The 57,671-nt window shown below is 70.4% G+C and carries 43 protein-coding genes and 5 pseudogenes (2 of these 48 cut by a window edge); 28 read left to right on the top strand and 20 right to left on the bottom strand.

All coding sequences use genetic code 11. The features are described from left to right. Together ACPXBU_RS00225 and ACPXBU_RS00230 are read right to left on the bottom strand one after the other, a co-directional pair. Positions 1-411, bottom strand: the 5' end (the start) of a protein-coding gene (locus ACPXBU_RS00225; protein WP_425755474.1) for a hypothetical protein. The gene continues 516 nt to the left of window position 1, outside the view; the window shows 411 of its 927 coding nt (coding positions 1-411); the start codon lies at positions 409-411; its stop codon lies beyond the left edge, outside the window. Further along, a complete protein-coding gene (locus tag ACPXBU_RS00230) occupies positions 408-740 on the bottom strand; it encodes a PadR family transcriptional regulator (protein WP_425755476.1) in 333 nt (110 codons plus the stop codon). Before ACPXBU_RS00230 ends, ACPXBU_RS00225 begins: the two co-directional genes overlap by 4 nt. Positions 741-1,048: 308 nt before the next feature. On the opposite strand from ACPXBU_RS00230, the gene ACPXBU_RS00235 reads away from it, so the two are divergent. Continuing rightward, complete coding sequence (locus ACPXBU_RS00235; RefSeq protein ID WP_425755478.1) at positions 1,049-1,501, top strand: hypothetical protein; 453 nt, start codon at positions 1,049-1,051, stop codon at positions 1,499-1,501. A gap of 224 nt (positions 1,502-1,725) precedes the next feature. Here ACPXBU_RS00235 and ACPXBU_RS00240 read toward each other — a convergent pair whose 3' ends face one another. Continuing rightward, positions 1,726-1,983: a transcriptional regulator gene (locus ACPXBU_RS00240; protein ID WP_358007139.1), complete on the bottom strand. Its 258-nt coding sequence runs from the start codon at positions 1,981-1,983 to the stop codon at positions 1,726-1,728. Between the two features lie 98 nt (positions 1,984-2,081). On the opposite strand from ACPXBU_RS00240, the gene ACPXBU_RS00245 reads away from it, so the two are divergent. Then, entirely contained in the window at positions 2,082-2,678 is a 597-nt protein-coding gene (locus tag ACPXBU_RS00245; protein WP_425755481.1) for a hypothetical protein, read from the top strand. Positions 2,679-2,690: 12 nt separating this feature from the next. Here the strand turns inward: ACPXBU_RS00245 and ACPXBU_RS00250 are convergent, their stop codons facing one another. From ACPXBU_RS00250 to ACPXBU_RS00260, 3 genes are read right to left on the bottom strand one after another with little or no spacing between them, the layout of a single operon-like run. Next, positions 2,691-3,440 carry a hypothetical protein gene (locus tag ACPXBU_RS00250; RefSeq protein ID WP_425755483.1) on the bottom strand — a complete coding sequence of 250 codons (750 nt, stop codon included), beginning with the start codon at positions 3,438-3,440 and terminating at the stop codon, positions 2,691-2,693. 41 nt (positions 3,441-3,481) lie between these two features. Beyond that, positions 3,482-3,799, bottom strand: coding sequence for a hypothetical protein (locus ACPXBU_RS00255; protein WP_425755485.1), 318 nt, complete (start codon positions 3,797-3,799; stop codon positions 3,482-3,484). A 9-nt stretch (positions 3,800-3,808) separates the two neighbouring features. Beyond that, positions 3,809-4,498 carry a hypothetical protein gene (locus ACPXBU_RS00260; RefSeq protein WP_425755487.1) on the bottom strand — a complete coding sequence of 230 codons (690 nt, stop codon included), beginning with the start codon at positions 4,496-4,498 and terminating at the stop codon, positions 3,809-3,811. Positions 4,499-4,669: 171 nt separating this feature from the next. Here ACPXBU_RS00260 and ACPXBU_RS00265 point away from each other — a divergent pair, with 171 nt between their 5' ends. Next, entirely contained in the window at positions 4,670-5,125 is a 456-nt protein-coding gene (locus ACPXBU_RS00265) for a GNAT family N-acetyltransferase (protein ID WP_425755489.1), read from the top strand. Positions 5,126-5,999: 874 nt separating this feature from the next. Here the strand turns inward: ACPXBU_RS00265 and ACPXBU_RS00270 are convergent. Next, the gene (locus tag ACPXBU_RS00270) at positions 6,000-6,284 is read right to left on the bottom strand and encodes a hypothetical protein (protein ID WP_425755491.1); all 285 of its coding nucleotides are present in this window, start codon (positions 6,282-6,284) and stop codon (positions 6,000-6,002) included. Positions 6,285-6,673: 389 nt separating this feature from the next. Here ACPXBU_RS00270 and ACPXBU_RS00275 point away from each other — a divergent pair, with 389 nt between their 5' ends. Beyond that, entirely contained in the window at positions 6,674-9,961 is a 3,288-nt protein-coding gene (locus ACPXBU_RS00275) for an NACHT domain-containing protein (protein WP_425755493.1), read from the top strand. A 536-nt stretch (positions 9,962-10,497) separates the two neighbouring features. Here ACPXBU_RS00275 and ACPXBU_RS00280 read toward each other — a convergent pair. Beyond that, positions 10,498-10,872, bottom strand: a complete 375-nt coding sequence (locus ACPXBU_RS00280; protein WP_425755495.1) for a VOC family protein — start codon at positions 10,870-10,872, stop codon at positions 10,498-10,500. A gap of 718 nt (positions 10,873-11,590) precedes the next feature. On the opposite strand from ACPXBU_RS00280, the gene ACPXBU_RS00285 reads away from it, so the two are divergent. Beyond that, positions 11,591-13,246: a sialidase family protein gene (locus ACPXBU_RS00285; protein ID WP_425755497.1), complete on the top strand. Its 1,656-nt coding sequence runs from the start codon at positions 11,591-11,593 to the stop codon at positions 13,244-13,246. Positions 13,247-13,551: 305 nt separating this feature from the next. On the opposite strand, the gene ACPXBU_RS00290 is transcribed toward ACPXBU_RS00285, so the two are convergent. Next, positions 13,552-14,070, bottom strand: coding sequence for a GNAT family N-acetyltransferase (locus ACPXBU_RS00290; RefSeq protein WP_425755499.1), 519 nt, complete (start codon positions 14,068-14,070; stop codon positions 13,552-13,554). A gap of 152 nt (positions 14,071-14,222) precedes the next feature. Between ACPXBU_RS00290 and ACPXBU_RS00295 the strand changes: the two genes are divergently transcribed. Then, complete coding sequence (locus ACPXBU_RS00295) at positions 14,223-14,345, top strand: hypothetical protein (protein WP_425755501.1); 123 nt, start codon at positions 14,223-14,225, stop codon at positions 14,343-14,345. A 327-nt stretch (positions 14,346-14,672) separates the two neighbouring features. Here the strand turns inward: ACPXBU_RS00295 and ACPXBU_RS00300 are convergent, their stop codons facing one another. Continuing rightward, positions 14,673-15,209: a hypothetical protein gene (locus tag ACPXBU_RS00300; RefSeq protein WP_425755503.1), complete on the bottom strand. Its 537-nt coding sequence runs from the start codon at positions 15,207-15,209 to the stop codon at positions 14,673-14,675. Positions 15,210-15,220: 11 nt separating this feature from the next. After that, positions 15,221-15,397 (bottom strand): hypothetical protein, encoded by a 177-nt coding sequence (locus ACPXBU_RS00305; RefSeq protein ID WP_425755505.1) that lies wholly within the window; start codon positions 15,395-15,397, stop codon positions 15,221-15,223. 356 nt (positions 15,398-15,753) lie between these two features. Between ACPXBU_RS00305 and ACPXBU_RS00310 the strand changes: the two genes are divergently transcribed. Genes ACPXBU_RS00310 through ACPXBU_RS00350 form a run of 9 tightly spaced genes read left to right on the top strand, consistent with a single transcriptional unit; the run spans position 15,754 to position 41,427 of the window. Beyond that, complete coding sequence (locus ACPXBU_RS00310; protein WP_425755507.1) at positions 15,754-19,266, top strand: AMP-binding protein; 3,513 nt, start codon at positions 15,754-15,756, stop codon at positions 19,264-19,266. Then, positions 19,263-22,346 carry a thioesterase domain-containing protein gene (locus ACPXBU_RS00315; protein ID WP_425755509.1) on the top strand — a complete coding sequence of 1,028 codons (3,084 nt, stop codon included), beginning with the start codon at positions 19,263-19,265 and terminating at the stop codon, positions 22,344-22,346. The genes ACPXBU_RS00310 and ACPXBU_RS00315 overlap by 4 nt, the downstream gene beginning before the upstream one ends. Further along, positions 22,343-22,501, top strand: a complete 159-nt coding sequence (locus ACPXBU_RS00320; RefSeq protein ID WP_425755511.1) for a hypothetical protein — start codon at positions 22,343-22,345, stop codon at positions 22,499-22,501. The genes ACPXBU_RS00315 and ACPXBU_RS00320 overlap by 4 nt, the downstream gene beginning before the upstream one ends. Next, positions 22,498-26,103 (top strand): amino acid adenylation domain-containing protein, encoded by a 3,606-nt coding sequence (locus ACPXBU_RS00325; protein ID WP_425755513.1) that lies wholly within the window; start codon positions 22,498-22,500, stop codon positions 26,101-26,103. Before ACPXBU_RS00320 ends, ACPXBU_RS00325 begins: the two co-directional genes overlap by 4 nt. 14 nt (positions 26,104-26,117) lie before the next feature. After that, positions 26,118-31,589 carry an SDR family NAD(P)-dependent oxidoreductase gene (locus ACPXBU_RS00330; RefSeq protein ID WP_425755515.1) on the top strand — a complete coding sequence of 1,824 codons (5,472 nt, stop codon included), beginning with the start codon at positions 26,118-26,120 and terminating at the stop codon, positions 31,587-31,589. Between the two features lie 22 nt (positions 31,590-31,611). After that, positions 31,612-32,565, top strand: coding sequence for a TauD/TfdA family dioxygenase (locus ACPXBU_RS00335; protein WP_425755517.1), 954 nt, complete (start codon positions 31,612-31,614; stop codon positions 32,563-32,565). Then, positions 32,565-32,753 (top strand): MbtH family protein, encoded by a 189-nt coding sequence (locus ACPXBU_RS00340; RefSeq protein WP_355031384.1) that lies wholly within the window; start codon positions 32,565-32,567, stop codon positions 32,751-32,753. The genes ACPXBU_RS00335 and ACPXBU_RS00340 overlap by 1 nt, the downstream gene beginning before the upstream one ends. Continuing rightward, complete coding sequence (locus ACPXBU_RS00345) at positions 32,750-35,863, top strand: non-ribosomal peptide synthetase (protein WP_425755520.1); 3,114 nt, start codon at positions 32,750-32,752, stop codon at positions 35,861-35,863. The genes ACPXBU_RS00340 and ACPXBU_RS00345 overlap by 4 nt, the downstream gene beginning before the upstream one ends. After that, complete coding sequence (locus tag ACPXBU_RS00350) at positions 35,863-41,427, top strand: amino acid adenylation domain-containing protein (protein WP_425755522.1); 5,565 nt, start codon at positions 35,863-35,865, stop codon at positions 41,425-41,427. The genes ACPXBU_RS00345 and ACPXBU_RS00350 overlap by 1 nt, the downstream gene beginning before the upstream one ends. An 11-nt stretch (positions 41,428-41,438) precedes the next feature. On the opposite strand, the gene ACPXBU_RS00355 is transcribed toward ACPXBU_RS00350, so the two are convergent. Further along, positions 41,439-42,386 carry a helix-turn-helix domain-containing protein gene (locus tag ACPXBU_RS00355; RefSeq protein WP_425755524.1) on the bottom strand — a complete coding sequence of 316 codons (948 nt, stop codon included), beginning with the start codon at positions 42,384-42,386 and terminating at the stop codon, positions 41,439-41,441. Between the two features lie 101 nt (positions 42,387-42,487). Here ACPXBU_RS00355 and ACPXBU_RS00360 point away from each other — a divergent pair, with 101 nt between their 5' ends. The 4 genes from ACPXBU_RS00360 (at position 42,488) to ACPXBU_RS00375 (ending at position 45,322) form a co-directional block, all read left to right on the top strand. Further along, positions 42,488-43,531 (top strand): saccharopine dehydrogenase family protein, encoded by a 1,044-nt coding sequence (locus ACPXBU_RS00360; RefSeq protein ID WP_425755526.1) that lies wholly within the window; start codon positions 42,488-42,490, stop codon positions 43,529-43,531. 267 nt (positions 43,532-43,798) lie between these two features. Further along, complete coding sequence (locus ACPXBU_RS00365; protein ID WP_425755528.1) at positions 43,799-44,179, top strand: hypothetical protein; 381 nt, start codon at positions 43,799-43,801, stop codon at positions 44,177-44,179. A gap of 112 nt (positions 44,180-44,291) precedes the next feature. Continuing rightward, the gene (locus tag ACPXBU_RS00370) at positions 44,292-44,741 is read left to right on the top strand and encodes a hypothetical protein (RefSeq protein ID WP_425755530.1); all 450 of its coding nucleotides are present in this window, start codon (positions 44,292-44,294) and stop codon (positions 44,739-44,741) included. Next, positions 44,738-45,322: a hypothetical protein gene (locus tag ACPXBU_RS00375; protein ID WP_425755532.1), complete on the top strand. Its 585-nt coding sequence runs from the start codon at positions 44,738-44,740 to the stop codon at positions 45,320-45,322. The genes ACPXBU_RS00370 and ACPXBU_RS00375 overlap by 4 nt, the downstream gene beginning before the upstream one ends. 168 nt (positions 45,323-45,490) lie before the next feature. Here the strand turns inward: ACPXBU_RS00375 and ACPXBU_RS00380 are convergent, their stop codons facing one another. Both ACPXBU_RS00380 and ACPXBU_RS00385 read right to left on the bottom strand, forming a co-directional pair. Then, complete coding sequence (locus ACPXBU_RS00380) at positions 45,491-46,432, bottom strand: hypothetical protein (protein ID WP_425755534.1); 942 nt, start codon at positions 46,430-46,432, stop codon at positions 45,491-45,493. Positions 46,433-46,678: 246 nt separating this feature from the next. Beyond that, on the bottom strand, positions 46,679-47,272 hold the full coding sequence (locus ACPXBU_RS00385; protein ID WP_425755536.1) for a hypothetical protein: 594 nt from the start codon (positions 47,270-47,272) through the stop codon (positions 46,679-46,681). A 512-nt stretch (positions 47,273-47,784) separates the two neighbouring features. On the opposite strand from ACPXBU_RS00385, the pseudogene ACPXBU_RS00390 reads away from it, so the two are divergent. Then, positions 47,785-47,940 (top strand): annotated as a pseudogene (locus ACPXBU_RS00390) (transposase); the annotation flags it as partial. Here the strand turns inward: ACPXBU_RS00390 and ACPXBU_RS00395 are convergent. Beyond that, the gene (locus tag ACPXBU_RS00395; protein WP_425756715.1) at positions 47,883-48,026 is read right to left on the bottom strand and encodes a hypothetical protein; all 144 of its coding nucleotides are present in this window, start codon (positions 48,024-48,026) and stop codon (positions 47,883-47,885) included. The pseudogene ACPXBU_RS00390 and the gene ACPXBU_RS00395 overlap by 58 nt on opposite strands. A gap of 161 nt (positions 48,027-48,187) precedes the next feature. Here ACPXBU_RS00395 and ACPXBU_RS00400 point away from each other — a divergent pair, with 161 nt between their 5' ends. Further along, on the top strand, positions 48,188-48,559 hold the full coding sequence (locus tag ACPXBU_RS00400; RefSeq protein WP_393368118.1) for a hypothetical protein: 372 nt from the start codon (positions 48,188-48,190) through the stop codon (positions 48,557-48,559). Between the two features lie 67 nt (positions 48,560-48,626). Then, positions 48,627-48,848: pseudogene (locus ACPXBU_RS00405) on the top strand (transposase); the annotation flags it as partial. Here ACPXBU_RS00405 and ACPXBU_RS00410 read toward each other — a convergent pair. Both ACPXBU_RS00410 and ACPXBU_RS00415 read right to left on the bottom strand, forming a co-directional pair. Beyond that, positions 48,826-49,152, bottom strand: a pseudogene (locus ACPXBU_RS00410) (transposase); the annotation flags it as partial. The pseudogenes ACPXBU_RS00405 and ACPXBU_RS00410 overlap by 23 nt on opposite strands. Before the next feature lie 190 nt (positions 49,153-49,342). Beyond that, positions 49,343-50,323 (bottom strand): NADP-dependent oxidoreductase, encoded by a 981-nt coding sequence (locus ACPXBU_RS00415; RefSeq protein ID WP_425755538.1) that lies wholly within the window; start codon positions 50,321-50,323, stop codon positions 49,343-49,345. Here ACPXBU_RS00415 and ACPXBU_RS00420 point away from each other — a divergent pair. Continuing rightward, the gene (locus ACPXBU_RS00420) at positions 50,304-51,368 is read left to right on the top strand and encodes a GlxA family transcriptional regulator (protein WP_425755540.1); all 1,065 of its coding nucleotides are present in this window, start codon (positions 50,304-50,306) and stop codon (positions 51,366-51,368) included. The genes ACPXBU_RS00415 and ACPXBU_RS00420 overlap by 20 nt on opposite strands. Positions 51,369-52,205: 837 nt before the next feature. Here ACPXBU_RS00420 and ACPXBU_RS00425 read toward each other — a convergent pair. Next, positions 52,206-53,432, bottom strand: a complete 1,227-nt coding sequence (locus tag ACPXBU_RS00425) for a PP2C family protein-serine/threonine phosphatase (RefSeq protein WP_425755542.1) — start codon at positions 53,430-53,432, stop codon at positions 52,206-52,208. A 160-nt stretch (positions 53,433-53,592) separates the two neighbouring features. Between ACPXBU_RS00425 and ACPXBU_RS00430 the strand changes: the two genes are divergently transcribed. Next, complete coding sequence (locus ACPXBU_RS00430) at positions 53,593-54,060, top strand: ATP-binding protein (protein ID WP_425755544.1); 468 nt, start codon at positions 53,593-53,595, stop codon at positions 54,058-54,060. A gap of 214 nt (positions 54,061-54,274) precedes the next feature. Here the strand turns inward: ACPXBU_RS00430 and ACPXBU_RS00435 are convergent, their stop codons facing one another. After that, positions 54,275-54,628: an ArsR/SmtB family transcription factor gene (locus ACPXBU_RS00435; RefSeq protein WP_425755546.1), complete on the bottom strand. Its 354-nt coding sequence runs from the start codon at positions 54,626-54,628 to the stop codon at positions 54,275-54,277. A 98-nt stretch (positions 54,629-54,726) separates the two neighbouring features. Between ACPXBU_RS00435 and ACPXBU_RS00440 the strand changes: the two genes are divergently transcribed. The 3 genes and pseudogenes from ACPXBU_RS00440 to ACPXBU_RS00450 form a co-directional block, all read left to right on the top strand. Then, positions 54,727-55,746 (top strand): NADPH:quinone reductase, encoded by a 1,020-nt coding sequence (locus ACPXBU_RS00440; RefSeq protein WP_425755548.1) that lies wholly within the window; start codon positions 54,727-54,729, stop codon positions 55,744-55,746. 31 nt (positions 55,747-55,777) lie between these two features. Further along, a pseudogene (locus tag ACPXBU_RS00445) lies at positions 55,778-56,008 on the top strand (transposase); the annotation flags it as partial. A 2-nt stretch (positions 56,009-56,010) separates the two neighbouring features. Further along, positions 56,011-56,389 (top strand): annotated as a pseudogene (locus tag ACPXBU_RS00450) (hypothetical protein); the annotation flags it as partial. Here ACPXBU_RS00450 and ACPXBU_RS00455 read toward each other — a convergent pair. Next, on the bottom strand, positions 56,359-56,862 hold the full coding sequence (locus tag ACPXBU_RS00455) for a MarR family winged helix-turn-helix transcriptional regulator (RefSeq protein WP_425755551.1): 504 nt from the start codon (positions 56,860-56,862) through the stop codon (positions 56,359-56,361). The pseudogene ACPXBU_RS00450 and the gene ACPXBU_RS00455 sit on opposite strands and share 31 nt — an antisense overlap. A gap of 31 nt (positions 56,863-56,893) precedes the next feature. Between ACPXBU_RS00455 and ACPXBU_RS00460 the strand changes: the two genes are divergently transcribed. After that, positions 56,894-57,671: the 5' portion of a GNAT family N-acetyltransferase gene (locus ACPXBU_RS00460; RefSeq protein WP_425755553.1), read on the top strand. 299 nt of this gene lie beyond the right edge of the window; the window shows 778 of its 1,077 coding nt (coding positions 1-778); the start codon lies at positions 56,894-56,896; its stop codon lies off the right edge, out of view.

Below are 57,671 nucleotides of genomic sequence, written 5' to 3' on the forward strand. Positions count from 1 at the left end.
AGCGCCCCCTGCCGCAGCAAAGAGCGCGATGGCCGCGGGCATGGGTTCGACCAGTAGCCACGGGGCTATGACGGGCGATCCTCCGTCGTTGGGCCAGGTTCCGAACTGAATGTAGGAAACCAGAGCGGATATCGGAAATTCGGCCCAACGCGTTATGCCATAAATCAGCAGGGCCAGCGCGGACAGCCGCAGCGCGGAGTGGCGCAACGCCTGAGCGTCGAGCCGATCCACGCCGGTGCGGGCGCGGAGGCCCCCGACCACGAGCGCCCACGATTCTCGGAGGCTCGGCCGCGGCGGCTGCTCGTCCACTCCGGCCAGCACGATCTCCAGGATCTCGTCGGTGCGGTACTCGCGGTAAGGGCGGGGGTACGCCTTCAGCAGCCAACGGTAACGACGCTCAAGGTTGTTCACGCCAGCACCGTCCGAGCCACCGCAACCGACCGCACCGAACGATCACGCACCACTTGGGCCGCCGCCGCCATCCGCTCCGCTTCCTCACGCAGCGCCGACGCACCCCGGTCGGTCAGCTCATACGTGCGGCGGGCACGACCGTTGACAACGGACTCTTCCGCCACCCGCACCATCTCCTCGTTGGTGAGCCGGTCCAGGGCGGCGTAGAGAGTGCCCGCCATCAGTCGCACCCGCCCTGCTGACAGCTCCTCCGCCCGCTTGACGATCGCGTAGCCATGTAGTGGCTCGTCCTGCAGCGCGGCCAAGATGAAGAAGGTGGGCTCCCTCATCGGACCTACCGTTCTAGTCATGCCGACACTATAAACAGATCATCTGTGTATGGGTAGGCCTGGCTACTGGCGGAGGGGACTCGACAGCCCGACGCTGCGGGAACTCGGTGGCTTGCCCAATGGTCACGCCCCGGCGTGACGCCGGCGGTGACGTCCTGACGCTCGAGATGATCATGCTCGGGTCGGCCGCGGTGTCGGCTGACAGTGCGGCCGCCGTGACCGCGTTCGGGCACCGCCGCCCGTGACCGCACGTCCCCGGCCGGAGCTTCCGCCCGTCCGGCCAGCAGGTGGTGGCTACGCTGACGATCATGGCGGGGATGGGGTGGCGGTCACGGCTTGGCCGTACAGCTGCGGCGGGGACGGCGATCGTTCTGGCGCTGGTGGCGGCCGGCTATGGCTGGGGTCTGTACGTGGACCGTCGACAAGCAGCTGAGGCTGTCAAGGCCAAGACGGTGCTGATGGCCTATCTGGAGCGGGTCCGCAACGAGGACTTCCATGGGGCCTACCTGCTGCTGTGCAGTGACGTGTTGGAGGGCTATTCCGAGACCCAGCACGAGGAGTTCCTACGGACGCAGCCCTCGCTTGCCAGCTTTCGCCTCGAAGGGCCGGAACGACGATCTAGCCTCGAAGGCGCATTTCTCGTCTACCGAGCCAGCCTGACATCGACTGACGGAGCAAACCAGGTCAACGGCTTTGCAGTCGCGCTGTACTCCGACCGTGACCCGCTGGTCTGCGACGCGTCCGACTGGCGCAGAGAGTAGGTGAGTGACTAACTGGGTGACGACCGGTGCGAGCGACAGTGGACTTTCAGGGACCGAAGTGGACGGGCTCCGCAGGTGTGCGCAGATGGCTATGCAGGTCGGCAAGCTGTGTTGGTTGCCTGGGGGTCAAGCGGTCGTCGGTTCCCTGTTCCACCACAACCACTCTTCGGGACAGCGGCCGCGTGTGCAGCTGCGTCAGGTCCAACAGGGACCGAAAGCCATCGTCACCGCTTCCGCAGGAAGGCGTAGACGATCCTGTTGGAGGCGAATTCCGAAACGTTGACGAGGTCCCAACCGAACTGGCCGAGGAACTCGGCGGCAGCAACCGCCTCAGTGACCTGGCCGCCGCCCAGTCCGTGATGAGACACCACGGCCAGCAGGCGATAGGGGTACGTCCGAAGATCGGCTTGGCCCTGCAGAACTGCCCGGGCGGTGACTGTGCGGGTCCGGGTGATTTGCTCCGGGGTCTCTGCGGCGGCCATATCCGGCACCATAGTGGCTCGTCGCTCGGGCAGTCTGCCAGCTTCGCAGCCGGTATGTTCGGGACGTGTCTGCGTCGGCCGGTGTTTCTCGTCCTGTCGTGGCGCTCGTTGCGGTGCTGGCCACTGCCGCCTGTGACGGTGCCTCGGCTCCGGTGGGTGCGTCGAGCGCCGGGCCGGCCACGAGTGGCGTTGCCTCCACCGCACCTGCCGCCTCGGTCGGCCCCGTCTACCGTGCTCAGGATCTGGAGCTGTGTAAGCGTACTGATCTTCGGCCGTTGGCGGAGTTGTCCCTGACGGTGGCCCGCACCGATCCGACGCCGCCGCTGGGGCGCCCGGGTGTGGCGTGTCTGTTCGACTTGCGGACGAAGGACGGGCATGAGGCGAGCCTGCGGGTGGAGGCGTCCACGCCGGCCAGCGCGGAGGAGGCGCGGTTGCTCTATCGGTCTACGGGGCGGGTGACGGTGATGACTCCGGCCGGCGGCATCACTGGTGTGGGCGACGAGGCCGAGGCCTTCACCAGGCGTTCCGAGCCCGGCTTCAAGTACGCCGAGTACATGGTCAACGCGCGCACGGGCAACCTGGTGGTCAAGGTCTGGTTGGCTGTCGGTGGTGCCTCGTATGTCGCCACCGAAACGCTCGCGCCGAAGGCGCTGACGTTGCTCAGGGCGACGCAGGCGGCCGTACCCACGGTGTGATGTGTTCGTTGGTCATCCCCGGACGGCTTCCGGCCAGCGCCCACCGGGTAGCTTCGAGTGGTCGCCGACCTGCGTGGCGATGTCCCGGATGTTGCCCAGCGCGTCGATGAAGCGCTGGCCGATGGTGAGCAGAACGTCCAGGCCGGCGGTGACCAGCTCTCCGATCGACTTGGCGAGGGTGGAGATGGCCCACGGTAGGTCGATGACGGTTGCCCCTTCAGATGCTGCCTGCGCCAGTTTGCCGACCAGTCCTGCGACGATCTTCGCGAGTTCGACGGCGTAGTCGACGTTCGCTTTGGCGATCGTGAACAGCCACTGGCTGATGAACTCCGATTTGACGACGGACTCGTCGACCGCGGCTTTCTGCTTGAGTGCCTTGGCGTGGTAGGAGCTCGCGGCGTCGCCGGTCCACTTGGGCAGGTTCTCGTTCTTCGGGTCGGTGGTGGTGGAGGAGAGTTCGGAGACCGGTGTCTTCACGTCGTTGACCCAGCGGAAGCTGGCCTCGATCAGCGAAAGCACCGGCAGTTGATGCTCCAAGGCATGCTCGACGCGATCGAGAATGGCATCCAGCCCTGCTCGGGTGGTGTCCAGGCTGTGTTTGATCCACAAGAGTGCTGCCGGTCCGAGGAGCCACTTCCACTGCTGTACCTGCTCGACGATCTCGTTGAATTTCGCGATCGCCGTGTCGGTGCCGGAGCGGATGTGGTCGAACGCCTTGTTGTACGGTTCCCCGTACTCAAGATCACTGTTGCCTGGCTGCATCGGTTGCTCCGTGCCCTCTCCGAACGTCGCGCGGCGGGCCGTCAGGCCTTGTAGATCTTGTTGAGGTCCAGTGAGACGACCTCGTCGGCCCGGTCGTACTCGTCGGCGATGTGGCGCAGGGCCTTGCCCACCTGTTCGAATTCGGTCACGGCTCCGTTCAGGACGGCGACCATGAAGGTGTGGAAGTCGTTGTACGCCAGCGAATGGATTTGAGCGTTCGCGTCGCCGATGAAGAAGGCTGACGGGTCGAGACGCAGCTGCTCCGCAGCGACCTTGATGGCGGCGACCTGGTCCGACAGTGTCAGCCACTTACCTCCCTCATCACGTAGGGAGTCCGTGATGACATTCAGCGCAACCATCTCACTACCTCACGATCCGGTCCGCTCGGCGCTGGCCAGGGCGAACGCGCGGAAGAGGGAATGGGCTTCGAACTGCAGCTGACCTGCGTCTGCCCGTGCGATCCGCCCGACGTCGCCGGTGATGCCGGTGATGACGCCTCCACGGAGGCGCAACGTCAGACAGCCGTTGGGGCCGGACATGCTGGACTCGTCCGTCCGCCTGGGCAAGCGAGCCGCAGCGTCCAACTCCGCGTCGAGGTCGTCCAGCGTCCGCCAGGTGTCGCGCAGCCAGGCGTGCTCGTCGACGTCCCGATCGGGGCTCCTGTCCAGCGGTTTCCGTTTCGGGGCTGCAGGAATAGTCTCCCGATCCTCCGCCTGCAGATGAAGGAGCGCCGCCAATTCGAGGGCAGCCTGCACGGCGGCGACGTACGCCTCGAAGAGCGCATCGGCGAAGTCGCTGGGGCGCAGCCGGCTGCGCCAGTCACGAGCGATCGTGACAGCTGAGACCTCCCGCTGGGTGTCGACGACCACGCGGACGGAGCCGGTCTGGTCGCCCCCGGAGCACCCCTCGGGTCGCATTTCACGTCCCGTCTCGCGCAGCGCACGATCGGCCTGCTCGCGCAGGGCGGAATCGTCGCCCAGGAAGTCCAGACTCGCCAGTTTGAGGCGTTCATGCCTGCTGCCCTGCTGCATTCGCCCCCCGGCTTCCTGCTCGGTCAACGCTTTCCGTGATGCGCCCGCCACGGCGAGGTAGGACCACGGTACGTGAATGACCAAGATCCGGGGACCCCGGCGCTGAGCTGGTGCGGTGACCACATACGTTTACCGGCTTGGTGGCCCCGCGGTGAGTTGTCGCCACTGCTGCCGGGCAGGCCGTCTTACCATCGCGGCATGAAGATCGTCGTGGATGACCTGTCCGGGCCTAAGATCAAGGCGCTTTTGCAGGAGCACCTCGATGAAATGCGAGCGGTCAGCTCACCCGAGAGTAAGCATGCCCTTGACCTCGACGGGCTGCGCCAGCCCGCAGTGACCTTCTGGTCGGTCTACGACGGTGACGAACTCGTGGGCTGTGGAGCTCTCAAGAAGCTGGACAACACGAGCGCTGAACTCAAGTCGATGCGGACCGCCCGGACCGCGAAGCGGCGGGGAGTGGCCTCCGCGCTTCTCCAACACGTCTTGGCAGAGGCCCGCCGGCGCGGTTTCACCCGGCTATACCTGGAGACCGGCGCGGATGACCATTTCGCGCCGGCGCGGGCGCTCTACGCGAAGTACGGATTCACCCGATGCGAGCCGTTCGCCGACTACCCAGAGGACCCGAACAGCGTGCATATGACCAAAGTCCTGTAGTCGAGGCTGTCACAGGGCCCGATGTTCAGGCGGCTTTCCTGCGGCGGCGGCCCCAGCGTTGCTGGCGTTCGCTGCGGACGCGGTGCGCGTTCGCGGCGTTGCGCGGCCAGGCGCCGTCCTCGCCGTCGGCGACACCGCCATACGTCGACGGCTTCGCTGGCGCGGCCGGCATCATGCGGCGCTGCTGCCAGCCAGGCTCGCGCGCCTTCGGCTCGTACCCCTACCACACGGCGAAGTGTTTCGATGGCCTCTTGATCTAGTCCAACCGACCGCAGTAGGGACGCCAGTCGCATGGGCGTCAGGTAACCCGGCACTGCAGCGCGGAGCAGATCGGGACCCAGCGGTCCATCGATGCCCATCCGACGTGCGTCGATCGCTGCTGTCAACAGAGCCCAAGTGTGGCGGTCCGGAGCGTGCTCCCAACCCTGCACGAGCGCTGGCGCGGCAGCGAGGGCTTGCGCGCCGGAAGGCCTGGTCCAATCGCTCAGCCGCTGCGGCGTCGGTGCGTTCGTAGTAGTCGAGCGACTGCCGCAACGTTGCGCCGGTGTCGGCCGCCGTGTACTTCGCGACGTCCTCGACGAGGTCTCGGGAGGCCAGCATGGCGTTCTCGTGCTTGCCGCTGATCCGGTTGATGAACCCGGCCCGTACTCCAACGCAGTGTTCGAGTCGACGTAGGTCAACCCCGCGCGGGCGTCATCCCCGAGCCGGTCGAACAACGGTGGAAGGCCGCGCAGCGCGGCCGCATCGACTGCAAAACCCATGACACAAGCCCTTGTGTACGCCGACCGGCGGCCCCGCCACCGACATCGGGTCACACATCGTGCTAAAGCCGCCACCTTCTGTGGGGGCGGCGTTTGGAGTCGCGGGGCCTTGCTCAGGCGGTGTGCTCGGCGACCAGATGCCCGTCGACATAGGCCCTCACCTGCTGCGGCCGGAAGCCGGCGAAGAGCAGCTTGCGCTCCTTCTCGATGAGCACCGAGTGACGTTCCTCCTGGCCGACCACGAACTCGTACCGCTTGACGAGCTCGACCGACAGGACCCGCAACTCCTGGCGGACTGGCTGGCCGTCCACCAGGATCGACAGGCCTCCCCAGAACTTGCTGAACGAGAACGTCACCTCGTGTTGCTCTTGGACACCGACGTCAAAGGTGAACTTCACTAGCCGAATTCTGCCGTACGGGTACAGACGGTGGTAGCCGGCCGTGCGTCGCCCGGCACTGAGCGAAGACACGGAATACGCGGTGGTACGGAATATGGCCAGGGCATGCCTTTTGTCGGAACAATCACCCCGCATGCGCCTCCCAGGATGGCCGGCGCCGGCTGGTGTCTCGGGTCGCCTAGCGCCGCGCCGGAGGGATGTGGATCGATGTAGAGCGCCGTGGGTGAGCGGGCCGAAGCCCGCCGCGCGAACGAAGGCGTGTCCGGTGACACCGACAATCGTCGGCGGGCGGCCATCATCACCATCGAGCCCTACCGCATCCCTCCGTTGGGGGACCCGGGCCAGTTGCTCGTGGTTACCGCCCGTGCGTGGTGCTCGATAATGGAGGAATGGCGCGCAGGGTCGGCTACCAGGACGCGGTCAAACTGCTGGGCGGCGACACGGGAAGCGCCGTCCGGCTACTCGACAGCCTCACCGGCGCCGGTCTGATCAGCCTGCTAGGACCGGTGCCCGGGGTGCTCGGCTGGTTCGACGCCAAGACTGAGCTCAGCAAGATCACCGAACGGCTGGTGGCTGGCTTGGTCGAGCGTCGCTCCCACCTGAGCCGTTACGAGCGCACCGAGCGGTTGCAGGCGGCCCAGGCGGTGCTCGTGTTGACCGCGTATTTCGAGGCTTTGGGCGAGTCTGGCGAACCGTTCGGGCGACGCGAGTGGCGCCTCACCGCCGACGAGCAACGATCGCTGGGCGGCACCGGCTTCGACGCGGCCGGGTGGAGCGCCGCAGTGCCCGGCCCGGCTGAGTCGCACGAAGACTTCCTCACCCGCCTGCGGGACGACGACTACGTCGTGCTGACCGGCAAGGTCGAATCCTTCGTCACCGGCCTGGCTGTCTGGGACGAACTGAACCAGTCCGACCGAGCGGTCGCCCTCGGCAGGCTTCGGGCGGTCCCGGACACGGCGGTGAAACGCTACGACAGTCTGCTGATCCAGCTCGCTGCGGAATTCCCCGAGGTCGCGTTCTGGGCCGGGATTCGTGAGCAGTCCGCCGTCCAGGCACGACTGCGCGATATGACGACCGCCCTGGGCGCTCTCAGGGAAGTGATGGACGCGATTGCGTCAGGTCGGGAACCCGACGAGCGACGGAGGGCACTCGCCCGCGCGTACACGGCGGCACTTTCCCGGCCGATCGTCGAACCGGGCGAGACACCGCCCGGGATCACCGTCCCCCAGCTCGGCGAGGCGTTCCTCCCTCAGCTGTTCCGGGCGGTCGACGTCACCGACCTCACCCCGCTGAGCGACGAGGACTGGTGGCAGACCCAGCAAGTTCGGGACGAACTATTCGCGTTCCTGGGGCGGTTCCTCACCCAGCCGGACGCGGCGCGGGCGCCGATGCTGGTCCTCGGCCAGCCCGGATCCGGGAAGTCCGTGCTCGGGAAGGTGCTAGCCGCCCGCCTCCCGCCGACTGACTTCCTAGCCGTGCTGGTCCCGCTGCGCGACGTCTCGGCGGTGGCCGACCTCCAGGAGCAAATCGAGCAGGCCATCCGGATCGACACCGGCGAGCGGGTCGAGTGGCCCGCCCTGGCTCGCTCGGCAGGCGACGCGTTCCCCGTGGTGATCCTGGACGGTTTCGATGAGCTGCTGCAGGCCACCGGCGTGAGCCAGACCGACTACCTGTTGAAGGTGGCCGCTTTCCAGCGGCGGGAGGCCGACCAGGGTCGACCGGTGGCGGTCATCGTGACTAGCCGGATCAGCGTGGCCGGGCGCGCCAAGCCGGCCGAGGGCACAATCGCGCTGCGGCTCGATCCCTTCGACGACGAGCGGGTCGCTGCCTGGCTCGCAGTCTGGAATCGCGCCAACGGCGCCCGGCTCGACCTAGAGACCGTCCTGCGCTACCCCGATCTTGCCGGGCAGCCGCTGCTGCTGCTTATGCTGGCTCTTTTCGACGCGCAGGGCGGCGGCCTGCGTGATGCCGGGCACCTGGACTCCGACCGGCTTTACGAGCAGCTGCTCGACCGGTTCGCCCGGCGGCAGGTCGACAAACTGGCCACCGGCTGGACGGCTCGGGAGAGGGATCGCCGGGTCCAGGAAGAGCTGCGCAGGCTCAGCGTGGTCGCTTTCGCGATGTTCAACCGCGGCGCGCAGTGGGTGAGCGAGGCCGAGCTGGGGCGTGACTTTGAGGCACTTCCCGGTCTGACCGGCCCCACGCCGGTCCATTCGGACCCGGCCGACCTGCGCACCCCCCTTGTGCCCGCCGAGCTCGCGGTCGGGTCGTTCTTCTTCATCCATCGGGCTCGCGCAACGTCAGACCACGCGAGACTGGAGACGTTCGAGTTCCTGCACGCCACGTTCGCCGAGTACCTGACCGCCCGACTGATCGTCGAAGTAGTGCGGAACATGATCAACCGCGAACGGGCGACAACGATCCCCGCCGGCGCTGCGGTCGACGACGACCTCGCCCACGCGCTGCTCTCCTTCGCACCGCTTGCTGGCCGCCGCCAGATCGTGGTCTTCATCCGGCGCATGGTGGACGCCTGGCCGGAGGCGGACCGGCAGGACGGGACCGAGCTCATGCTCGGTCTATTCCGGGCGGCGACCCAAGAGCGCGCGCCCCGTGCCTTCGCCGCCTATCTGCCGCGCTCCCTGACGACGCCGGCGCGCATCGCCGCCTACACCTCAAACCTTCTCATCCTGGCGCTGACCACCGGCAAGGTTGCCGCATCACAGCTCTTCGGCATCAGTCCCAAGTCCGATCAGCATGGTCACGAGACCGTCAAGTCGTGGACCAGGATCGCCCGGATCTGGCACGCCGAAGAGGAGGCGAGCGGATGGATCGAACTGCTCTACCTGGTCCGGGTTGACCGGGTTAGGAATCGAGGACGGCGTGACCTAGCACTCTCGCTGAAGGAACGGACCCAAAGTCAGAACGTTCCTCCGGTCGACCTTGCCTGGCTGCTCGGCGACGGCCTCCCGGCGCCCGTCGGTGAATTGAACAACATCTACATGGTCGTGCGAGGCGGAAGCGCGATCCGGCAGGCCGGGTGGCAGGACCACTTTCTCACCGACACGGTCAACGATCTCGTGCGCGATGCAATCACACCGTTGTGGACGTCCCATCTCAACCTCTTCGGTGACGGCGTGTACCACGGAGTCGGTGGGCAGCCATCCACCGTCCTCTCGGATCTGATCCGCCTCGTCTTCGGCCGGGCCCAGCTCTCCCAACAGGAGGCCCGGGACCTGTATCGCGCCGCCCTCGTCTGGCTTCCGCGCATCAGTGCCCAGGGACGCGCGGTGTTCTTCCGCAGCTTGACCGTCGACGCCGACATCGACGCTGAGACAGTTGCCGATGCTCTGGAAGCCCGAGTCCTGACGCCTGATCAAGAGGGCTTGGAACGCCTTGACCGGATTCGCTGTGCTGCAGCTCACCTCGACTCTGATCGCGATCCGGATACCAGGCTCCGGCTTGCGAATGTCATACACAGCATGCTGCCCGCCGCGGCCGATGACTGGTCGCTGGTGGTGCTGGACGCGGTGCTCCGGTGGTCCGAGACGGACCCGTCTCTGCCGCCACCCCGGCTCTCCGCGGAGCAGGCCCGCATGCTCGTCAACCGGTTCGGCGCCCGACGGCCGGATCTGGGGCCCCGCATCGCCATGCTCGTCGATCCCAGCCTGCCGGATTAGCTCCATCGTCTTGGTGGGCTCCTGCATTCGGACTGCCGGTCGAGCGCCGCCTCTGGGCACCATGTCAATTACCGCTGGACCAGCTTGTTCGTCTGTCCTGAGCATGACTGCTCACCGGCCCTGGGCGGATACCTAAGGCTGTGGCCGCCGGTCATCGCTAAGCAGGAGACACTGGGCGGTGTCCGGCCTGGCAGGCCCGGATCCCGAGGCCGATGGACAGTTAAGTTTTGCCGGTGCCAGGCGGGCCGAGAGACACGACGCTCTCTTTTGCCATCACGAAGTCCAGGGTGCCGAGGGTGTCCGATGGTAGACGGCTCGGACTGGCCCTCGACCCAGCCTGGACCTGACCGGGCAAGAGCAGGTCACCAGGACTGGCACCTGCTTCATCCGGCTGTCGTAATAGTTAGAAGCGCGCGACAAGCGGCAGAAGAGTGTGTCGACGGGTCCACACTCTCGGCCGTGATCAGTGTGCAACGACGACGGTGCGTACGACGTCATCAGCAGGTCTCGGATGCTCGGTGGAAAGCCTGACCAGATCACACCCGGTAGTACTGCACGACGCAGAACTCGTTGTCCTCCGGGTCGGTCATGACGAGGACGGCGCCCTCCTGGTAGTCATGCCGTTCACCTGTCCACCGCCCGCCCAACATCCCGATCCGATCGACCGCCTCGTCAACGTCGGTGACGGCGATGTCGAGGTGTAGTCGCGTCTTGCCGGCCTTGGGCTCCGGGACCGGCTGGAATGTCAGCACCGGGCCGCCCCCGGCGACAGTGACGCGCCGCCAACCCGGAAGAGACTCCGTCACGCGTCCTCCAAGCACCACGGACCAGAAGTCAGCCAGTCGCTGCGGATCCCGGCAGTCGACCGTGATTCCGGCAAGTCGGCCCAGTGTCTCCACGACACCGACCATAGCGAGGATATGCAGCCCGCTCCCAACGGCAATACGCCGTGGAGCGCAGTCAGAGATACGACGCCGATGCGACGTGGACGGATGACTCCGGCGGCATGCTCGCTCCGTGCATCAACATAGGAGCGCAACACGCCCGACAGCCATCGTCGTCTATCCGGTGGGGAGGCCCCGCCGTGCGTGAGACACCATTTGTGGCCTCTCGGCTGCACGCCCTGAGTGGGTTGCTGTACGTCCTGTCGTTCGCCGCCGCGATGCTCCTCCCAGGGCTGATCAGTTCACCCGGCGAGCCGCTGGTTACGCCGTACTCGTCCGACGCCGATGTCCAACAGTTCCTCAATAGCGGCTCGCCCAGTGCACCGGTTGGCGCGTTCTTCCAGGCGCTGGCAGCGGTCGCACTGCTGGTGTTCACCGCGTACGTCGCCGTCACGATGCGCCGGCGGGGCGACATCGGCCGAGCCGCCGGGCTGGCGCATGCCTCCGGTGCGGTCGCCTCCGCGCTGCTGCTGTCGTCGGCGGCCGTTCAATGGATCATGTCTCGTCCCGGCAGCGGATCGGATCTGCGGGTCTTCCGGTTCGCCATGGACCTCGCCTTCATGACCGGCGGTCCCTTGCACATCGTGACGCTCGGCCTCTTCGTCGGCGCCGCCTCCGTCGCCATGCTGCGGACCAGGGCGCTGCCGAGCTGGCTCGGAAGGCTGGGGATCGGCATCGCGACGCTGTGCGTACTCGCGATCTTCTCGCTGCTGGCCTCCGCGGCGTCGGTCTTCATCCCGGCCGGAAGGTTCATCGGCTTCATCTGGTTCGCCGCCGCCAGCGTCCTGCTGGCACGACGCGGCCGACTCGCACCCGATCCGGTCGACCTGGCGAGCACGCGATGAGCGGACGAGCTCCTACCGCCCTGCTCGTCACGGCCCTGTTGGTGACCATGACTCTCACGCCAGGCAGCAGCGCAGCGGGCGCGTCGGTGGCGCCATCGGAGGTATCCACGGGTCCGGCGTGGGTCTCTGGGCCGAGCCCATTCGGCGCCTGCCCTTCGGCCGCTCTTGACGATCTCCTACCCGCCGGCGCGCTCGAATCGACCGTCGCCGCCAACCCCCGGAAACGTCAGCAGCTGGTGTCGGTGTGGACACAGGACCGGTTCAGAGGACTGGTCGCTGGGGTGAGCGCCGACGGCGGCCACAGTTGGCGGCGGGTGCTGATTCCGGGGACGAGCCGATGCACGGGCGGGACCTTCGACTACGTCGATGACGTGTGGCTGTCATTCGGCCCAACCGGCATGCTGCATCTGTCGGCGCATGTGTTCGACGCACCCGAGACCACACCCAGCGGACTCATCACGGCCCGATCCCTCGACGGCGGTCTCACCTGGAGTAAACCGGTCCTCGTGGTGGCGGAGCGCGATCCGGACCGCGGGACGTACGTCGGTGGGGCGATCGTGGCGGATCCGAAGGACCCCGCACGCGTCTACACGGTCGTACCGAAGATCGTGGAACCCGACCAGGAGGGCGAGCCGTTCCGCGGAGCGGTGGTCTTCGCCGCCAGCGGTGATGCCGGACGCACCTGGCGGGCGCGGCAGATCTATGAGCCGGGGGAGAACCGGCTGACCACCGGACACCAGATCGTGGTGCTCCCCAACGGGACCCTTGTCGACTCCTTCACCCTGTTCGACCTCACCGGCGAGCGGCCCACCCGGCACGTTGCGGTGATGCGGTCGCAGGACCGTGGCGCCACCTGGTCACCTCCCCACCTGGTAGCCGAGATGCGGTCGGCCGGCGTCAGCGATCCGCAGTCGCCGGGGGACCAGGTCTCCAGCGGCAGCGCCGCGCTCGTCGACGCGGCGGTCGATCCGGCCAGCGGGCGGATCTACCTGGTCTGGCAGGACGCCCGCTTCAGCGGCGGGCAGGCGGACGCAATCGCACTGTCCGTGTCGGACGACAGCGGGCGCCACTGGTCCACGCCGGTAAAGGTCAACCGCAGCCCGACGTACGTCCCGATCGGCAACCAACAGGCATTCACCGCATCGGTTGCGGTCGCCGCCGACCATACCGTCGCGGTCGACTACTCCGATTTTCGTCACGACGACCCCGCCGGGGCGCTATGGACCGATCGTTGGCTGGTGACCTGTCGCCCGACACCCAAGCTTGATTGCGCGACCGGGGTTGGGTTCGACACCGAGGTAAGACTCACCACAGAGCCATTCGACATGCGGCATGCCCCCTTCCTGAATGAAGTCGGCCCGCCGGGCTTTTTCCTCGGTGACTACGCCGGCCTGACCAGCGCCGGACCACACGACTTCGTCGCCACGTTCTCCCAACCCGACCCGGTGGCGTCCCCGCGCGTCGCCGCCGTACGGGTTCGGGACGCCAACCGATAGCCGCGTTGTGGCTGGCCGTGGGCCGGGCGGGACCGGAAACCGGTCCGGTCAGGCCCTACCGGTTGATGCCCGGCCCGGCCGCTGGCCGAGGGCACTAGTACTCCAGCGGCAGTTGATCACCACGATCCGACCCTTCGACCACATCCATCGGTGGTCACGATGGCGACGCCGACACCAACACTGCGCCCAAACAGCCCACTACCAGCGAGAACCTCAACGTCAACAGTTGCGGCTGGCGTACTGGCTCGGCAGCCCGGGATCGTTGTGTGGATGACCGACGATGAAGTGGGTGGGGTGGGTGCTGGTCAGCCGACCGACCGTCGGTATCGCATGAGGGTTCGCAGGGCACCGTGTGTCCTGTCCTGCTTGACTGCCTTGTCCGCCAGCCAGCCGTTCGCTTCGTAGAAGCGCCGAGCCCGGTGATTTGTCTCCAGTACCCAGAGGGTCGCCTGTCGATAGCCGGCCTTGCCCAGCGCGTTGACGGACGCTGTCATGAGCAGCGCGCCGACGCCCGCGCCCCAGACGGCCGGAAGAAGGTAGATTGCCGTGATCTCGCCCACCGTGAGCGGGTCGGCGTCCTGGTCTCGTGTCGGGCGCAGATCGACGAACCCGACGATGCCATCGTCGTTGTCAGCCACCAGCGTCGCAGAGCGTGGCCAGTCCGCTTCGGCCAGAATCCGTTCCCATACCTCGCTGCGCCGGCCTGTATCCCGACTGTCCGGATCGCTCTGGGGCAACAGTCCTTGATACGCCGCCCGCGATGAGGTCACCTGTACCACGGCAATCGCCAGCGCGTCGGTGACATCGGCACGACGGACCCGCATGACTGCCATCCTGTCGGACCCGCCCCCGCCGAGCCAACTGGTTACCGGACCCGCCTCGGCGACGACCAGCCTCCCGCGATGAGCGCTGGTTGATCAGCTGGCCAGCGTGTCTGCGGGCGTGGGGACGGCCGCCACGTGATCATGGTCGGCTTGTGGAGACAACTCAAGATTTCGTCGCGAACGCGGGGCATGGCGTAGCCGCCGAGGAGTGGTTGGCCGAGTTCGACACCGGGTTCGCGGCGATCGAGGGCCGGTTCGGGCGGATCTGTTCGTAGATCATGGACCGCGACAGGCTGAGCACGGGAGATTGCGCGCGTCGCCGAGAAGCGGGGCGACTGGGATCAAGCGATCGCGGTGGTCGGTGCCGTTGCGGAGTGCTATAGCTCCGACTACGAGCGCCATGACGCACACCTGTGGCACATGGATCTGCTTGCTCGCGCGGGTCGTCATGTCGAGCTGGCGGCTCTCCGCCAACGTGATGTGCATGCCCGCAGGCGGTTGAACCGGCTGCATCACGAGGAAGGCCGGTTGGCTGGCCGGTTGACGACCGGCGTGGCCGAGGCATGATGTCCACGGGCGTCGGTGATGAGGGCGTGCCATGTCTAGGGCCGGCGGGGGAAGCCGATGTCGTCGAAGAGTGAGTAGTGGTCGGCGAAGGCTTCGACGGCGCGCTGGGCGGCGGCTACGGTCTCGTCCACGGTGGTGAGTTCCTCGGTGGTGCGCATGACCGTGTGCTCGCCGGCTGGATACTTGAACACTGGCTTAAGGAGGTCGACGTCGATCCCAGCGGTCAGCGTGAAACCGTCCTCGCGGAGCGTCAGCCGCAGGTAGAGGCGGATCTCGGAAGGGTGGTCCGTGACCTCCGCCGGGAGGTGCGGCAGCCTGATCGTTAGGGCGTCGAACTCCAGATGTCCGCCGGGCGATGGGTGGCCCACCCCGTCGTGCGGGTCGAACAGGAGCCGACTGCCCCAAATCATCACCTCATCATCCGTGCCATCGAACCGGCCGCGCATGCCGTCGGCGGTTGGCACGAAGAGGTCGTAGTTGAGGTAGAGCTCGGTGAAGGTGCGCTCGATCGCCCATGACGCCTCGGTCAGCCCCCGCAGCAAAACAGCCATCGCTGAACTCACCGACTCCATGGCGGCCGACTCTACGGCAGTTCCCGAATCACCTGGCCACCTGCCAACGAGGTGCCAGTATGCGGTGCCACGAACAGGCGATACCCGGCGGCGACGAGCTTGCGGGCCATGATCATTCCGACGGCGAAGCGGGGCAGGACGAGCATCCGCCAGCCGGCGTCGCTCTTGGTCCAGGGTTGGCGGAACAAGCCTTGGCGTCCCGCCGGAACCGTTCACGCGCTGAACCCACGGCGTGGTCCGCGGCGAGCGACCCGATGTCTCTGGTCGGGAAATTCCTCTACGCAATGAATGCGCGGCCGCAAAAACAGCCCCTGGTGATCGTTCTAGGCGAAAATCCGTCGCTGCGCCAGGGGGATGATCGGACGACTTTCGTCATCCCTCGTCTGGTCGCCCGCTAGCCCTTCGGGTCGACTCTAGTCAATGATCTTCCGCGCCAGGCATTGAGTCCTATGCTCCTTCCATTGTGAAGTCCTGGGGGGGACCATGATCAATTTAGCCGGCCGCGGCATGTTCGTCCTGTGTGGAGCGATGTGCGCGTCCTGAGATGGAAAACTCGACGCTGATCCATCGCTTCGGCGATGCCACTACCGCCCGGCCCAACCATCCCGCCGTGCTCGGTGACACCGGCCCGCTCGACTACGTTGGCCTGGCCGGCCTGGCCGGCGGCCACGCCGAGCTGCTGGCCGGGGCCGGCGTTCAACCCGGCGACCGGGTCGGACTGTTGACCACACACGGCGCCGGCACCATCGCCGCGATGCTGGGCACCCTCGCCGCAGGCGCCGCCTACGTGCCGCTCGACCCGGGCTTCCCGGAGCAGCGACTGCGCCAGCTCGTCGACGGCGCCGACGTCACCGTGCTGCTCAGCGGGGGCGAGCACACCGAGCTGGCCCGCCGGCTCGCCACCGACCGGCCCGGCACACGGGTCGTCCCCGCCGTCGACGTGCGGCCGGCGCCGCTGCGGCCGGTGTCGGTGGACCCGGACGCCCTCGCGTACGTGCTGTTCACCTCCGGCTCCACCGGCCGGCCCAAGGCGGTCGGGCAGACCCACCGCAACCTGCTGCACGTGGTGGACAACCAGATCGCCACGCTCGACCTGCGTCCGGACGACCGGCTCAGCCTGCTCGCCTCGTTCAGCTTCGACGCGGCCATCCCCGACCTCTACCCGGCGTTGCTCACCGGCGCCGCCGTCGTCCCGGTCGACCTGCGCCGCCACGGGCTGGCGTACGCCGTCGAGCAACTGGCCCGGCACGGCGTCACCGTCTACCACTCCACCCCGACGGTCTTCCGGTACCTGCTGGACACTCCCGGCGTCGACCGGCTCGACCGGGTCCGGGTGGTGCTGCTCGGTGGCGAACAGGCCAGCTACGCCGACGCCGCCCGCGCCCAGGGTCACTTCGCCCCGGGGTGCGTGCTCGTCAACGGCTACGGTGCCACCGAGATGACCTTCGCGGCCCGGTCGGCGTTGCCGCTGGCCGACGTCGACCGTACGGCCACCGGGCCGCTGCCGATCGGCACCGCCCTACCCGGGTACGCGCTTCGGCTGACACCGGACGGTGAGATCGTGGTGCGCGGCCGACACCTCGCCCCCGGTTACCTCGACCAGGTCAGCGACCGGTTCGGGCTGGACCCCGACGGGGTGCCGGCGTACCGCACCGGCGATCTCGGCGAGCTGCTGCCCACCGGCGAGCTGCGCTGCCTCGGCCGCCTCGACCGGCAGGTCAAGGTGCGCGGGTTCCGGGTCGAGCTGACCGAGATCGAGTCGGTGCTCGCCGCCGAGCCGAGCGTCGCCGAGGTGCGTGCCATCGCCCGCGACGGCGAGCTGCTGGCGTACGTCCGGTCGACCGGGACACCGGTGGACCCGGCCGCGCTGCGGGCCGCCCTGGCCCGGCAACTACCCGAGTACGCACTGCCCCGCGCCGTCGTGCCGGTCGCCGAGTTTCCGCTGACCGTCAGCGGAAAGATCGACGAACGGGCGCTGCCGGCGCCGGCCCGGGCCGTGCTGGCCGAGGACCGGCCGGCCAACCCGACCGAGCGGATCGTGCACGACATCTGGTGCACCGTGCTCGGCCGGGACGCTGTCGGCCGCACCGACAGCTTCTTCGACGTCGGCGGGCAGTCCCTGCTGCTCGGCCAGGTGCAGCAGCGGCTGACCGAACGGTTCGGGGTCCGGCTGCCGCTGCTGCGCCTCTTCGACCATCCGACGGTCGCCGCCCAGGCTCGACTGGTCGACCCGCCGCCGTCCGCCGACCTGCCGGCCCCGCCCGTCGCGACCGCCTCGGCGTCCACCGCGTCGCCGTCCACCGGCGGTCCGTACTCCTCGTCGGTCGGCGTCCGCGAGTACACCGGCGAGGAGATCGCCGTGGTCGGTCTCGCCGGCCGGTTCCCCGGAGCGGCGGACGTGGCCACCTTCTGGTGGAACCTGTGCGCCGGCGTGGACGCCATCCACGACCACAGCGACGAGGAGTTGGCGGCGCTGGGCGTCGGCCCCGGGCTGCGCGCCGACCCCCGGCACGTGAAGGCCACCGGGCGGCTCGACAACATCGCCGACTTCGACGCGGAGTTCTTCTCCTTCGGCGACCACGAGGCCGCCCGTACCGACCCGCAGCACCGGCTGTTCCTGGAGACCGCGTGGGAGGCGCTGGAGGACGCCGGCCACGACCCGACCCGGTTCCCCGGCCTCGTCGGCGTGTACGGCGCCACCTCGGTCAACCGTTACTTCCTCTTCCACCTGATGGACAACCCGGCCGTGATCGGTGACGTCGATCCGGACGACTGGGAGGCCCGCCTGATCGGCCGGCAGCTCACCGACCACCTGCCCGGCCAGGTGGCGTACCGGCTGGGGTTGACCGGGCCGGCGGTGGCCGTGCAGAGCGCCTGCTCCAGCTCGCTGGTCGCGGTCTGCCTGGCCGCGCAGAGCCTGGCCGACTACCAGTGCGACATCGCCCTGGCCGGTGGTGTGAGCGTCACCTGGCCCCGGCACCGGCACACCCCCGGTGGCCTGGCCTCACCGGACGGTCGCTGCCGGGCCTTCGACGAGGCCGCCCAGGGCGCCGGCTTCGGCTCCGGCGTCGGGGTGGTGGCGCTGCGTCGGCTCGCCGACGCGCAGGCCGACGGGGACCGCGTCCTGGCGATCCTGCCCGGCTGGGCCGTCACCAACGACGGTGCCGACCGGGCCGGCTACGCCGTCCCCGGGCCGGCCGGGCAGGCCGCCGCGGTGGCCGGTGCGCTCGCCGCCGCCGAGGTCGCCCCGGGCGAGGTCCGTTTCATCGAGGCACACGGCAGCGGTACGCCGCTCGGGGACGCCATCGAGGTGGCCGCGCTGCACGAGGTGTACGAGGGCGCCGCCCCCGCCGAGACCTGCGCGCTCGGCTCGGTGAAGACCACCATCGGTCACCTCGACGCCGCGGCCGGCATCGCCGGGCTGATCAAGGCGGTGCTGGCCGTACAGCACGGGGTCATCCCGCCGAACCTGCACTTCACCCGTCCGCACCCCGAGATCGATCTGGCCGCCGGTCCGTTCTACGTACCGACGAAGGCGCGGGACTGGCCCGACGTGCCGCGCCGGGTGGCCGGGGTCAGCTCGTTCGGGCTGGGCGGCACCAACGCGCACGTCGTGGTGGAGCAACCACCCGCGGTCGAGCCGGTCGACACCGGGTCGGCCAGCGCGCACCTGCTGCCGGTGTCGGCGCGTACCCCCGCGGCTCTGCGGGCGGCCCTGACCCGGCTGCGGCGGCACCTGGCGGGCACCGCGCCCACGCTCGCCGAGGTCGCCGCGACGCTGGCGCTGGGCCGACGGGAGTTCGGCTGCCGGGCCGCGGTGGTCGCCACCACCCCGACCGACGCGGTCGCCGCGCTCGACGCGTTACTGGCCACGGACACCCGAGTGGTCGGTCCGACCGGCCCGCTGCGCGACCTGGCCGCCGGTTGGGTGACCGGCCGGTCCCTGGACTGGACGGCCCTGCACCCGGCCGACGGCGTCCGACGAACCTCGCTGCCCACCTACCCCTTTCAGCGGCAGCGGTACTGGATCGAACCTCCTCAGAAAGGTGTTCGGTGAACTGGTTCCCGTCCGCCGGCAGCCGCGATCCGGCACCGGTGCAATTGTTCTGCCTGCCCTATGCCGGCGCCGGAGCCGGCGCGTTCCGCACCTTCTCGGGCCGATTCGGTCCGGACGTCGAGGTGCTGCCGGTGCAGCTCCCCGGCCGGGAAAACCGGATCAGCGAGGACCCCCGGTTCCGGGTGGTCGACGTGGCGAGCGCCATCGCCGGGCGGGCCACCGGGCCCTACGCCATCTACGGCCACTCGATGGGCGGCCGGCTCGGCTTCGAGGTGGTCCGCGAGCTGCGCCGCGCCGGGCGTCCACTGCCGCTGCGGCTCTACGTCGGCGGCGCCCGCGCACCGCACGTCACCGCGCCCACCATCTTCGACGGGCTGTCCCAGGTGGACGACGACGAGCTGCTGCGCCGGCTGCGGACCGGCGGCGGCCTGCCCGCCGGTGTGCTGGAGCACCCCGAGCTGGTCGACCTGCTGCTGCCGCTGCTGCGCGCCGACTTCGAGCGGGTGGACAGCTACCGGTACCGGCCCGAGGAGCCGCTGCCGGTGCCGATCATCGCGTTCGCCGGCCGGCGCGACCTGGCGGTGACCCGGGAGCAGAGCGCGGCCTGGCGGGAGCACACCACCGGCGGCTTCACCCTGCACGAGCTGGACGGCGGGCACTTCTTCCTGCACGACGCGTTGCCCGAGCTGGCCGACGCGATCCGCGCCGACCTGACCGCGGCGCTCACCGCCGAACCGCCGGCCGCCGCGCCGAGGGCGGCCGCCGCCGCGCACCGGGTCCCGCTGGGCGACACCGGCTGGTCGGTGTGGCGCGACGCCATCCTGCGCAGCACCGGCTTCCCGGCCGACGGGCTGACCCTGCTGTCCGCGCCGCACGCCGCCGCGGCGGCCGACGAGCTGCTGAGCACCGGCACCGGCGCCGACGTCTTCGACAAGGAGTTCGCCGAGGCGCTGTCCACCGCCACCCGGCGGATCACCGAGCTGGCCGCCGACCCGCTGCTCCGCGAGGCGGTCACCTGGCAGAACCGGGGGATGCTGCCCACCCTGGACGGGCTGGTCCGTGGTGGCCCCGACGCTGCCCGCAACACCCGTAGGCGCGAGCGCGAACGGGCCGTCCTCAGATACTGGCAGCGCTACTGCGGCAAGAACGAGACCGTCGGCTTCTTCGGCCCGACCTGCTGGGTCACCCTCGACCCGGAGCTGCCGGTCGCCGCCGAGGTCCGGCCGGGCGCGGCGCTGACCCGTGACCGCTGGGTGTGGTTCGAGTCCTGGGCGCTGACCGTGTACGCGCAGCGGATCGCCGAGGACCTGGCCGTCCGCCGCTGGTGGGCACCCCAGCTCGCCCCGCACCTGAGCCTCGCCGGCCGGGAGGTGCGCCGGCCGGGTCGACCCCCGGTGCCCCTGTCGCCGGTCGAGGCGGCACTGCTCGGTGCCGCCGACGGCCATCGCCCCGCCCACGAGCTGGTCACCGACCCGGCCGTCGGTCTGCGTCGGCCGGAGGACGGGTACGCGCTGCTCGACCGGCTGGTGCAGCGGGACCTGGCCACCTGGGACGCCGCGCTGCCGGTGAGCCCGGCCGCCGAGGACGTGCTGCGGCAGCGGATCACGCAGGTCGGCGACGCCCCCGCGCGGGCCGTCGCCCAGGCCGGCTTCGATCGGCTGTGCGCCGCCCGGGACGCGGTCGCCGCCGCGGCCGGTGATCCGGACCGGCTGCACGCCGCGCTGAACGCGCTCGACGAGACGTTCACCGACCTGACCGGGCAGCCGGCGCAGCGCCGGGCCGGGCAGATGTACGCCGGTCGGACGCTCTGCTACGAGGACACCAGCCGTGACCTGGACGTGGTCTTCGGCGCGCCGCTGCTGGACGGGATCGCCGCCCCGCTCGCCGTGCTGCTGCGGGCCGCCCGCTGGCTGAGCGGCGCCTTGGAGGAGGCGTACGCGGTGGTGTTCCGGGAGCTGTACGACGAGCTGCGCGCCGAGGCCGGCGACGCCCCGGTGGCCCTGTCCGACCTGTGGTTCCTGGTCCAGGGCATGTTCTGGGGCAGCGGGCCGCGCCCGGTCGGCGCGGTGGCGGGCGACTTCGCGGCCCGCTGGGCGGGGCTGTTCGGGCTGGCCGACCTGCCGCCGGGCAGCACCGACGTGCGGCTGGACGTGGCGGACCTGGCCACCCGGGTCGACGAGGTCTTCCCCGTTCTCCGGCCAAGCTGGTCGAACTCCCGGCTGCACAGCCCCGACCTGCAGATCTGCGCGGCCGACGCCGACGCGCTGGCCCGCGGCGACTACACCGTGGTGCTCGGCGAGCTGCACGCCGCCTGGCCGTCGTTCGACTGTGCGGTGTTCGCGGCCGCACATCCGGACGTGGAGCGGCTGCGCGACGCGCTGGCGGCCGACCTCGGCCCGAACCGGATCCGGCTGCTCTATCCCACCGACTGGCCGCGCCGCACCAGCCGGGTCGCCGAGGCGCTGATCGGCCCCACCGACCGGCAGGTGGCCTTCGCGTCCGCGCCCAACGCCGACCCGGACCGGGTGCTGCCCACGGTGGCGCTGACCGTGCGGGACGAGGACGGCCGACTGACGGTCGTGGCCCCCGACGGGCAGCGCTGGCTCCTGACCGAGGTCTGCGCCGGGCTGCTCAGCCTGCACGCCGTGGACGGGTTCAAGCTGGTCGCGGCCGCCCCGTACACCCCGAGGATCACGCTGGACCGGCTCGTGGTGGCCCGGCAGACCTGGCGGACCACCGTCGGCGCGTGCGACTTCGGCGAGGCGAAGGGTGAGCGGGCCCGCTTCCTGGCCGTACGGGACTGGCGCCGCCGGTTGGGCCTGCCCGAGCAGGTGTACGTCAAGCTCGGCACCGAGACCAAGCCCTGCTTCGTCGACCTGAGCAGCCCCGTCTTCGCGGACATGTTCTGCGTGCTGGTCCGGGCGGCCCGGCGTGACGGCGGCGACGACACGACGGTGGTGGTCAGCGAGATGCTGCCCACCGAACAGGACGCCTGGGTGCCCGACGGGGCCGGTCGGCGCTACTTCAGTGAACTGCGACTGCACATCGTGGACACCGACGAGCCGGAACCGGTCCGATGAGCCACGTGCTGCCACTGGGCGGGACGGGCTGGTCGGTGTGGCGGGACGTGGTGCCGCGTACCGCCGACTCCTCCGCGACCGCCGGCCGGATCGCCGCCGACGCGCTGCTGCGCGAGGCGGTCACCTGTTACCGGCACCCGGCGACAACTGGGTGACCGACGCGCAGGGCCGCGGCTACGTCAGTGAGCTGCGCCTGCAGATGACCGATCCGAACAGCTATCCCGGGGGGAAACGGGTGACCGACCTATTGTCCAGCAACGCCGTACGGGGCGAGGCCCTGCCCTGGCCGGACGCGACGATCGCCGAGCTGGTGGTCGCGCAGGCCGCCCGTACGCCGGACGCGACGGCGGTGCGCCAGTGGGACGTCCGGCTCAGCTATGCCGAGCTGCTGTCCCAGGCCGCCGGGGTGGCTGCCGCGCTGCGCGCCCGCGGCGTCGGCCGGCAGAGTCGGGTGGGGGTGTGCGGCAGCCGCCGGCCGGAGCTGGTGGCGACCGTGCTGGGGGTGTTGCTGGCCGGCGGTTGCTACGTGCCGCTGGAGCCGGGCGGCCCGCGTCGGCGGCTCCGTGGGATCGCCGCCGACGCGGGCATCTCCCTGGTGGTCGGCGACGCCGCCGAGACCGAGTTCGGTGACGCCCCCGGGGTCGAGGCGGTCGGGTTGCCCGGCCCGGCCCCACTCGCGCCCTGCCCGGCGCGGCCCGGCGACCCGGCGTACGTGCTGTTCACCTCGGGCTCCACGGGTCGGCCCAAGGGTGTGCTCACCAGTCACCGCAACGTGGTGGAGTTCGTGACGGGCGTGGCCGCGCTCAGCGGCGCCGACGCCGGCGTACGCAGTCTCGGCCTGGCGTCGCTCGGGTTCGACGCGGCCACCATCGACCTGTTCGTGCCGCTGCTGCTCGGCGGGACGGTGCAGCTCCTCGGCACGGCGGATCGCGCCGACCCGGTCCGGCTGACCCGGTTCATCGTCGAGCACGAGGTCAACTGGGGTTTCATCACGCCCACCGTGCTGGCCATGTTGGACCCGGCCGAGCTGACCGGCTGGCGTACGATGCTCTGCGGCGCCGAGGTGGTACCGGCCGCGCTGGCCGCCCGCTGGGCACCCGGCCGCCGCCTTCTCAACGCGTACGGCCCCACCGAGACGACGGTGATGGCGGCCAGCGGCCCGTTGAGCGCCACCGAGGTCGACCCGGTACCGATCGGCCGGCCGATGCCCAACCACCGGGCGTACGTGGTGGACGCGGCGCTGGACCCGGTGCCTGCGGGCGAGACCGGTGAGCTGCTGATCGGCGGACCCGGGCTGGCCGACGGCTACCTGGGCCGGCCGGCGCTGACCGCCGAGCGGTTCGTTCCGGATCCGTTCTCCGGGCTGCCCGGCGAGCGGTTGTACCGCACCGGCGACCTGGTGCGGCAGGACCCGGACGGGCGGATCGTCTTCCTGGGCCGGGCCGACCGGCAGGTGAAGATCCGTGGGCAGCGCATCGAGCTGGGCGAGGTCGAGGCGGTGCTCGCCGACCTGCCCGGGGTGACCGGGGTGGCCGTCGAGGCGGTGCCCGGTCCGGCCGGCACCGAGCTGGTCGCGTTCCTCACTCCGGCGGATGCCCCCGACGACGCGCGGCTGCGCGCGTACGCCGGCAGTCGGTTGACCACGGCGATGCTGCCGGCCCGGGTGCTGCGCAGCGCGGCCCTGCCGATCAGCCCGATCAGCGGCAAGCTGGACCGCCTCGCGCTGCGCGCGCTGGCCGCGGCCCGCACCGCCTCCTCCGCCGACACCGTCGCCCCGGAGGTGCCCGGTGGTCCCCTCGCGGCGGCCGTGGCCGGCATCTGGACCCGGCTGCTCGGCGCGGCACCCGGGCCGACGACCGACTTCCTCGCCGCCGGTGGCAACTCCATCGCGGCGATGCGCCTGGTCGCCGCGCTGCGCGCCGAGCTGGGCCGGCAGCTCGACGCCCGTGAGGTGTTCACCGAGCGCACCTTCGGCCGGCTCGCCGAGCGGGTGGCCGCCGCACCCGTCGGCGACGACCGGCTGAGCACCGGCAACCCGCCCACCCTCTCCCCACCGCAACGCCGGCTCTGGTTCGTCGACCAGCTCGCGCCGTCCAGCGCGCCGTACAACATCGCGGTGGCGCACCGGCTGCTCGGCCCGCTGGACATCGCGGCCCTCGGCGCGGCACTGCGGACCGTCGCCGAGCGGCACGACGTGCTGCGCTGGCGCATCCCGCAGACCGCCGGGGTGCCCTACGCGGTCTGCGCCGAGCCGACCGACGTGGCGGTGCCGGTGGTCGACCTGACCGGCAGCGCCGAGCCGAAGGCGGAGCTGGCGCAGATGCTCGCGGCCGGTGCCGCGCATCCGTTCGACCTGGCCACCGGGCCACCCTGGCAGGTGACCGTCTACCGGCTCGGCCCGGCCGAGCACGTGCTGGCCGTCACCTGGCACCACGCCGTCTTCGACGGCTGGTCGGAGCGGATCTGCTACGACGACCTCGCCGCCGGGTACGCCCAGGCGGTGGCCGGCACGGCGCCCACACTGCCGGCGCTGCCGGCCCGGTACGCCGACTACGCGGTGTGGCGTGCCGAGCGCGACCGGCTGCGGGGCGGGCCCGACCTGGCCTGGTGGACGGGGCACCTGGACGGCGTACCGACCGTGCTGGACCTGCCCCGGGACCGGCCGCGGCCGGCGGTGCAGACGTACGCCGGGGCGGAGGCCGCGGTCCGGCTGCCCGCCGACACCGACCGCGCGGTCCGCGAGCTGGCCGAGCGTCGCGGCACCACGGTCGCCGCGGTGCTGCTGGCCGCCTTCGGTGAGCTGATCGCGCGGCTCACCGGTGGCGACGACCACGTGCTCGGGGCGATCGTCGCCGACCGGCGGTTGGCCGCCTTCGACGACGTCATCGGCTTCTTCATCGACACGGTGCCGGTGCGGGTCCGCACCGGCGGGGTGAGCTTCGCCGAGCTGGTCGACCGCTGTGCCGGGGAGTTGCACGAGGTCACCGCCCACCCGGGGGCCCCACTGGAACGCATCGTCGAGGCGCTCGGCGTCGGCCGGGACACCGCCCGCGCACCATTGGTGCAGGTGCTGTTCAACGTGCTCAACTTCGCGCCGCCCGCGCTGACGTTGACCGGGTTGGCCGCCGAGCCGGTGTCGGTGCCCAAACCGGGCTCGCCGTTCGACATCACCGTCTACGTGGTGCAGCACGGCGGTCGTACGGGCGTCGAGGTGGTCTACAACCCGGACCTGTTCGACGCCGGACGCGTCGACGACCTGCTCGCCGACCTGGCCGAGCTGGTGGGCGCGCTGGCCGCGGCGGCGCACACGCCGGCCCGCGAGGTCGCCACCGCGCTGCCCCGACCCACCGTGCGGGTGCCGCAGCTCGGCGCGATGACGGTCGCCGGCGGTGACCCGGTCGGCCCCCCACCCGCGCTGATGCCTGTCGGCCCGGACGGGCTCACCGAGACCGAGGAGCTGATCGCCGGGATCTGGCGGGAGGTGCTGGAGCACGACCGGGTCGGGGTGACCGACAACTTCTTCGACATCGGCGGGCACTCGCTGGCGCTCGCCGCCGTGCACGCCCGGCTGACCGCCGCGACCGGCCGGTCCATCCGCATGCTCGACCTGTTCCGCCACCCCACCGTCCGAGCGCTCGCCGCCAGCCTCGACGGTGCCGCCGACCGGCCGGAGCTGGCCCGGGCCGCCCTGCGGGCCGCCGCACGCCGCGGCCGTACCCGTCGTACCCCACCTCGCCGCCCCGGCGGCTCCGCGTGACGAAGGACAGCCTGATGAGCAACCCGACCGCAGCCGACCAGTCCGACGACGTCACCGACTCACCTGACCACGGCATCGAACCGATCGCGATCGTCGGCCTGGCCGCGCGCCTGCCCGGCGCCGCCGACGTCCACGAGTTCTGGCGCAACCTGGTCGACGGTGTGGAGTCCACCACCGAGCTGACCCGGGAGGAGCAGCTCGCCCGGGGCGCGACACCCACGGAGGTCGACGACCCGGGCTGGGTCAACCGCGCCCCGCTCGTCGACGGCTACGACGAGTTCGACGCCACGCTGTTCGGGATGACCGCCCGGGAGGCGGAGCTGACCGACCCGCAGCACCGCCTGTTCCTGGAGTCCTGCCACACCGCGCTGGAGGACGCCGGCTACGACCCGGCCCGCTACGACGGCGCGATCGGCGTGTACGCGGGCACCGGCGGCAACACCTACCTGCACCGCTACGTGCTGCGTAACCAGCGGGTCGGCGGCAACCCACACGGCGCGGTCTCCATCGCCACCGGCAACTCGCCGAACTACGTGGCCACCAACGTGTCGTACCGGCTGGACCTGCGCGGGCCGAGCCTGACCGTGCACACCGCCTGCTCCACCTCGCTTGTCGCGTTCCACCTGGCCTGCGAGTCACTGCGCAACGGTGAGTGCGACATGGCGCTGGCCGGCGGTGTCAACATCGAGCTGCCGCACGTCGGCTACCTCGGCATGGAGGGCTTCACCTCGCCCGACGGCCGGTGCCGCCCGTTCGACGCCGCCGCCAACGGCACCGTGTGGGGCAGTGGCGTCGGGGTGACGCTGCTCAAGCGGCTCTCCGACGCGATCGCCGACGGGGACCACATCCGTGCCGTGGTTCGGGGCAACGCCATCAACAACGACGGCGCCGGCAAGGTGGGCTTCACGGCGCCCAGCGTCGACGGTCAGGTGGCCGCGATCGCCCAGGCCGTCGACATGGCCGACATCGACCCGCGCACCATCAGCTACGTCGAGGCGCACGGCACCGGCACCGCGATGGGCGACCCGATCGAGGTCGCCGCGCTCTCCGCCGTCTACGGCCGGGACACCGACGAGCGGGGCTGGTGCGGCATCGGGTCGGTGAAGTCCAACATCGGCCACCTCAGCCAACCCTCGGGCATCGTCAGCGTGATCAAGACGGTGCTCGCCATGGAACACGGGCTGATCCCACCGACGATCAACTACGAGACGCCGAACCCGGCGGTCGAGTTCGCCGACACCCCGTTCTACGTGGCGAACACCCTCACCAAGTGGGACACCGACGGCGGGCCGCGCCGGGCCGGGGTCAGCTCGTTCGGCATCGGCGGCACCAACGCGCACGTCGTGCTCGAGGAGGCGCCGGCGGCGTACCGCACCGACCGCCGGGTGCGCCCGGCGCATCTGCTCCAGGTCAGCGCGGCCACCCCGGGCGCCCTGGACGCCGCGGTGCAGCGCCTCGCCGCCCACCTGGACGGTGCCGCGGACGCCGGGCCCGCGTACCTCGCCGACGTCGCGCACACCCTGCGTGCCGGCCGCCGCCCGCACCCGCACCGCCGCGCGGTGGTCGCGTCGGATCTCCCCAGCGCCGTCACGGCCCTGCGCGCCCCGAAACGCGGAGCGCAACCACCGACCGGGCGCCCCGCCCCGAAAGTCGCCCTCCTGTTCTCCGGTCAGGGTTCCCAGTACGCCGGGATGGGCGCGCAGCTCCACGCCGAGCAGCCCCGCTTCGCCGCCGTCGTCGACGAGTGCGCCGAACTGCTCCTTCCCGACCTGGGCATCGACCTGCGTGACCTGATCCTCGGTCGGGATCCGACGGCGGGGGAGAAGCTCGCCGAGACCCGCTACACCCAGCCGGCGCTGTTCACCGTCGAGTACGCCCTGGCCGCGCTCTGGCAGGCCACCGGCGTACGCCCGGCCGCGATGATCGGCCACTCGATCGGTGAGTACGTCGCGGCCACCGTTGCCGGGGTGCTGAGCCTGCCGGACGCGCTGCGGGTGGTCGCCGCCCGGGGCCGGCTGATGCAGTCGCTGCCCACCGGGTCGATGCTCGCCGTCTCGCTGGACGAGTCGGCGGTCGCCGACGTGCTGCCCGAGGGGCTCTCGGTGGCCACGGTCAACGGGCCGGGGACCTGCGTGGTGGCCGGCGAGACCGCCGCCGTCGAGGCGTTCGCGGCGACGCTGACGGCAAAGTCCAAGATGCTGCGCACCTCGCACGCGTTCCACTCGCCGATGATGGAGCCGATCCTCGCCGAGTTCACCGCGCTGATGGGCACGGTGTCGCTGCGCCCGCCGACCGCGCCGTTCCTCTCCAACGTGACCGGCACCTGGATCACCGCCGAGCAGGCCACCGACCCGGCGTACTGGGCGGCGCACCTGCGCCAGCCGGTCCGCTTCGGCGACTGTGTGGCCACCCTGCTGGCGGCGGGCACCTGGCAGTTGGTCGAGTGCGGTCCCGGCCGGCAACTGGCCAGCCTGGCCCGGATGCAGGTCGCCACGGCGGCGCCGGAGCAGCGACCGCTCATCCCGCTGGGCAGCCTGCCCGCCGCCGGGGAGACCACCGGCGACCTGGCCGCTCTGCTCGGTACCGCCGGCGCGCTCTGGTGCGCCGGGCTGCCCGTACGGTTCGACGTGGACCCGGCGGCGCGGCGGGTGCCGCTGCCCAGCTACCCGTTCGAGCGCCGCCGCTACTGGATCGACCCGGACCCGGAGCAGCAGGTCGCCGCTGCTGCGGTGGAGACCGGGCCGCGACCGCTGCCCGAGTGGTTCGCGGTGCCGGTCTGGCGGCAGGCCGCGCCGCTGCCGCCGACCGGGGCGCTGGGCCGCTGCCTGGTGCTGACCGCGGGCGCGCGCGGCGACGCCCTGGTCGCCGGCCTGCGGGCCGCCGGCGCCGACCCGGTCCCGGTACGCCCCGGCGACGCCTTCACCGCCGACGGCGGCTACCGGCTGCGCCCCGGGGTGCGCTCGGATCACGAGGCGCTTGTCGCCGCGCTCACCGCCGACGGTGGACTGCCGACCCGGCTGGTGCACGCCTTCACGTTGGACGGTGCGCCGACCGGCACCGACATCGCGGCCACCTGGGCGGCCCAGGAGCTGGGCTTCTTCAGCGCCCTGCACCTGGTGCAGGCGCTGGCCGGCGCCGGCCTGACCGGCGAGGACGGCGACGTCGTCCTGGATCTGGTCACCGCCGGCACCGGCGATGTGCGCGGCGACGACCTGCGCCGCCCGGAGCACGCCACCCTCGCCGGGCTGGCCCGGGTGCTCCCGGCCGAACTACCCGGGTTGGCCGTCCGGCTGGTCGACGCGGACCCGGCCGACGACGACGTCACCGCGCTGGTCGCCGAGCTGCGCCGTCCTCGGGAGCCGGAGGTCGCCCTCCGTGGGGGCCGGCGTTGGGTGGCCGACGTCGAGCAGGTGACGCTCGACGCCGAGGGCGAGTCGGGCGCGCTGCGCGACGGCGGCCGGTACCTGATCACCGGTGGGCTCGGCGGCATCGGCATCACCCTGGCCGAGGACTTCGCCACCCGCGCCCACGCCAAGCTGGTGCTGCTGGCCCGCTCCGGGCTTCCGGAGCGTGAGCGGTGGGACGACCACCTCGCCGTGCACGGCGACGACCGGGCCGGTCGGGCCATCGCGGCGATCCGCCGGATGGAAGCCGCCGGCGCCGAGGTGCTGGTGCTCGCCGCCGACGTCACCGACCCCGCCGACCTGCGCCGGGTCCGCGACGCCGCGCAGGCCGCGTACGGCGGCATCGACGGCATCGTGCACGCGGCCGGTCTGCCTGGCGGTGGAATGGTCGAGGTCAAGGAGCGGGCCGAGGCCGAGCGGGTGCTCGCTCCCAAGCTCGCCGGCACGCTCGCCCTGGCCCAGGTTTTCGGCGACCTGCCGCTGGACTTCGTGGTGCTCTGCTCGTCCATCACCGCGGTGGTCGGCGGCTTCGGGCAGGTCGACTACTGCGCCGCGAACGCGTTCCTGGACGCGCACGCCCGCTCGGGTGCCGGCTGGCGGGCTCCGGTGCTGTCGCAGAACTGGGGCGGCTGGGCCGAGGTGGGCATGGCGGTGGAGACCGCCGCGCCGGCCGGGTTCCGGGCCGCCGGCCGCGACACGGTGACCAGCACCGTCGACCATCCGGTGCTCACCACGAAGGTCAGCGGGCCGACGGAGACCGTGCTGCACGGCCTGGTCTCCGCCAGCACCCACTGGCTGCTCGACGAGCACCGGATCGCCGGCGTACCTGTCGTACCGGGCACCGCCCACCTGGAGTCGGTGCGGGCCGCGGTGGCCGCCGCGATGCCCGCGCCCGACGGGGGCGCGGCGGTGGAGCTGCGCGACGTGGTCTTCCTGGAGCCGTTCGCGGTGCCCGACGGCACCATCGCCCAGTACCGGGTGGAGCTGACGCCGGCCGACGACGGCGGCACCGACTTCGCCGTCCGGAGCCTGGCCAGCGGTCTCCTGCGCACCCACGTACGGGGTGGAGCCGGCTGGACCGACGAGCCCACCCCGCCGGCCCACCGCGTCGAACCCACCGGTCGGCGGGTGGACGACGACGCGTCCTTCGGCCGGGGCCGCACCAGCATGCTCACCTTCGGGCCGCGCTGGGCAGCCCTGACCGAGCACCATCTGGCCGACGACACCGAGCTGGCGGTGATCGAGGCCCCGGCCGCCGCGCTCGGTGACCTGCCCGCCTGGGGCCTGCACCCCGCGCTGCTGGACGTGGCGACCGCGTTCGGCCGGGGCCAGGGCAGCGGCGCCTACCTGCCGCTGTCCTACGGCCGGATCGTGGTGCGCGGGCCGCTGCCGGCCCGGTTCACCAGCGAGCTGCGACACCGGCCCGGCCACACCGACGAGGTGGTCACCGCCGACCTGTCCCTGCGCGACCCGGACGGCCGGGAACTGGCCGCGATCAGTGACTTCGTGCTGCGCCGGGTCGACCAGGGGACGGTCACCGGTGGCCTGACCGAGACGTCCACGGTCGATGCCCCGTCGTTGGCCTCGACCGAGGACATCCGGCCGGTGGACGGTGCGGAGGCGTTCCGCCGCAGCCTCACCGCCGGTCTCGGCGCCCAGGTCGTCATCGCCACCCGGACGGTGGCCGACATCCGGCATCGGGCCGGTCGGGTCACCGCCGACGACCTCGCCGGCGACGACACGGTCACCGGCTCGACCCGGTCCGGCCTCGGGGACGGCGGCGCCGCACCGGGCACCGAGCTGGAAAAGATCATCGCCCGGGTGTGGGAGGACGGGCTCGGGGTGGCCGAGGTCGGCGTCGACGACGACTTCTTCGCCCTGGGCGGCAATTCCCTGGTCGCGGTGCAGCTCATCGCGGCGATGCGCAGGGCGACCGGCGTGCGGCTGCCGATGCGCAGCCTCTTCGAGACCCCCACGGTGGCCGGGCTCGCCGCCCGGATCGAGGAACTGCGTGCCGCCGACACCGACGATCCGGCCGCACCGGCGCCGACCTCCGCCATCCCGCGACTGCCCCGCGCGTAACGAGAATCAGGAGTAGACAGCAATGAGCGACACGATCGCCACGCTGCCCGTGGTCGTCGAAGCCGACGGCCGGGCGCTGACCCAGCTGATCACCGATCGCCGCGCCGAGCTGCGGGCCACCCTGGCCGACCAGGGTGGGCTGCTGTTCCGCGGCTTCGACGTGGGCGGGGTGGACGGCTTCGACCAGGTGGTCCGGGCGTTGTCCGGGGAACCACTGACCTACACCGAGCGGTCTTCGCCCCGGCACGCCATCAAGGGCCGGGTGTACACCTCGACCGACTACCCACCGGACGAGGAGATCTTCCTGCACAACGAGAACTCGTACCAGGCGCGGTGGCCGTTGACCCTGTTCTTCTACTGCATCACCGCGCCGCAGACGCTGGGCGCCACCCCGTTGGCCGACATCCGTCAGGTCTACCGGGAGATCGACCCGGCGGTACGCGAGGAGTTCGTCCGCCGGCGCTGGATGCTGATCCGAAACTTCCACGAAGATTTCGGCACCACCTGGCAGCACGTGTTCGGCACCGACGATCGTGCCGAGGTGCAGGCGTACGCGGCGGCCAACCGGATCACGCTGGAGTGGGTGGGCCGGGACGGGCTGCGTACCCGTGCGGTGCGCGACGCCGTGCACCTCCGCCCCGGCTCGGACGTCCCCCGCTGGTTCAACCACGCCACCTTCTTCCACGTGAGCAGCCTGGCGAAGGACCTCCAGGAGGGCCTGCTGGACATGTTCGGCGCCGACGGGCTGCCGTCGAACACCTACTACGGCGACGGTGGCGAGATCCCCGCCGACGTCATGGACCACCTGCGGGCCGCCTACCGGGCCGCGAGCGTCCGCTTCGACTACCACCGCGACGACGTGCTGGTGGTCGACAACATGACCGCCGCGCACGGCCGGGAACCGTTCACCGGCCCCCGCAGGATCGCCGTCGCGATGGCCGAACCGCACACCCCCGACACCTTCGGAGAGCAGTGATGGCCGAGCCCCGATTCCTGGTCGTGCGCAACGACGAGGAGCAGTACTCGATCTGGTCGGCCGAGCGGGACCTCCCGGCGGGATGGCACGACACCGGCTTCGCCGGCACCCGCGAGGAGTGCCTGGCGCACATCGACACCGTCTGGACCGACATGCGCCCCCGCTCGGTACGCGAGGGGGCGTCATGAGCAAGGAGTGGACCTTCCCGGCGTCCTTCGCCCAGGAGCGGGTGTGGACGGCCAACCAGCTCGACCCCGGGTCGCCGGTCTACAACGTCTCCGCGCCGTGGCTGTTCCCGGTCGGCGTCACCGCCGCACAGGCCACCGACGTGTTCGGCCAGGTGGTCGCCCGGCACGAGTCGCTCCGTACGCACCTGCGGATCGTCGACGGCGCGCTGATGCAGGTGGTCCGGGCCGTCGAGCCGTTGGACCTGCCGGAGTTGGACCTGACCGGTCTGCCCGCCGACGAGCGGGAGACCCGCCACGACGAGACCCTCGCCGAGCTGGCGCGTAGCCCGATCCCGCTGGACACCCCGCCGCCGTGGCGGGCCCGGCTGGTCCGGTTCGCCGCCGACCGGGTCGGGTTGCAGTTCGTGGTGCACCACGCGGTCTTCGACAGCCACTCGGCGGTGCTCTTCGCCGCCGAGCTGACCGCGTTCACCCGGGCCGCGCTGACCGGCGCACCCGCCGACGTGCCCGAGCTGCCCATCCAGTACGCCGACTTCGCCGTCTGGCAGCGCGACCAGCTCACCGACACCGAGTTGGAGCGGCAGCTCGCCTTCTGGCGCGGTCACCTGGCCGGTGCGCCGGCGGTGACCGGCCTGCCGCTTGACCGGCCGCGCCCAGCCCAGCTCGGCTTCGCCGGTGACGAGGTGCGCTTCGACCTCCCCGACGGGCTGCTGGACCAGGTCGGGCGGCTCGCCGCCGGCACGTCGACCACCCCGTACATGGTGCTGCTGGCCGCCTTCGCGGCGCTGCTCTCCCGGATCTCCGGTGACCCCGAGGTGGTGGTGGGCGTCTCCACCGCCGGCCGCGACACCGCCGAGCTGACGCCGCTGATCGGCATGTTCGTCAACCCGGTGGCGCTGCGGTGCGACCTCACCGGCGACCCGAGCGTCACCGAGGTGCTCGGCCGCGTCCGGACCGGCCTGCTGGACGCGATGGAGCACGGGCAGACCCCGTTCCAGCGGATCGTCGAGGCGGTCGCCCCCCAACGCGACCCGTCGGTGCAGCCGGTGTTCCAGACCGCGCTGAACCTGATCCCGGACTCCGGCCTGGACCCGGTGCCGCTGGGCACCACCAAGGACGACCTGGCCTTCGACATCACCGGCGGCACCAGCCGGCTGGTCTACCGCACCGACCTGTTCGACCGGGCCACCGCGGAGGCGGTCGTCGCCCGCTACCTGCGGCTGCTCACCGCCGCCGTGACCGACCCGGGGACGCGGCTGTCGGCGCTGCCGCTGCTCGACGACGCCGAACGTGACCTGCTGCGCGCCTGGACCGACACCGGGCCCGCGGTCGCCCCGATCACCCTGATCGCCGAGGTGGAGCGGCAGGTCGTCGCCACCCCCGCCGCGATCGCGCTGGTCTGCGACGGGGAGGAGCTGAGCTACGCCGAGCTGGGCGCTCGGGCCAACCGACTGGCCCGGCTGCTGGTCGAGCGCGGTGCCGGCCCGGAGACCCGGGTCGCGCTGCTGCTGCCCCGCTCGGTGGAGTTGCTGGTGGCCATCCTCGCGGTGTTGAAGGCCGGTGCCGCGTACCTGCCGGTGGACACCGGCTATCCGGCGAACCGGATCAGCTACCTGCTGACCGACGCCGAGCCGACGCTCGTGCTGGCCACCTCGGAGACGGCCGCGCTGGCCCCCGCCGACGCACTGGTGCTGACCGACAGGACCGCCGCCGACCTGGACTCCGCCGACCTCACCGACGACGACCGCCGTACGCCGTTGCGTGCGGAGCACCCGGCGTACCTGCTCTACACCTCCGGCTCCACCGGGCGGCCCAAGGGCGTGCTGGTCGAGCACCGCGCGGTCACCGCGTACCTGGCCTGGGCCCGGGACACCTACCCGGGGCTGGCCGGTGTCGCGCTGCTGCACTCGCCGGTCTCGTTCGACCTGACCGTGACCGGGCTGCTCGGCCCGCTCACCGCCGGGGGCACGGTCCGGCTCGCCGGCATCGACACCCCGGCGGCGCGGGCCGGTGGTCCGCCGACCTTCCTGAAGGTCACCCCCAGCCACCTGCCGCTGCTCGACGACGCCCTGTCGCCCACCACCGATCTGGTGATCGGCGGGGAGGCGCTGACCGGCGAACAACTGGCTGGCTGGCGTGCCACCCACCCCCGGGTTGCGGTGATCAACGAGTACGGCCCGACCGAGGCGACCGTCGGCTGTATCGCGGCCCGGATCGCCCCCGGGCAGCCGGTCTCCGCCGGGCCGGTGCCGATCGGCCGGTCCACCTGGGACACCCGGGTCCACCTGCTCGACGCCGCGCTGAACCCGGTGCCGCCGGGTGTGGTCGGTGAGCTGTTCATCGCCGGGGCGCAACTGGCCCGGGGCTACCTGGGCCGGCCGGCGCTGACGGCGGAGCGCTTCCTGCCCTGCCCGTACGGGCCGCCGGGGGAGCGGATGTACCGCACCGGGGACCTCGCCCGCTGGCGGGTCGACGGGGCACTGGAATACCTGGGCCGCCGGGACAACCAGGTCAAGATCCGGGGGATGCGGATCGAGCTGGGCGAGATCGAGTCGGTGCTGCGCGCCCGCGCGGACGTGGCCGAGGCCGCGGTGGTGGTCCGCGCCGACAACGGCGAGCCGACCCTGGTCGGCTACCTGGTCGGCCGGGTCGAAGAGGCGACGCTCGCCGCAGACCTGGCCCAGGAGCTGCCCGCGCACCTGGTGCCGAGCGCGTTCGTCCGGTTGGACGCGCTGCCGCTGACGCCGAACGGCAAGCTGGACACGGCCGCGCTGCCGGCACCGACCGCCGCCACCGCCGACGGCTTCCTCGCCCCGCGTACCGACGCCGAGGTGCTGGTCGCCGAGGTCTACGCCGAGATCCTGCACCTGGAGAAGGTCGGCGCGCTCGACGACTTCTTCGCCCTCGGCGGCAACTCGCTGCGCGGCATGCGGGCAATGGCCCGGATCCGCGCCGAGGTGGACGTGGAGCTGCCGATGCGGGCGCTGTTCAGCAGCCCGGTGGTGGCCGACCTGGCCGCCCAGATCGAGCAGCGGATCGCCGCCGAGTTCGACGAACTCTCCGAAGCCGAGGTCGCCGCGCTGCTCGCGGCGGAGAAGGACACCCCCTGATGACCGACGTGAAGGACTCGGCCCGCGACGCCGCCCGGCAGGCGCTGATCGCCCAGCGGTTGCGCCGCCGGTCGGGCAGCCCGCCCGCCGCGCGGATCACTCCCCGCCCGCCGGACGCCGAGGTGCCGCTGTCGTACGCCCAGGAGCGGGTCTGGTTCATGGACCAGCTCGCTCCCGGCGAGGCGGCGTACCACATCGCGGTGCCCTTGCGAGTCCGTGGCCCGCTGGACGTCGCGGCGCTGCGCCGCGCGCTGGCTGACCTGACCCATCGGCACGAGTCGCTGCGCACCCGGTTCCCGGCCGACTCGGACGGCCGGCCCACCGTGGTGCTCGACGAGGTCGTCGAGGTGCCGCTGACCGTGGTGGACGCCGCCGACGACACCGCCGCCCAGGCTCTTGTCGACGAGGCGGCCGTCGCGCCGTTCGACCTGGCCAACGGGCCGCTGCTGCGGGCTCTGCTGATCCGGCTCGCCGCCTGCGACGATAATCCGGCCTCCGCGCCGCAAGACGGCACTCCGGACCGGATGAACGTCGACGAGCACGTGCTCTTCCTCGGTCAGCACCACATCGTCGGTGACGGCTGGTCCGTGGACGTGCTGCTGCGTGACCTGATCGCCCGCTACCGCGACCGGGAGCTGCCCGCCCTGCCGGTGCAGTACGGAGACTTCGCGGTCTGGGAGGCACGGGAGCTGGCCGGGCCGGGCGCGCTGCGGCACGTGGACTGGTGGAAGGAGCGCCTCACCGGGATCACCCCGCTGGAGCTGCCGCTGGACCTGCCGCGGCCGGCCACCCAGACGTACCGGGGTGACTTCGTCGAGTTCACCCTGGACGCCGCCGCCACCGAGGGGCTGGCCGCGCTGACCCGTGCCTACGGCGGCACGATGTTCATGACGCTGCTCGCCGCGTACCAGGTGTTCCTGGCCCGGCACGCCGGGCAGGACGACTTCGCGGTGGGCGCGTCGGTGGCCGGCCGGTCCGCTCCGGAGCTGGAGAACCTGGTCGGCATGTTCATCAACATGCTGCCGATGCGTGCCGAGCTGGCCGGCGACCCGACCTTCACCGAGCTGCTGGTTCGGACCCGCCGCGCGGTGCTGGACGGGCTGGAGCACGGCGAGGTGCCGTTCGCCCGCGTCGTGCACGAGCTGGGTCTGCCGCGTGACGTCAGCCGCTCACCGGTGTTCCAGGCGATGTTCGTGCTGCAGAACTACGAGATGGGCCGGTTCGAAGGGGTGGCCGAGGACGCCGACGTCAGCTTCGAGTGGCATCCGATGGAGCTGCGCGCCACCCGCTTCGACTTCGAGCTGCACGCCGTCGAGACCGGCAACGGGCTCTGGGGCAAGCTGGTCTTCAACACCGACCTGTTCACCCGGGCCACCATCGAGCGGATGGCGCACCGGCTCACCACGCTGCTACGCGCCGTGGTCGCCACCCCGGATCTGCCGGTCTCCGCGCTCGATCTGCTCGCACCCGCCGAGCGGGAGCTGTTGGCCGGGTGGAACGACACCGCCCACGATTTTCCCCGGCAGCAGACGCTGCACGCCCCGATCGAGGAGCGGGCCGCCCGTACTCCGGACGCGGTGGCGCTGCGCCTCGCCGGCCGATCGGTGACGTACGCCGAACTGAACGCGGCGGCGAACCGGGTGGCGCACCGGCTGCGCGCCTGCGGGGTGGGCCCGGAGACCCTGGTCGGTGTCTGCGCGGAACGCTCGGTGGAGCTGGTCGCGGGCCTGCTCGGCGTGCTCAAGGCCGGCGGCGCCTACCTGCCGTTGGACCCGGAGTATCCGGCGGACCGGCTGGCCTTCATGGTCACCGATGCCGCCGCGCCGGTGGTGCTGGTGCAGGCACACCTGCGCGACGTGCTGCCGACGACCGACGCCACCGTGCTCGCCCTGGACGACGAGGCGGTCTGGGCCGACCAGCCGACGAGTGACCCGACGCCGACGGCCGGCCCGGCGCACCTCGCGTACGTCATCTACACCTCCGGCTCGACCGGCCGGCCCAAGGGTGTGCCGAACACCCACCGGGGCATCGTCAACCGACTGGACTGGATGCAGCGCACCTACCGGCTCGGCGCCGACGACGCGGTGTTGCAGAAGACCCCGGCCAGCTTCGACGTGTCGGTGTGGGAGTTCTTCTGGCCGCTGCGCGAGGGCGCGCGGCTGGTGCTGGCCGAGCCGGGCGGTCACAAGGACGCCGGCTACCTGCGCGACCTGCTGGTGTCCGAGCGGGTCACCACCGCCCACTTCGTCCCGTCCATGCTCACCGTCTTCCTCGCCGAGGACGGCGTCGAGGCGGCCACGGCGCTGCGCCGGGTGATCTGCAGCGGTGAGGAGTTGCCGCTCGCCGCCGCCCGGGACTTCACCGCCCGGCTGCCCGGCTGTGGCCTGCACAACCTGTACGGCCCGACCGAGGCGGCGATCGACGTCAGCTCCTGGGCGTGTGACCCGGCGCTGCTGGCCGAGGTGGCCAGCGTGCCGATCGGTGCGCCCATCAGCAACGTGCGGCTGCACGTGCTGGACGCCCGGGGCAACCCGTGCCCGGTGGGAGTCGCGGGTGAGCTGCACATCGGGGGGGTGGGGCTGGCCCGCGGCTACCACCGTCGGGCGGCGCTGACCGCGGAGCGGTTCGTGCCCGACCCGTTCTCCGGCGAGCCGGGTGCCCGGCTGTACCGTACCGGCGACCTGGCCCGCTGGCAGGTCGCGCCCGGTGACCGGCCCGGCGGTGTGCTCGAGTTCCTCGGCCGGATCGATCACCAGGTCAAGCTGCGCGGCCTGCGCATCGAGTTGGGCGAGATCGAGAGCGCGCTGCGCGCCCAGCCCGGGGTGACCGAGGCGGTGGTGCTGGTCCGCGAGGACACCCCCGGCGACAAGCGGCTCACCGGGTACCTGGTCGGCGCGGCCGAGCACGACGCGGTCAAGGTGGCGCTCAAGGAGACCCTTCCGGAGTACATGGTGCCGGCGGCGTTCGTCACCCTGGACGCCCTGCCGCTGACCCCGAACGGCAAGCTGGACCGCACGGCGCTGCCCGCGCCGGTCGTCACCCGCGCCGCCTCGGTGGCGCTCGTGGAGCCGCGCGACGACACCGAACGGCTGCTCGCCGGGATCTGGTCCGAGGTGCTCGGTGTGGCCACCCTCGGCATCGACGACGACTTCTTCGACCTGGGTGGGCACTCGATGCTCGCGACCCAGGTGGTGGCCCGCATCCGCAAGGCCGAGCACGGTGGGCGGCCGGTCGGCGTGATGGACCTGTTCCAGCAGCGGACCATCCGCGACCTGGCCACGTTCATGTCCGGTGGCGGTGGCGACGGGCCCCGTCGGCTGCTCTACGAGCTGACCAAGCCGATTCCGCCGGCCCAAAGGGTGATCACTTACGTCTGCGTGCCGTACGGCGGCGGCAGCGCGATCGTCTACCAGCCCCTCGCGGACGCGCTGCCGGCCGGGCACGCGCTCTGGTCGCTGGCCATCCCCGGGCACGACGTGGGGCTCACCGAGGACGCGCTGCCCTTCGACGAGCTGACCACCCGGGTCGCCGAGGAGATCATCGAGCGCGTCGAGGGCCCGCTCGCCCTGTACGGGCACTGCGGCGTGGGCAGCGCGATCGTCGCCGAGGTGGCCCGCAAGGTGGAGGCCGCCGGGCGGGAGCTGACCGCGCTCTACATCGGTGCGATGTTCCCGTTCGCCCGGCCCAAGGGCCTGTTCGCGGCAGTGCGCACCAAGCTGGAGAAGCTGCGCAGCAACAGGCACTACGCGAGCTGGCTCAAGTCGATGGGTGTGGACACCGACGAGCTGGAGCCGGAGCAGGCGGACCGGATCATCAGCAACATGCGGGCCGACTCCCGGGCCTCCGAGGAATACTTCACCGCCCTGCTCGACCAGGGCGCGGTGAAGCTGCGCGCCCCGATCATCTCGGTGGTCGGCTCGGAGGACCCGGTCACCGACTACCACATCGAGCGGTACGCCGAGTGGCAGTTCCTCGGTGACCGCCTCGGGCTGGTGGTGCTCGACCAGGCCGGGCACTTCTTCCTCAAGTACCGCGCGCAGGAACTGGCCGAGATCGTCACCCGGGTGCACCCGGCGCTGATCGGCGGCGACGTCGGCGAGCTGACCCCGCAGGCACGGGGCGAGGACGCCGGCTGGGCGGTGGCCGACACCCGGGGCGTCGACGCCGTCGTCGTCCCGGACAAGCCGGTGGTCCGGCCCAGCATGGCCCGCTTCGTGTCGGTCACCGTCGGGCAGCTCGTCTCCACCACCGGTTCGGCGCTGACCGCGTTCGCCCTGCCGATCTGGCTGTTCACCCGCACCGGCTCGGTGACCGACCTGGGTCTGCTCTGGGCGTTGGCGCTGATCTGCGGGGTGCTGGTGCTGCCCATCGCCGGGGCGATCACCGACCGGATCAGCCGCCGCAAGATCATGATGATCGCCAGTTGCAGTGCCGGTTCGGTCCAGCTCGTGCTGGCCGCGCTGCTCTGGACCGACAACCTGGCGCTCTGGCACATCTACGGCCTGGTGGCGCTCAGTCAGGTGGCCGGCTCGTTCCAACGGATCGCGTTCCAGTCGGCGGTGCCGCAGTTGGTGCCCAAGCGCTACCTGGGCCACGCGATGGGCATCACCCAGCTCTCCAACGGGTTCGCCATGCTGCTGATGCCGGTCTTCGCAGCCGGCCTGCTGGCCGCGATCGACCTCAAGGGCATCCTGCTGATCGACGTGGCCAGCTATCTGATCGCGGTGGTGACCCTGTCCGTGGTCCGCTTCCCCGACCTGCTCGGATGGCGACCCCGGGAGCGACTGCTGGTGGCGATCGCCAACGGTCTGCGCTACTCGTGGCGGCACCGAGGCTTCCGGCTGATGCTGGGCTACTTCGCGCTGGGCAACATCTTCCTGGCGCCCGCGCTGGTGCTCACCACCCCGTTGGTGCTCTCCTTCGGCAACGCGACGCAGGTCGCCCAGGTGGCCCTGGCCGAGGCTCTCGGCGCGGTCGCCGGCGGCGTACTCATGTCGCTCTGGGGTGGTCCCCGCAACCGACGCATGATCGGCGTGCTGATCGGCAACCTCGGCACGGCGGTCGGCTGCGTCCTGGTCGGCCTGGACGCGTCCGTGGCGATGATCTGCGTCGGTGCGTTCTGGCTGGCCATGTCGATGACCACGGCTCAGTCCATCTACGCCACGATCGTCCAGGTCAAGGTGCCGCAGCGCTATCACGGCCGGGTGTTCAGCCTCAACCAGACCATCTCCTGGTCGACGCTGCCCATCGGGTTCGCGCTGGTCGCCCCGGCGGCCACCCGCCTGTTCGAGCCGCTGCTCGCCCCGGACGGGGCTCTGGCCGGGTCGGTGGGCGCGGTGATCGGCACCGGTCCGGGTCGGGGCATCGGCTTCGCGTACGTCTGCTTCGGCGCGGCGCTGATCCTGATCACCCTGGGCGGGTTCGCGATCCGGCTGCTCCGCCGCTTCGACCTTGAGGTCGCGGATTCGCTGCCCGACGACCTGATCGGTGCGCAGGAGCGGGAGCGTCGGCTGGCGGCCCGGGCCGCGCAGCGCGAGGAGGAACGGGTGCCGGTCGGCGTGTGACGACCGCAGCCTCACGCCCGGAACGTGCGGCGGTAGGCGTCCGGCGGTACGCCGATCGTGCGGTGGAAGTGGCGGCGCAGTGTCGTCGCCGTGCCCATGCCCGCGGCCGAGGCGATGGTGTCGACGCTGTCGTCCGTGGTCTCCAGCAGCTCCTGCGCGCGGCGGATCCGCTGCGTCAGCAGCCACTGCAGCGGGGTGGTGCCGGTTACCGAGTGGAAGTGGCGGGCCAGGTGGCGCGAGCTCATGTTCGCCTGGCGGGCCAGGTCCTCCACGGTGAGCGGCTGGTCCAGCCGCCGCATCGCCCAGGGGAGCAGCTCGGCCAGGGGATGGCCGTCCTGGGTGGGCACCGGTGTGGTGACGAACTGGGCCTGGCCACCGGCCCGGTGGGGCGGCACGACCAGGCGGCGGGCGACCACGTTGGCGATCGCCGAGCCGTGGTCGCGGCGGACCAGATGCAGGCACAGGTCCATCGCTGCGGCCTTGCCCGCGGACGAAAGCACGCTGCCGTTGTCGACGTAGAGCACGTCCGGGTCGACCGTCACCCGGGGATAGCGCGCGGCCAGCTGCGCGGTGTGGGCCCAGTGCGTGGTCGCGTGTAGCCCGTCCAGCAGGCCGGCGGCGGCGAGCACGAACACGCCCGTGCACAGGGAGACCACCCGCGCGCCCGACTCGTGGGCCGCACGCACCGCCTCGACCAGGTCGGCCGGCGGGTCCTCGTCGACGTCCGCCAGGGCGGGGACGATCACGGTGTCGGCGTGCGCCAGCCGGTCGAGCCCGCAGTCCGGCTCCAGCAGGAACCGGCCGACCCGGACGGCGTGCGTGCCGCACACCTGGACGTCGTACCAAGGGCCTGGCAGGGCGGCCGGGGTGGAACCGAAGACCTCGTAGGCCAGGGCCAGCTCGAAGTGCAGCATCCCGTCGGTAGCGGCGACCGCGACGGAACGCGGGACAGAACTCATGTCGGGAATTGTACGGGTCGTGTCGTTCCGGACACTGTCACCGATGGGCAAACGGGGACAGGATTTCCGTAGTGGATCACTTCGAGCACGCGGGAGCAGACATGGGATCAGGTCGGAACGTGGCAGTGTTCGGGGCCTACGGGCACACCGGGCGGTTCGTGGTCGCGGAGTTGCGCGAGCGCGGACACGTCCCGCTGCTCCTCGGTCGCGACGAGGACAAGCTGCTGGCGCTGGCGCAGGCCCACCCGGGGCTCGAGGCGCGGCAGGCGTCGGTCGACGATCCAGCCTCGCTCGACCGTGCGCTGAACGGCGCGGCCGCCGTGATCAACTGCGCCGGGCCTTTCGCCACGACCGCAGCCCCGCTGGTCGAGGCGGCGCTGCGCGCCGGCATCCCGTATGTCGACGTGGCGGCCGAGATCGAGGCGAACCTTGACACCTTCGCGCACTTCGCGGAGCGCGCCCGCGCCGCGGGCACCGTGGTGGTCCCTGCGATGGCTTTCTACGGCGGCCTCGGCGACCTGTTGGTCACCACCGCGATGGGTGACTGGACGGCGGCGGACGAGGCGCACATCGCCTACGGCCTGAGCAGTTGGCACCCCACCGCCGGAACACGTGTTGCGGGCGCGGTCTCGGGGCAGCGACGGGGTGGCCGCCGTGTCCGCTACACCGGCGGACGGCTGGAGTACCACGACGACACTCTGCCGACCCTGGAGTGGCCCTTCCCGGCTCCGCTCGGCCCCCAGAGCGTCATCGCAGAGTTCACCATGGCCGACGTCGTCACCATTCCCAGCCACCTGGCCATCCCGGAGGTGCGCACCTACATGACCGCCAAGGCGGCCGCGGACCTGTCCGCTCCTGACGCCTCGGCACCGACCGCCGTCGACGAGCGCGGCCGCTCCGCGCAGACCTTCGTCGTCGACGTCCTCGTCCGCTCCGGCGGAGCGGAACGCCGCGTGGTCGCCGCCGGTCAGGACATCTACGCCATCAGCGCGCCGCTCGCGGTGGAGGCCGTCGACCGCATCCTCACCGGCCGGACCAGGACCACCGGCGTCGCCTCCGCGGGCGCGGCCTTCGACACCCCGGACTTCCTCCGCGCCCTGTCCTCGCACCTCTCGCTGCACGTCCCGCTCGACACACGCGGCTGACCGCCGACCCGTGCAGGGATCCAGACCGTGGGCCCCCGCGTCGACATCGCGGCCGGGTCGCATTCCCAATGGTCAATGTAAGAACAAGGCCGCCTTCGATAGTGTCTCGACCAGCGTACGACGGGGGATTCGACGGCTGACTGCCGTCGCTGCACGTACGAATTCAAAGAGCAGCAACCTGAGGCGTGCATCTTCAACGACGTCATTCCTCACCTGGACTACTCCACGCCTGACAGGGCTCCGAAACCCACTGACGGAGTCGCCGAGGTGGCAGTGCACATCCGCGACGCTCAGGACAACCCCAACCCGACGTACCCGCTCGTCAGTCCCCCGCGCGACAAGAGGATCCCGGGCAAGTTCACGGGCAGCCGCACCGATCCGCCGTTGCACCGCATCCTCAACACGGATCCGCAGTACAAGGAGAACGGCTACGGCTTCGTCTTCTACGGCTATGACGGATGCGTCAACGGCGGCGCTCCGGGCTGTCGACCAGGACCGGACCGGTTCCGCATGGTCGTCTGGACCGGCGGGCCGAACAGCTATCCCACCGAAGCCACCACATTAGACACCAGCCGAGGCGCCGATTACGACGTCGACGCGGCCGTACCGAAAACCATAACCTCGGGGCGGGTGAACATCCAGAAATGACCACGGGGGTGCGGCGGCGGCAGCCGCCGCACCCCGCTGCGGAGGTACATTGACCGGCATGGCAGTGCCACTCGCGGTCCATCGCGCGTCGGTCTGGGTGCAACACGGCCAGGTGCTGGTCAGCGACGCGGAAGGCGGCGACCTGGCAGGCCTCGACGACTCGTGGGACGACGCAGTCGAATCCGGGCGCTTCGTGGGCGCCGCCGACGGCATCGTGACCATCGTGACACCCCACGCGGACAGCAGCGGCACCCCATTCACCGTCGAGGAATGGGCCGACGAGCCGCCGGACGACCGACACGACTGGGATCACGAAGTCGACATCGACATCGACGCGCCGAGCGGGAGGCTGGAGCTCTTCCTCACGACCGGCGAGATAGAGGACGGCACCGCCCGCCTCACCACGGCCGGCCCGTGCCGGCTGCGGGTGTCCGCCCGTTTCCCCGAGGCTGGCGACGACGACGCCGCCGACGTGTACCGGCTACGGGTATGGCCGCGCACCGCCGACACGTCGCCGCAGATCCGGCAGTCCTGGCCGCACTGGCCCAGCGTCCGGTCATGACACCACCGAACACGCCGCACCCGACTCGCCGCCGCCGGCGGCGGCTCGCGTCCTGGGCGGCCATCGTGACCGTCGCGCTCAACGGCTGCGGGCCGGCCTCCACCGGCAAATCCGCCGGCCAGGACGCACCCGGCTCGTCGCGACCCGGTGTCGCCTGCATCAGGAACAGCGACGCCGACGCCGACTACTGTGATCGCTTCCTCGCCGACCTCGCCCGACGCACGCCGCTGGACCCCGCTCAGGCACGGGCCGCCGAGACCGCCCGACAGTCCGTCGCGCGCGCTCTCTCCGGTAACGTCATCAATCGCTGCAACGTCACACACGAACCCTGCGACGCCGTCATGGCCTGGGCCGAGCAACCGGCGACACCGGACCATGTCAGGTCGCTGTTGGCGACGGTCAGCGAGAATCACCCCCAGGTCCGGTTGGCCCGCCCCGACGATCCCGCCGATGCCGACACCGTCACCTTCGGAGTCCTCGTCGGACAGGTCTGCGTCTACGGATACCAGCGCCTCCACAAGGATCCGGACCAGGTATCCGCCGCCGGCCCGCTACCTCAGGGCACCTGCCTCGCGCCCTGACCGTACGAACACCAGATGACAAAGGCCCTGGCCCCGCTGATTTCGCCGGACGCGACGTGGCAGACCACGGACGAGTTCATGACCGCCCTGGACGAGGACCTCGCCAACTCCTGAGCACGGGCACAAGCGGGGTGCGCCACCGATCGCGGTGGCGCACCCCGTTCCGTTTCAGGAGACCCAGCCCTTGTCGTACATGTAGTGCATCACGGGTCGGACGGCGTTCGGGTTGTCCCGAAAGAACTGCTGTGTCTCGGCCACACGGACCGGGTCCAGGAACTGTCGGAAAGCGGCAATGTACTGCGGGCGGGGCATGACGAGCGCACCCGGCACCGGTGCCAGGTGACCGCCGCCCAGCGCCACGGCGTCGTTTATGTGGTCCTCGCCGACCTTCCAGACCGTCGGCTGAGCGGCGTACTGCGCGAACCGGTTCAGGCGCAGCAGCATGGCGGCCGATCGGGCGACCGTTGGTCGGTCGGCGAACTGGGCGAGGCTCGGGTCCTCCAACGGCAGCGCCGATTTGATCTCGGACCGCAGGGCGACGACGTTCACCCTGAGAGCGGCCCGGGTAGAGGCGGCCGTCCGCATCCGGTCCATCTGGGTCGCGCGGTGGTAGGTGCGGACCGTGTCGGTGATGGACTGGACGTAGTTGCGCAGCATCTCGCCCTTCTTGGCGGAGGGGCTGTCCTTGCTCGCGCCGGTGCTCGCCAGCTCCTTCCTGAGCGCGGCGAAGCTGTCGCCGGCCGCCAGGTCGACGGCCTCGAAGTCGTCGACGAGCTTCTTCTGACGACTCCTGTCGCCGTCGGCAACCCACTCGTCGACGTGCTCGTCGGTGAGCAGCCCAACGATCTCGCCGGCGCACGCGACGAGACCCATCAGCGGGCTGTCGAGTCCGATCGCGGCCGGCAGGCCGTGACCCGGGAGGAGGGGGAGCGCGCCCTCCTCGTACAGGACCGTGACGCCCTGTGCTCGCCAGATCGCGATCTCCTCGTCGTGCCTTATGCGGGAGTGCAGTTCGCCGGCCATAACCACACGGGTGCCGCCCGCGAAAGCCGCCATGACCGCGTTCTGCGGCGCGGCCGGCGCGGTGCCGGTGGTGATCGGTTGGGTCACGGAACTCCTCCTAAGTGCTGAATCAACAACAGCCCTCACCATATGGAGTCGGCAACTGACGATCAGTAACGCGGGCGACAAGAGGGTTGTCCGATCAAGGACGGGCATCGCGAGGCATCTCGGCGGCCCGCTCCGGCGGGATGTCACTGATCAACGCGCTGGGCACACATACGCACAAGGCGCCGTTGGTCGTGCACATCAGGTCACCCTGCCATGGAGCTGGCGCACAGTGGACGATGCGACCAATTACGCCTGAGGCCCTTGGCTGGACGGGACGAGCGACCTGCTCACGCCCAGGTCGGTACGCATCAAGTGCCGCATTTGGGTAACCAGGTCGAGTATCGTTCCATTGCAGAAAACGACGATCGTCTCAGGGTCGGGACCATCGGCTGAGGTGAGCCCCTGCACCTGTCGATACCCCGCGGCTAATAAGCGGTTGAGCTGCGAGGCGAGAGCGAGTATCTCGTCCGGCAAGATCATCTGCGCGCTGTCGTACCGGTCCTGGTACGCGATCCATGCCTCTCGCGCGGAAGTCACCTGCTCAGGAACAAGCGCATTCGACTTCGCAGAGCGAGCGCACGCCTTGAACTGGTTCCGACACGTACGGGCCAATGCATTGAGCGCCGTGTACTCGGTCCGCCGTTCCTCGAACGCGACCTGGCGCGCGACGGCGTCCCGTTCCTCGCGACGGAGTTCCCGATCCACCTCGGCGGCGACCCGATTCGCCCGGGCGGTGGACCGTTGAGCGAGGACGGGGGACAAAAGCGTACCTATGACGCCGACAACGGCCACTGCTAGCGCGGTGAGTCCCGCATCCATCACAACGCCTCCGAACGACATGTCCGTTATGCTAATGGTGGGACGAGAGTCCGACCACGGGCGTTGTGACGACCTGAGTGACGTGGGCCCACCTCCCGCCGGACATATGCGGACGATCGTGGACCGTTCTCGAGTGCGCTTCCACGGCCCGCAAAACCTCTCTCCAGACGGGGAGGTGCGCGTCCGCGCACGTCTCTGACCTCGGGCACTGATCCACCGCTTTCCGCCTCATGGACGGAGCGCTCAGAACTTGTAAGCGAGACGTCGGGTGACTGGCGTTGCCTGTCGACGGAGCGCCCACCGCAGCTCCGTCTGGAGCCCGGTCGGTTTCTCAGTCGTCGTGCAGAACCGCCTCTGGGTCTTCTGCGCCGAGCTGGGCGCGGACCGCGCGGCTGAACTCTTGGAGAGCGTCGTTGAGGCTAGCTGTTGGCGACTTGGAGGGGTACCCCGCTGCCCGAGGGTCCCGGCCGTCTTCGGCCTGAGCCTTACGCCATAGGCATGGCGAGTTACCACCCGTGCCGCAGTCTGGACCGACCTGGTGGCCCCACATCCTGGCATTCATCCGCACCGGCATCACCAACGCCGGCTCCGAAGGCACCAACCGTGTCATCAAGACCGTCGCCCGCGACGCCTACGGCTTCCGCAACCCCGTCGAACAGCGACTACGCACCCGCTGCGCCACCGCCCGGACCAGCTCGGCGGCGGCCTTCGCCTCAGTCGACGGCTCCGCCCGCTTCTTAGCTCCGGTCTGGTCGATCCGTGTCGCGGTCGTCACGGCACCCGCCTCACCAGGCACAACGCCCGATGGATCAGGCCGGAAACACCGTTAGATCCACACTCCCGTTAACTTCGCGGAGCCGTAATTTGCACAGCCCTGTCTTCGATCTTCATGGTGAGTTAGTCTCCAGTGGACCTTTTCCATTGTAAGGGGAATCTATGATCACTATTGCGCGCTCGAAGGCACGTATGCTTGCCGCGGTCGCAGTGGGAGTGTTGGCCAGCACATTCATCGTAGCGCCTGCATTCGCGAACTCCGTTAGTTGTACCGTCAGCGGTCCGATCTCGGGATCGTGCGAGACCTACTACATTCCGGCGAACGGGTCGGGGCACTACATCAAGTACAATGTCTGTACGCCATTTCAGGGCGGCGAATCATTCAGAATCCGCGACTACTACAACGGGAAGGTCGTCAAGTCGGGGAGCGTGTCCTATTTCGGGTGCACCAGTGGGAAAGTGAACGGCCTCTACGCTTTGTACCGCCTGGAAATCGAGGGCACCCCTTACGGATCAGGCAACATCAGCGACTAAGATCTCCTAACGAAATGATGTTGGGCGTAACCGTCTGAACGTGAGGAGGGGTGAGCAGCCGCCGTGGATCGTCTCGGACGACCTCTGGGCCGAGATCGAAGCGCTGCTGCCACCTCGACCGCCTCGCCGGCGCCGGTTCCCGGGCCGTAAGCCCCTCGATGACCGGAAGGTGTTGTGCGGGATCCTGTTCGTGCTCTACACCGCGATTCCGTGGGAGTACCTGCCCCAGGAACTCGGGTTCGGTTCGGGGATGACCTGCTGGCGCCGACTCCAACACTCAAAGAGATCCCCTTCTTCAGGAAGCCGGTCTCGTCGACGATCAGCGCCCCGTCGTCGTGACCGAGATGTTCCGCCACGTAGGCGAACAGGTCGTCGCGGACCGCGTCCGGGGTCCACGCTGACTTGTTGAGCAGCCGCTGCATCCGATCCGGCGTGGTATCGCCGGCGGCCTCGGCCAGGGTCCAGCCGTTCTTGCTCGCCAGCGGTGACAACAGCCCGACCAGGTAGGTAAGCGCCTGTCGGCGCGGCTCCGCACGCCCGAACCGATGCGCGAACCGCGCCAGCAGATCATCCAGACCCGCCCGCCAGCCCACAATCTCATCGATCACCACAAGCACGGGAGCCTGCCCCGCGACTCACGGGCCACAACAGACAGATAGTGCGATCACCTGAGCCATCGCACGAATAGCATCGACGTAAAACGTTGCGCTACCTGCGCGGCTCGGACGGGTATCCTGCCCGCGAACTGCTAAAACTCGGAATTAACCAAGTGCGGCCGGAGTACTAGGCCCGGTCGTCGGCGACGCGGAGCACGATCTTTCCCCGGGTGTGCCCCTGCTCGCCTTCGCGGTGGGCGGCAGCGACCTCGGCCAGCGCAAGGACCTTGGCGACCTCGACGGTGACGGTGCCCTGCTCGATCAGCGCGGCGATCCGCGCCAACGCCGGACCGTCCGGCTCGACCAGGAAGCCGGTGACGCGGACTCCGGCGGCGGCCGCGACCGTGGCCAGCTCCGGCGAGACCCCGGCCGGTACGGCCACCAACAGCCCGCCCGGACGCAGCGTCTCGACCGACCGGGTGCTGGTGGCGTCGTACGCGTCACCGACCAGGTCGAGCACCACGTCGACGTCCCTGACCTCCTTCTCGAAGCGGCCGGTGGTGTAATCGACGACCTCGTCGGCACCCAGTTCGGCAAGCCACTGCTGGTTGCGCGGGCCGGCAACCGCGATCACGTACGCGCCCAGGTGCTTGGCGAACTGCACCGCGAGGTGCCCCACCCCACCGGCAGCAGCGGTGATCAACACCCGCTGCCCCGGCCGCACGCCGGCGGTGTCCACCAGCGCCTGCCACGCGGTCAGCCCGGCCAAGGGCACACCGGCCGCCTGCTCGAACGAGCGGCCGGCGGGCATCCGAGCGAACTGCCGCGACGGCGCAGTGACGTACTCGGCGTAACCGCCGCCGGCCCGCGGGAACCAGGGCATCCCGTAGACCCGGTCGCCCACGGCCAGCGTGGTGACGCCGAAGCCGACCTCCTCGACCACACCGGCGACGTCCCAGCCCAGGACGAACGGTGGCGCGCCGAGCACCCCAGCCATGCCGGTGCCACCGCGGGTCTTCCAGTCGACCGGGTTGATACCGGCGGCGTAAACCCGGACCAACACCTCAGTGGGCAGGGGCGCGGGGCGCTCGACGCGTTCGACGGACAGGACCTCGGGACCGCCGAAGGTGTGCTGACGGACCGCGTTCATGGTGACGTTCTCGCTCATGATCCCAGTCTTGATACCGCGGCCGTCCTTCAACAGTGGCTATAACGACGTAGTGCGTAAGATTCGTGCCATGCCCCATCGTGTTGCCGTGCTCGCCCTCGACGGCGTCATCCCCTTCGATCTCGGCATCCCGGCCCGGGTGCTCAACGAGGCGCACGACCCGGCCGGCCGGCCGCTCTACGACATCGTCACCTGCTCCCTCGACGGCACGCCGATCAGCACCAACGCCGGATTCACGATCCAGGTACAGCACGACCGCCGCGCGCTCGCCCAGGCCGACACGGTCGTGGTCGCCACCCAGGAGCCGTCCACCGCCATGCTCACCGCCGGCCAGCTCGACCCCCGGGTCGCCGAACTGCTGCACACCCTGGATCCGGCCACCCGCCTGGTGAGCACCTGCACATCGGCCTTCATCCTCGCTGCGGCCGGCCTTCTCGACGGGCTCGCCGCGACCACCCATTGGGCGCTGAGCGACCGGTTCGCCGCACTGTTCCCAGCCGTCGAGATCCGCCCGGATGTGCTGTTCGTCGATGCCGGTCGTGTCCTGACCTCGGCGGGAGCGGCAGCCGGTATCGACCTGTTTCTGCACATCGTGCGCGCCGACCACGGCGCGTCGATCGCCAACGACGCCGCCCGCCGCTGCGTCGTGGCCCCTTGGCGAGACGGCGGCCAGGCCCAGTTCATCGCCCATCCGCCTCTGCCCGCGTCGTCGGCGGGAACCGGCCCGACCCGGGCGTGGGCGCTGGCCCGGCTGGACCAGCCACTCTCCCTGGCCGACCTGGCCCAGCACGCCACCATGACGAAGCGGACCTTCAGCCGACGCTTCGTCGCCGAGATGGGCGTGACACCGTTGCAATGGCTGATTGCCCGACGCATCGACCGCGCCCGGACCCTGCTGGAGAGCACCGACCTGCCGGTGGAACGGATCGCCACCGAAGCAGGCTTCGGCAGCGCCACCCTGCTGCGGCAACACCTGCACACGGCGCTGAGAGTCACGCCGCAGCACTACCGACGCACGTTTCAGGCCCCGGCCCCGAAGACCTGACCGGCGAAGCCGCGACCCGACGGCGACACGACACGACGCGTCCGAACACAAGCTGCAGCCGTCACCAGAGCACCGGACAGCCGCCACCAGTGGAGTCGGCCCGCGCTGTACGCCTGGTTGCTGAGAACCGCCACCCCCACCATGACGATCGCCGCGCCACCCCCGACCAGCGGCACTGTCCACCTGCGAATCCATCGACGGCGCAGCACACCCGCTCCCCGCATAGCCAGCCAGCCAGCCAGCCCGGACCGGACCGGACCGGCCGGACCGGCCATCTTCTTCCGAAATCGTCGCCATGCTGGTCAAGCAGGCACAGCCCGTCCGTCCGGACGCAACGGCCTGTTGGTCTTCGATGGCCATCCTGGTGCCCATGAAGCGCTGGCGCTGCGCGGAGGCGACGCGCCGCCTCGACAAACTCCGTTCCGGGTATCGCGGCCAGCGCCACCCTGGAAATCCTCATCGAGGGCACCGACGGGTACCACAGCCCACGGGAGGTGTGGCGGACCGTCATCGGCTCGGTCGGACCCGCGAAGCTCGAACGCGCGTTCGCTCACCTGGGCGACCGGCTTGTCCGTTGCGGAGTGGTCGTTGGCATCGTTCATGTTTGCGAACCTGGCCAACTTGCAACAGGTTCTGTCCGCCCCAGAAGTGCAGGCGACGCCTATGCGCGAGTTGCCGGGTGGCGCTCATCCACGACACGAGAACCTTCACCCGACCTACCTGGCGGGGACTATCGGTCAGTCGGTTCGACCAGCGCGCTTCCGGCGGCGGGTGAACAGCACGGGGCCGGTGCCGAGGCGGTGGTGTTGCCGGCCGGGCAGGGCGGGGTACGGAAGGTCAACGAGCGTCGGTTGGTGATTGGCGGCCGATGGCCAGCAGGGCGATGTCGTCGTTGGGCTGGTCCTCGGCGGTGGTGGCCATGATGTGGTCGCACAATGCCTCGGCCGGCCCGGCTCGCACGGCCGCGGCGAGGCGCTCGATGCCGGTGTCGATCAGTTCGTTGCGGCGTTCGACGAGTCCGTCGGTGTAAAAGACGAGCGTTGCACCCGGCGGCAGGTCGAGAACGGTGGTGCGGCGACTGGTCATTGGTCGGCCCACACCGAGTGGCCGGTCCACCGCCAGGTTGACGAGCTGGGTGGGTTGGCCGGGGACAGCCAGCAGCGGTGGCAGATGACCTGCGCTGGAGAGGTGAACTGTCGCGTGGTCGGGTGCGATGAGGGCGTAGACGGCGGTGGTGAGGGTGCCGGCCTCGAAGTGGTAGATCTTTCGGTCGAGGGAGGTCAGCGCCTTGGCGGGGTCGTCGGCATCGAGTGCGTAGGCACGCAGCGCGCTGCGGATGCGTCCCATGACGACGGCCGATGGCAGCCCGTGGCCGGAGACGTCGCCGATGACGGCACCCAGCCAGCCCGAGGGCAACATGAAAACGTCGTACCAGTCACCGCCGATGCCGAGGTCGTGGCCGGGTACGTACCGGGCGGCCAGGTCTAGGCCGGGAATCTCGGGTAGCCGGGCGGGTAGCAGGCTGCGTTGCAGGGCGAGCGCTGCCTGCCGGTCGAGGATCTGCGCTCGGGCCTGGCCTGCGGAGCTGGCTCGATCGGCGACGAGTTGTAACAGCCGCACATCGTCGGGACCGAACTGCCGCAGGGTCAAGGAGCCGACGTGCAGTACGCCGACGAGGTTGCCGTTGGCAAGCATGGGCACGCCCAGCAGGGCACGTACACCCGTGGTGAGCAGGATGGGATTGACCACGTCGTCAGGCGTGACGTCATAGATCGTGACCGGCGCCCGTGTGGCCGCCACCCGGCCGGCGAAGCCGCGTCCGACCCGGACGCGGAAGCCCCGGCGCACCTCCTCCTCCAGCCCTTTGGCCGCTGTCGCGACGAGTTCGCCAGTGTGACCCTCGAGCAGCAGGATGGTGGCGGTATCGACCTTGAGCAGGTCTCGGACCCGTTCGAGTAACTCGTCGAGCAACTCGGCGGTGGCCAGGCCCGACAGGGCGGCATCGGTGATCGCCTCGATACGACGCAGCCGCTCCTCATTCGTCACCACCTCGGCACCAGCCACTCAGGCAGCGTAGACGTCGGCACGCCGTCGATGGCGCGCCGGGATCGAGATCAACAGTGTCGCGTCTTCGACGTGGGGTACCTTCTCCTGTCGGATTGATGCCTTGTCGTCCGTGAGCCCGTTTCGGAGACCACACTCTGTCGCGCTATCGGCAAGGCCGATGGCCTCCACGTCCGGATGGAGAGGGGATGCAGTGGTGGTCCCACCTCGCGACCAGCATGCGCCGACCTCCGGGAGGCCCGTTTTCTCGACGTCGTTCGCCCTCACGGACCTCGCCCGCGTTCGCAACGAGGTGGAGGTAGTCAGTCGCCGGTGCGGCCTCGGCCACGACGAGATTGAGGACTGGGTGACCGCAGTCAACGAATTGTTGATCAACGCGATTCGACATGGGGGAGGTAGAGGTTTTGTATGCCTGTTCCTGGACGGTCAGCTCATGTGTGAAGTGACTGACCAGGGGCGGGGCTTCAACACCGCTCACTACGTTCCGGGCGCCGAGCGACCGCCCTTGACCGGCGGCGGAGGGATGGGCCTATGGATGGTCGGGCAAATGGCCGACTACCTTCTCGTCGCCAGCGGACCCGCAGGCACCACGATCCGAATCGCGGCTCGCACCCGCAACGTCGGCTAGCCGCTACCCCTTATCTGCCGCCACAACCTGTTAGGCAAACTGCCGCAAACTGTCCGTTGACTCTCGACCTGACCTCGCTGTTTGCGAATGAAAGCACTGGGCTGTCAGCTCACGATCGGTCGGCGGTCGGCGGTCGGCGGTCGGCGGTCGGCGGTCGGCGGTCGGCGGCCCCGGGCCGCGACGGGACCCGCCATTCACCTCCCCGGTTCACGTGTCATGGGGTTGAGGCGGGTGCCTTCGCGGCGGCACGGGCAGGGTCGTGTTCGCGGAGCAGGGTCAGCAGGCCGGGAAAGCGTTGTTCCACCTCGGCGTAGCGAAGCGTGACCAGTCGGCGGATGCCGTCGACGCGCGTGCGGATCAGGCCGGCACCGCGCAGCACCTTGATGTGGTGCGACAGCGTTGACTTGCCGATGGTGACGCCGGTGTCCTTGAGGACGTCGCTGCCGCAGGTCCAGTCCCCAGCGGCGTCGAGGGCGCGCACGAGCGTAAGCCGCACCGGGTCGGCAAGCGCGCTGAGCACGACGTCGATCGTCACGGTCTCGATGGCGGGTTCGATCACCTCGGTCACGAGACGAAGCCTAGCGACGTCTTGCGGAATGTTCGACTCTCGTCGTACTGTTCGACACGGCTCGAACGGTACGATGCAGATCGAACAAGGGATGGATCATGAAGGCGATCATCTACCGAGACACCGGCGGCCCCGACGTTCTCCAACTCGTCGAGCGTGACCGACCCACGCCCGCACCCGGCGAGGTCCGCGTCCGGGTTGCCGTGTCCGGGGTCAACCCGACCGACTGGCAGGCCCGCTCCGGCACCGCCCACCGCAAGCTGTCCTCCGGGATCACCCCGCACCTCGACGGCACCGGTGTGATCGACGCCGCCGGTGACGGCGTCGACCCGAGCCGGGTCGGTCAGCGGGTGTGGCTGTTCATGGCCGCCGCCGGGCGGCCCACCGGCACCGCCGCCGAGTTCACCGTCGTACCCGCCGATCAGGCCGTGCCATTGCCAGACGAGGCCAGTTTCGACGTCGGCGCCTCGCTCGGCGTCCCCGCGCTCACCGCACACCGCGCACTCACCGTCGCCGAGGACGGGCCACGCCGCCTACACCCCGGCGTACTCGACGGCAAGGTCGTGCTCGCCGCCGGCGGGGCCGGCGCGGTCGGGCATACAGTGATCCAGCTTGCCCGATGGGCCGGCGCCACCGTGATCGGCACGGTCAGCGGCCCGCAGAAGGCGAAGCTCGCCACCGCGGCCGGCGCCCACCACGTCATCAACTATCGCGAGGGCGACCCGGCCGCCGCCATCCGTGCGATCGCCCCGGACGGCGTCGACATCGTCGCCGAGGTGGCGCTGGGCGCGAACCTCACTCTGGACCTCGCCGTGCTGCGTACCCGCGGCACGATCGCGACGTACGCCAACCAGGGCGGACATACGGTCGAGCTGAACGTGGGGCAGAACATGGTGCTGAACACCCGCCTGCAGTTCCTGGTGCTCTACACGGCTGGCCCACAGGCACGCGCCGCAGCCGTCGAGGACGTCACCGCCGCTCTCCACGACGGTGTCCTGCCGGTCGGCGAAGAACACGGCCTGCCACTGCACCGCTTCCCGCTGCACCGCACCGCCGACGCTCACCGAGCAGTGGAGGCCGGCGCGGTCGGCAAGGTGCTGGTAGACGTCACGCTCTGAAGTTCAGCCAGCTACCGCATCTCCGCTTGCCCTGCCTGCCGCGTCGGTGAAGGGTCGTCCGCCGAAGTGCGAGAAACGGCAGCTCATCGACGGGATCAGGGGGTGGGTCCGGATCGGGTCGCCCTGGCGTAACGTCCCGGCCGAGTACGGACCATGGCAGACGCTCTACGACCTGTTCCGTCGTTGGCAGCGCGATGGAACCTGGGACAAGATCCTGGCCGCGTCACAGGCCACCGGAGACGCGGAAGACCGGATCACCTGGACGATCGTGGTGACAGCCCGCAGTTCATCCCGGTCCTGCGCCCCCTATCACCGCCTACCTGCGTAAGCGTGGCATCAAGGCGTGCATCCCGAGCAGGACCGACCAGGACGCCCACCGCAAGGCCAAGGGCAGCCGCGGTGGACGCCCACCGAAGTTCGACCGAGACCTCTACCGGATGCATATGCCGTCGAGAACGGCATCAACAGGCTCAAGCGCCACCGCGGCGTGGCCACCCGCTACGACAAGGTGGCCGTCCGGTTCCAGGCCATCCTGACCATCGCGCGCTGCGCGGATGACGAACGACCGAGGCTGGAGCGGGAATCCGCGCCGGCCTCGGGCACGACAACCCGCTATGTCGAAGGGTGCCGTCTGGGTGGTTGATCGTCGACGGCTTCGGGTTCTTCCAGCCTCCGGGAGATCTGTTCAATGGCGATGAGGTCTTCTGGGGCGAGTCGGTCGATGAGGTGGCGTCGTACCGACTCGACGTGGGCCGGTGCGGCTTTTTCGAGTGCGTCCAGACCTTGTGCAGTGAGGACGAGGATGCAGCCTCTGCCGTCGGTGGGGTCGGGTGTGCGCCTCAAGAGACCGCGCGTCTCCATCCGGGTGGCGTGCCGGGACAGCCGGCTGCGTGACCAGCCCATCTTGTCGGCCTGTTCCCCCAGGGTGCTGGTGTGGCCGGGTCGCTCCGACAGAGTGCTCAGTACCTCGTAGTCGGGTTCGGAGAGCCCGATCGCAGCCAGATCACGCGCCGTGCCGGTCTGAACCGAGACCACTACGCGCAGGAACGCCCGCCACGCTCGCTCCTCGTCAGGGTTTAACCAGCGTACCGTCCTGGCCGGCGGCTTCGTTGACATGTAATCAATTTAGCACCTACACTTCGTTTCCATGTCAACAAAACCGGTCCGTGTCCTTGCGCTTGTGTGCAGCACCCGTCCAGGCGCCCTCGGCCCCCTGGTGGGACGGTGGCTGATCGAAGCGATCACCCCTCGTGCCGCGGAACTCGGCGTCGAGCTTGTACCGGTGGCTCTCGGTGATCTGAACCTGCCGTTCCTCGACGAGGAGGAACATCCGTCGTCGGGTGTCTACCAGCATGAGCACACACGCCGGTGGAGCGCGATCGTCGACGCGGCGGACGGGTTCATCGCGGTCACGCCGGAGTACAACTACGGAATGCCAGCGGCCCTGAAGAACGCGCTGGACTACCTCAGCCGCGAGTGGGCATGGAAGCCGATCGGTTTCGTCAGCTACGGCAACACATCAGCGGGCACCCGCTCGGTTCAGCACGCCAAGCAGGTGGTGACCACACTGCGCCTGGTTCCGCTGGGCGCCACGGTCGCGATCCGAATCGGTGACGCAACGGAGAATGGGCGACTGCGGCCCGACGCAGCCCGCGACACGGCGGGTATCGGCCTGCTGGACGAACTGGTCCGGGTCGCCCACGCCCTACGGCCGCTGCGCGAACGCGCACAAGTCGGGGCCCTGCCCGGCCCCCTGCCAGGGTCCTACGCGAGACGGCTGACCTCCGACGACGCGCCCCAGGTCACCGTGCTGCAGCGGTGCTGCTGGGTGGACGAGGCCATCGTCAACGACACCCTGGCCATACCGGCCCTGCACGAGTCGCCGGAGGAGGTGCGCGAGTGGCTGGCGACCTGGCACACCACGG

Origin of the sequence: Micromonospora sp. DT231, from assembly GCF_049847025.1 — a bacterium.
Taxonomy (GTDB): Bacteria; Actinomycetota; Actinomycetes; order Mycobacteriales; family Micromonosporaceae; genus Micromonospora.

Coding starts and splice junctions, on each gene's coding strand:
- ACPXBU_RS00230 (WP_425755476.1), bottom strand. CDS start 740: ATGAGGGAGCCCACCTTCTTCATCTTGGCCGCGCTGCAGGACGAGCCA.
- ACPXBU_RS00235 (WP_425755478.1), top strand. CDS start 1,049: ATGGCGGGGATGGGGTGGCGGTCACGGCTTGGCCGTACAGCTGCGGCG.
- ACPXBU_RS00240 (WP_358007139.1), bottom strand. CDS start 1,983: ATGGCCGCCGCAGAGACCCCGGAGCAAATCACCCGGACCCGCACAGTC.
- ACPXBU_RS00250 (WP_425755483.1), bottom strand. CDS start 3,440: ATGCAGCCAGGCAACAGTGATCTTGAGTACGGGGAACCGTACAACAAG.
- ACPXBU_RS00255 (WP_425755485.1), bottom strand. CDS start 3,799: ATGGTTGCGCTGAATGTCATCACGGACTCCCTACGTGATGAGGGAGGT.
- ACPXBU_RS00265 (WP_425755489.1), top strand. CDS start 4,670: ATGAAGATCGTCGTGGATGACCTGTCCGGGCCTAAGATCAAGGCGCTT.
- ACPXBU_RS00275 (WP_425755493.1), top strand. CDS start 6,674: ATGGCGCGCAGGGTCGGCTACCAGGACGCGGTCAAACTGCTGGGCGGC.
- ACPXBU_RS00280 (WP_425755495.1), bottom strand. CDS start 10,872: ATGGTCGGTGTCGTGGAGACACTGGGCCGACTTGCCGGAATCACGGTC.
- ACPXBU_RS00290 (WP_425755499.1), bottom strand. CDS start 14,070: ATGCGGGTCCGTCGTGCCGATGTCACCGACGCGCTGGCGATTGCCGTG.
- ACPXBU_RS00300 (WP_425755503.1), bottom strand. CDS start 15,209: ATGGAGTCGGTGAGTTCAGCGATGGCTGTTTTGCTGCGGGGGCTGACC.
- ACPXBU_RS00310 (WP_425755507.1), top strand. CDS start 15,754: ATGGAAAACTCGACGCTGATCCATCGCTTCGGCGATGCCACTACCGCC.
- ACPXBU_RS00320 (WP_425755511.1), top strand. CDS start 22,343: ATGAGCCACGTGCTGCCACTGGGCGGGACGGGCTGGTCGGTGTGGCGG.
- ACPXBU_RS00330 (WP_425755515.1), top strand. CDS start 26,118: ATGAGCAACCCGACCGCAGCCGACCAGTCCGACGACGTCACCGACTCA.
- ACPXBU_RS00335 (WP_425755517.1), top strand. CDS start 31,612: ATGAGCGACACGATCGCCACGCTGCCCGTGGTCGTCGAAGCCGACGGC.
- ACPXBU_RS00340 (WP_355031384.1), top strand. CDS start 32,565: ATGGCCGAGCCCCGATTCCTGGTCGTGCGCAACGACGAGGAGCAGTAC.
- ACPXBU_RS00345 (WP_425755520.1), top strand. CDS start 32,750: ATGAGCAAGGAGTGGACCTTCCCGGCGTCCTTCGCCCAGGAGCGGGTG.
- ACPXBU_RS00350 (WP_425755522.1), top strand. CDS start 35,863: ATGACCGACGTGAAGGACTCGGCCCGCGACGCCGCCCGGCAGGCGCTG.
- ACPXBU_RS00355 (WP_425755524.1), bottom strand. CDS start 42,386: ATGAGTTCTGTCCCGCGTTCCGTCGCGGTCGCCGCTACCGACGGGATG.
- ACPXBU_RS00360 (WP_425755526.1), top strand. CDS start 42,488: ATGGGATCAGGTCGGAACGTGGCAGTGTTCGGGGCCTACGGGCACACC.
- ACPXBU_RS00375 (WP_425755532.1), top strand. CDS start 44,738: ATGACACCACCGAACACGCCGCACCCGACTCGCCGCCGCCGGCGGCGG.
- ACPXBU_RS00385 (WP_425755536.1), bottom strand. CDS start 47,272: ATGTCGTTCGGAGGCGTTGTGATGGATGCGGGACTCACCGCGCTAGCA.
- ACPXBU_RS00400 (WP_393368118.1), top strand. CDS start 48,188: ATGATCACTATTGCGCGCTCGAAGGCACGTATGCTTGCCGCGGTCGCA.
- ACPXBU_RS00420 (WP_425755540.1), top strand. CDS start 50,304: ATGGTGACGTTCTCGCTCATGATCCCAGTCTTGATACCGCGGCCGTCC.
- ACPXBU_RS00415 (WP_425755538.1), bottom strand. CDS start 50,323: ATGAGCGAGAACGTCACCATGAACGCGGTCCGTCAGCACACCTTCGGC.
- ACPXBU_RS00430 (WP_425755544.1), top strand. CDS start 53,593: ATGGCCTCCACGTCCGGATGGAGAGGGGATGCAGTGGTGGTCCCACCT.
- ACPXBU_RS00440 (WP_425755548.1), top strand. CDS start 54,727: ATGAAGGCGATCATCTACCGAGACACCGGCGGCCCCGACGTTCTCCAA.
- ACPXBU_RS00455 (WP_425755551.1), bottom strand. CDS start 56,862: ATGTCAACGAAGCCGCCGGCCAGGACGGTACGCTGGTTAAACCCTGAC.